This window comes from Calothrix anomala FACHB-343, assembly GCF_014696435.1.
GTDB classification, from domain to species: domain Bacteria; phylum Cyanobacteriota; class Cyanobacteriia; order Cyanobacteriales; family Nostocaceae; genus Aulosira; species Aulosira anomala_A.
Window position 1 is genome coordinate 1 of record NZ_JACJQG010000079.1, and the last position, 44004, is coordinate 44004.

38 protein-coding genes are annotated in these 44004 nt (G+C 41.1%); 26 read left to right on the plus strand and 12 right to left on the minus strand.

The window, feature by feature from the left end; genetic code table 11:
• Window positions 1-92 precede the first annotated feature (92 nt).
• The 8 genes from H6G08_RS31350 to H6G08_RS31385 all read left to right on the plus strand — a co-directional run bounded on the left by H6G08_RS31350 (window position 93) and on the right by H6G08_RS31385 (window position 12860).
• On the plus strand, window positions 93-3032 hold the full coding sequence (locus H6G08_RS31350) for a PAS domain-containing protein (RefSeq protein ID WP_313943322.1): 2940 nt from the start codon (window positions 93-95) through the stop codon (window positions 3030-3032).
• A gap of 17 nt (window positions 3033-3049) precedes the next feature.
• Window positions 3050-3475 (plus strand): response regulator, encoded by a 426-nt coding sequence (locus H6G08_RS31355; RefSeq protein ID WP_190550378.1) that lies wholly within the window; start codon window positions 3050-3052, stop codon window positions 3473-3475.
• Between the two features lie 5 nt (window positions 3476-3480).
• Window positions 3481-5763, plus strand: coding sequence for a hybrid sensor histidine kinase/response regulator (locus tag H6G08_RS31360; RefSeq protein WP_190550306.1), 2283 nt, complete (start codon window positions 3481-3483; stop codon window positions 5761-5763).
• A 296-nt stretch (window positions 5764-6059) separates the two neighbouring features.
• Complete coding sequence (locus tag H6G08_RS31365) at window positions 6060-6779, plus strand: class I SAM-dependent methyltransferase (protein ID WP_190550308.1); 720 nt, start codon at window positions 6060-6062, stop codon at window positions 6777-6779.
• 222 nt (window positions 6780-7001) lie between these two features.
• Window positions 7002-8882 (plus strand): ABC transporter ATP-binding protein, encoded by a 1881-nt coding sequence (locus H6G08_RS31370; protein ID WP_190550310.1) that lies wholly within the window; start codon window positions 7002-7004, stop codon window positions 8880-8882.
• Between the two features lie 489 nt (window positions 8883-9371).
• Window positions 9372-10925 (plus strand): uroporphyrinogen-III C-methyltransferase, encoded by a 1554-nt coding sequence (gene cobA, locus H6G08_RS31375; RefSeq protein WP_190550311.1) that lies wholly within the window; start codon window positions 9372-9374, stop codon window positions 10923-10925.
• Window positions 10926-11035: 110 nt separating this feature from the next.
• Window positions 11036-11626 (plus strand): dephospho-CoA kinase, encoded by a 591-nt coding sequence (gene coaE, locus H6G08_RS31380; RefSeq protein WP_190550313.1) that lies wholly within the window; start codon window positions 11036-11038, stop codon window positions 11624-11626.
• Window positions 11627-12533: 907 nt separating this feature from the next.
• On the plus strand, window positions 12534-12860 hold the full coding sequence (locus tag H6G08_RS31385) for a hypothetical protein (protein WP_190550315.1): 327 nt from the start codon (window positions 12534-12536) through the stop codon (window positions 12858-12860).
• Between the two features lie 243 nt (window positions 12861-13103).
• Here H6G08_RS31385 and H6G08_RS31390 read toward each other — a convergent pair whose 3' ends face one another.
• From H6G08_RS31390 to H6G08_RS31400, 3 genes are all read right to left on the minus strand, one after another.
• Complete coding sequence (locus H6G08_RS31390) at window positions 13104-14507, minus strand: hypothetical protein (RefSeq protein ID WP_190550317.1); 1404 nt, start codon at window positions 14505-14507, stop codon at window positions 13104-13106.
• 230 nt (window positions 14508-14737) lie between these two features.
• On the minus strand, window positions 14738-16132 hold the full coding sequence (locus H6G08_RS31395; RefSeq protein WP_190550380.1) for a TldD/PmbA family protein: 1395 nt from the start codon (window positions 16130-16132) through the stop codon (window positions 14738-14740).
• A 123-nt stretch (window positions 16133-16255) separates the two neighbouring features.
• Window positions 16256-16516: a MoaD/ThiS family protein gene (locus H6G08_RS31400; protein ID WP_190550319.1), complete on the minus strand. Its 261-nt coding sequence runs from the start codon at window positions 16514-16516 to the stop codon at window positions 16256-16258.
• A 557-nt stretch (window positions 16517-17073) separates the two neighbouring features.
• Here H6G08_RS31400 and H6G08_RS31405 point away from each other — a divergent pair.
• On the plus strand, window positions 17074-17880 hold the full coding sequence (locus tag H6G08_RS31405) for a basic amino acid ABC transporter substrate-binding protein (RefSeq protein ID WP_190550321.1): 807 nt from the start codon (window positions 17074-17076) through the stop codon (window positions 17878-17880).
• A 74-nt stretch (window positions 17881-17954) separates the two neighbouring features.
• Here the strand turns inward: H6G08_RS31405 and H6G08_RS31410 are convergent, their stop codons facing one another.
• Complete coding sequence (locus H6G08_RS31410) at window positions 17955-18173, minus strand: hypothetical protein (protein ID WP_190550323.1); 219 nt, start codon at window positions 18171-18173, stop codon at window positions 17955-17957.
• A gap of 584 nt (window positions 18174-18757) precedes the next feature.
• Here H6G08_RS31410 and H6G08_RS31415 point away from each other — a divergent pair.
• The 9 genes from H6G08_RS31415 (at window position 18758) to H6G08_RS31455 (ending at window position 29088) form a co-directional block, all read left to right on the plus strand.
• A complete protein-coding gene (locus H6G08_RS31415; RefSeq protein ID WP_190550325.1) occupies window positions 18758-21175 on the plus strand; it encodes a response regulator in 2418 nt (805 codons plus the stop codon).
• 258 nt (window positions 21176-21433) lie between these two features.
• Window positions 21434-24550, plus strand: a complete 3117-nt coding sequence (locus tag H6G08_RS31420) for a PAS domain S-box protein (protein WP_313943327.1) — start codon at window positions 21434-21436, stop codon at window positions 24548-24550.
• A gap of 27 nt (window positions 24551-24577) precedes the next feature.
• On the plus strand, window positions 24578-25387 hold the full coding sequence (locus H6G08_RS31425; RefSeq protein ID WP_190550329.1) for a DUF1963 domain-containing protein: 810 nt from the start codon (window positions 24578-24580) through the stop codon (window positions 25385-25387).
• Window positions 25388-25606: 219 nt separating this feature from the next.
• Window positions 25607-25981, plus strand: coding sequence for a response regulator (locus H6G08_RS31430; protein WP_190550331.1), 375 nt, complete (start codon window positions 25607-25609; stop codon window positions 25979-25981).
• 530 nt (window positions 25982-26511) lie between these two features.
• Window positions 26512-27348 (plus strand): FAD-binding domain-containing protein, encoded by an 837-nt coding sequence (locus tag H6G08_RS31435; protein ID WP_190550332.1) that lies wholly within the window; start codon window positions 26512-26514, stop codon window positions 27346-27348.
• A gap of 46 nt (window positions 27349-27394) precedes the next feature.
• Complete coding sequence (locus H6G08_RS31440; RefSeq protein ID WP_190550333.1) at window positions 27395-27847, plus strand: hypothetical protein; 453 nt, start codon at window positions 27395-27397, stop codon at window positions 27845-27847.
• The gene (locus H6G08_RS31445) at window positions 27840-28097 is read left to right on the plus strand and encodes a hypothetical protein (RefSeq protein WP_206758302.1); all 258 of its coding nucleotides are present in this window, start codon (window positions 27840-27842) and stop codon (window positions 28095-28097) included. Before H6G08_RS31440 ends, H6G08_RS31445 begins: the two co-directional genes overlap by 8 nt.
• A complete protein-coding gene (locus H6G08_RS31450; protein WP_096642630.1) occupies window positions 28069-28260 on the plus strand; it encodes a hypothetical protein in 192 nt (63 codons plus the stop codon). The genes H6G08_RS31445 and H6G08_RS31450 overlap by 29 nt, the downstream gene beginning before the upstream one ends.
• Window positions 28261-28392: 132 nt before the next feature.
• Window positions 28393-29088, plus strand: coding sequence for a pentapeptide repeat-containing protein (locus H6G08_RS31455; RefSeq protein WP_190550337.1), 696 nt, complete (start codon window positions 28393-28395; stop codon window positions 29086-29088).
• Between the two features lie 27 nt (window positions 29089-29115).
• Here the strand turns inward: H6G08_RS31455 and H6G08_RS31460 are convergent, their stop codons facing one another.
• Window positions 29116-30024, minus strand: a complete 909-nt coding sequence (locus H6G08_RS31460; protein ID WP_190550340.1) for a LysR substrate-binding domain-containing protein — start codon at window positions 30022-30024, stop codon at window positions 29116-29118.
• Window positions 30025-30200: 176 nt separating this feature from the next.
• On the opposite strand from H6G08_RS31460, the gene H6G08_RS31465 reads away from it, so the two are divergent.
• Window positions 30201-31094, plus strand: a complete 894-nt coding sequence (locus H6G08_RS31465; RefSeq protein WP_190550342.1) for an aspartoacylase — start codon at window positions 30201-30203, stop codon at window positions 31092-31094.
• 46 nt (window positions 31095-31140) lie between these two features.
• Complete coding sequence (locus H6G08_RS31470; protein WP_190550344.1) at window positions 31141-31338, plus strand: hypothetical protein; 198 nt, start codon at window positions 31141-31143, stop codon at window positions 31336-31338.
• Between the two features lie 499 nt (window positions 31339-31837).
• Here the strand turns inward: H6G08_RS31470 and H6G08_RS31475 are convergent, their stop codons facing one another.
• Entirely contained in the window at window positions 31838-32014 is a 177-nt protein-coding gene (locus H6G08_RS31475; RefSeq protein WP_190550346.1) for a hypothetical protein, read from the minus strand.
• Between the two features lie 251 nt (window positions 32015-32265).
• Here H6G08_RS31475 and H6G08_RS31480 point away from each other — a divergent pair, with 251 nt between their 5' ends.
• From H6G08_RS31480 to H6G08_RS31495, 4 genes are all read left to right on the plus strand, one after another.
• Window positions 32266-32544 (plus strand): hypothetical protein, encoded by a 279-nt coding sequence (locus H6G08_RS31480; RefSeq protein WP_190550348.1) that lies wholly within the window; start codon window positions 32266-32268, stop codon window positions 32542-32544.
• 149 nt (window positions 32545-32693) lie between these two features.
• Window positions 32694-33335, plus strand: coding sequence for a beta-carboxysome protein CcmP (gene ccmP / locus H6G08_RS31485; protein WP_096642636.1), 642 nt, complete (start codon window positions 32694-32696; stop codon window positions 33333-33335).
• 10 nt (window positions 33336-33345) lie between these two features.
• Window positions 33346-34131 carry a pentapeptide repeat-containing protein gene (locus tag H6G08_RS31490; protein WP_190550350.1) on the plus strand — a complete coding sequence of 262 codons (786 nt, stop codon included), beginning with the start codon at window positions 33346-33348 and terminating at the stop codon, window positions 34129-34131.
• A 145-nt stretch (window positions 34132-34276) separates the two neighbouring features.
• Window positions 34277-34828 (plus strand): retropepsin-like aspartic protease family protein, encoded by a 552-nt coding sequence (locus H6G08_RS31495; protein ID WP_190550352.1) that lies wholly within the window; start codon window positions 34277-34279, stop codon window positions 34826-34828.
• Between the two features lie 68 nt (window positions 34829-34896).
• Here the strand turns inward: H6G08_RS31495 and H6G08_RS31500 are convergent, their stop codons facing one another.
• A complete protein-coding gene (locus H6G08_RS31500) occupies window positions 34897-36024 on the minus strand; it encodes a Gfo/Idh/MocA family protein (RefSeq protein WP_190550354.1) in 1128 nt (375 codons plus the stop codon).
• A 91-nt stretch (window positions 36025-36115) separates the two neighbouring features.
• Here H6G08_RS31500 and H6G08_RS31505 point away from each other — a divergent pair, with 91 nt between their 5' ends.
• Window positions 36116-36280, plus strand: a complete 165-nt coding sequence (locus tag H6G08_RS31505; RefSeq protein WP_190550355.1) for a hypothetical protein — start codon at window positions 36116-36118, stop codon at window positions 36278-36280.
• A gap of 23 nt (window positions 36281-36303) precedes the next feature.
• On the opposite strand, the gene H6G08_RS31510 is transcribed toward H6G08_RS31505, so the two are convergent.
• The 4 genes from H6G08_RS31510 to H6G08_RS31525 form a co-directional block, all read right to left on the minus strand.
• Window positions 36304-38262, minus strand: a complete 1959-nt coding sequence (locus H6G08_RS31510; protein ID WP_190550364.1) for a multicopper oxidase family protein — start codon at window positions 38260-38262, stop codon at window positions 36304-36306.
• A 645-nt stretch (window positions 38263-38907) separates the two neighbouring features.
• Window positions 38908-39609 carry a DevA family ABC transporter ATP-binding protein gene (locus H6G08_RS31515; RefSeq protein ID WP_190550366.1) on the minus strand — a complete coding sequence of 234 codons (702 nt, stop codon included), beginning with the start codon at window positions 39607-39609 and terminating at the stop codon, window positions 38908-38910.
• 51 nt (window positions 39610-39660) lie between these two features.
• Window positions 39661-40836, minus strand: a complete 1176-nt coding sequence (gene devC, locus H6G08_RS31520) for an ABC transporter permease DevC (protein WP_190550369.1) — start codon at window positions 40834-40836, stop codon at window positions 39661-39663.
• Window positions 40833-42140, minus strand: a complete 1308-nt coding sequence (locus H6G08_RS31525) for an ABC exporter membrane fusion protein (protein ID WP_190550371.1) — start codon at window positions 42138-42140, stop codon at window positions 40833-40835. The genes devC and H6G08_RS31525 overlap by 4 nt, the downstream gene beginning before the upstream one ends.
• Window positions 42141-42342: 202 nt before the next feature.
• On the opposite strand from H6G08_RS31525, the gene H6G08_RS31530 reads away from it, so the two are divergent.
• On the plus strand, window positions 42343-42969 hold the full coding sequence (locus tag H6G08_RS31530; protein WP_190550373.1) for a TetR/AcrR family transcriptional regulator: 627 nt from the start codon (window positions 42343-42345) through the stop codon (window positions 42967-42969).
• Window positions 42970-43063: 94 nt separating this feature from the next.
• On the opposite strand, the gene H6G08_RS31535 is transcribed toward H6G08_RS31530, so the two are convergent.
• Window positions 43064-43894 (minus strand): TIGR02452 family protein, encoded by an 831-nt coding sequence (locus tag H6G08_RS31535; RefSeq protein WP_190550375.1) that lies wholly within the window; start codon window positions 43892-43894, stop codon window positions 43064-43066.
• Between the last annotated feature and the right edge of the window lie 110 nt (window positions 43895-44004).

A 44004-nucleotide genomic window follows, 5' to 3' on the forward strand; every position in this document is an offset into this window, starting at 1 on the left:
CTGCCCAATGCCCCATGCCCAATGCCCCATGCCCCATGCCCCATGCCCAAAGATATACTTAAAGATAGATTCATCAAAAATTTATCAGGCCTGTGTTTTCTAACAGCGAAGTAGCAAGACTGGAAGCCTTACATCAGTATCAAATTCTCGATACAGAAGCGGAAACAGCCTACGATGATATTGCTAAGTTAGCTGCATTTATTTGTGGTACTCCCATAGCTTTAGTTAATTTTATTGCCGAAACTCGTCAGTGGTTTAAAGCCAAACTAGGTATAGATGTACCGGAAATGCCCCGAAGTGTGGGTTTATCTTACCTTTGCTTAGAAAGACAAGAAATGGTAGTGATACCAGATGTTTTGACTGATGCAGAGTTGGCAAAAAATCCGGTGGTGGTTGACTATCCCTTTGTGCGGTTTTATGCGGGTGTGCCTTTAGTTACTCCTAAAGGTGATATTCTCGGTACTCTCTGCGTGATTGATAATGTACCGCGAGAACTCAACCAGCAACAAATAGAAGCACTTCAGGCTCTTAGCCGTCAGGTAATTGACCAATTAGAGCTAAGACGCCATGTAGCGGAATTATCTCGTAAGACTGCAGAACAACAGCAGGTAGAAGTTGCTTTGCGCCGTAGTCAGCAAAAGTTGACAGATTTTGTGGAGAATGCTGCTGTTGGAATGCACTGGGTAAAGGCTGATGGCACAATTATTTGGGCAAATCAGGCAGAACTTGACCTTTTAGGCTACAGTCGCTTTGAGTATATTGGGCATTCTATCACTGAGTTTCATGTGGATCGCCATGTAATTGAAGATATTATGGCAAGATTGGGCAGAAATGAAACTCTACAAAACTATGAAGCCCGATTGCGTTGCAAAGATGGCTCAATTCGTTATGTATTAATTCACTCTAACGTGTTGTGGGAAAATGGCAAGTTTATCCATACGCGGTGTTTTACCAGAGATATTACCACCAGGAAAAAGATAGAAGCTGCTCTCAAAGAAAGCGATCGCCGTTTAAGATTAGCATTAGAGGCAGCTAAATTGGGTTCTTGGGAGTTAAACTTAGCTACAGGCAAGTTAAATACATCGAAGCAGTGCAAAGCTAACTTTGGTTTGCCAGAATCCTATGAATTTACCTATGAGCTATTATTAGAAAGCATTCATCCTGAAGATCGCACTTACATGCAAGAGTCTGTGCAACAAGCGCTTGTCAAGCATGGCGATTATGAGGCAGAATACCGCAATATTTGGCCGGATGGTAGCGTTCACTGGGTATTGGCTAGAGGTGTCGGTATATACGACAATACTGGTATTCCTACGCGGATGATTGGCGTTACCCTCGACCTCACCGCCCGTAAGCGAGCAGAACAGGCGTTACAAGAAAGCGAGCAACGTTGGCAATTAGCTCTACAAGGTAATAATGATGGCATTTGGGATTGGAATGTGCAAACTAATGAGGTATTCTTTTCTCCTCGCTGGAAAGAAATGCTCGGTTATCAAGACCATGAAATCGTCAATAATATAGAGGAATGGTCTAAACGAGTGCATCCTGACGATTTAGATTGGGTATTACAAGCGATTCAGGATCATTTTGCTAAAAAAACACCTTATTACGTCACCGAGCATCGCGTCCAATGCAAAGATGGCAGTTATAAATGGATTTTAGATCGGGGACAAGCACTCTGGGATAATGCGGGTAATGTCGTGCGGATGGTAGGTTCCCATACCGATGTTGACGATCGCAAACGCGCCGAAGAAGAAATTAAACGCCAAAATCGGCGATCGCAATTATTCTCAGAAATTACCCTAAAAATCCGCGAATCCTTACAATTAAATGATATCCTGCAAACAACAGTCACGGAAATTCAAAAACTCCTCCATGCTGACAGAGTCTTAATCTTTCGCCTGTCCTCAGATGGTTCGGGTACAGTAGTACAAGAAGCGGTGTTACCTGGCTTAACTGTCACCTTGGGACAAACTATTGACGACCATTGCTTTAAGGAAAATTACCTAGAAAAATATCGTCAAGGCAGAGTCAGCACGATTACAGATGTAGCTAAAGCAAATATTAGCGACTGTCACCGGGAATTTTTGCAGCGATATAGTGTCCAAGCTAACCTAGTTGTACCCATATTAATTAGAGATGGCGTCTGGGGTTTGTTAATCGCCCATCAATGTCATAGTCCGCGAGAATGGCAAAGTTCTGAACTAGATTTACTCCAACAACTAGCCAACCAAATCGGCATTGCTTTAGCTCAAGCCCAACTTTTAGAACAAGAAACCCGCCACGCTCAAGAATTAGGGCGTTCTAATAGCGAATTAGAACAGTTTGCTTATATTGCATCCCATGACTTACAAGAACCATTGCGCATGGTGACGAGTTATTTACAACTCCTAGAACGGCGGTACAAAAATCAATTAGATGCTCGTGCCGATGAGTTTATCAACTATGCTGTAGATGGTGCCCAACGGATGCAAACCTTAATCAACGATTTATTGAATTATTCCCGCGTCAGTACCAGGGCCCAACCCTTTAAATTAGTTGATTGTAATACGGTGTTAGCAAAAGCGATCGCTAATTTGCAAATCGCCATTCAAGAAAGTCAAGCCACAATTACAGCCGAACCTCTCCCCCAAGTAGTTGCCGATAACAGCCAATTAATTCAAGTATTTCAAAACTTGCTAGCCAATGCCATTAAATTCCGCCAAGAGGAACCCCCGCAAATTTACATCACAGCTACCAGAAACACTAGAGAATCAAATCCCGCAAATTCTCACCGCCATTCCTTAGAAGCAGAATGGTTATTCTCATTCCAGGATAACGGAATTGGTTTAGAATCTCAGTATGCTGAAAAGATTTTTGTCATCTTTCAACGGTTACATAGTCGAAGTAAGTATCCGGGTACTGGAATTGGTCTGGCTATTTGTAAGAAAATCGTAGAACGCCACGGTGGCCGCATCTGGATGGAGTCGAAACCGGGGAAAGGCTCGATTTTCTACTTTACCATTCCAGAGCAAACAGGAAAGCAACCGTGAACGATCGCTCTCTACTTATGCCTATCGAGGTTTTGTTAGTCGAAGACAATCCAGGCGATGCGCAACTAACACGCATCGCCTTAGAAGATAGCAAAATTTCCGTGAATCTCAGTGTTGTAGAAGATGGGGTAGAAGCAATGGCGTTCTTACGCAAACAAGATAAATATGCTACAGTACCACATCCCGATATTGTGCTACTGGATTTAAACCTACCTAAAAAAGATGGTCGTCAAGTTTTAGCAGAAATTAAAAGCGACCAACATCTCAAAAGAATTCCTGTAGTTGTGCTAACAACCTCTCAAGCCGAAGAAGATATTGTTAAAGCCTATAATTTAGCAGCCAACTGTTACATTACCAAACCTGTTGACTTCGATCAATTTGTGAGAATTATCCGGACTATAGAAAACTTTTGGTTTGCGATCGTCAAACTCCCACCGGAGTAATAGCAATGACAGGAGAAATTATCAAAGTTCTCTTAGTGGAAGATAACCCCGGTGATGTCCTATTATTACAAGAATTTTTAGAGGATGTCACCCCGACCTTAGTCGAATTAAAACCAGTTGAGCAGCTAGACGAAGCATTAAATTATTTACTGCAAGAACATTTTGATGTCATGCTCTTAGATTTATCTCTCCCAGATAGTCAAGGATTAGAAACCTTTATTCGCGCCCATCATCAAGTCAAATCAATACCGATTATTGTCTTAACGGGAATGGCTGATGAAAATTTAGCCTTGAGAGCCATGCAAGAAGGCGCACAAGATTATTTAGTTAAAGGACAAGTTACAGGCGATTTATTAGTTCGTTCCATGCGTTATGCTATCGAACGCCAACGCATTGAAGATGCTTTAAGACATAGTGAAGAACGTTTCCGCGTCGCCTTAAAAAATTCTCCAATTTTTGTCTTTAACCAAGACCAAGAATTACGTTATACCTGGGTTTATAACCCCGCCTTTGGTTTAACCTCCGAACAAATGTTAGGTAAAAGAGATTCAGAATTAATTCCCTTAGAAACCGCCCAATATTTAACAGCATTAAAACTCGGCGTATTAGTCACAAATGTCGGGATTAGAAAAGAAGTATCGCTGACAACAGCCCAAGGAACTAAATATTACGACTGCACCATAGAACCATTGCGCAACGAAGCCCAACAAGTAATTGGCATCACCGGTGCTTGTATTGATATTAGCGAACAACAAGCCGCCCTAGAACAGCGCAAATTAGATAATGAAACCATTCGCGAACAAGCCGCATTATTAGATATTGCTACCGACGCTATTCTTGTCCGCGATTTACAAAATAAAATTTTATTCTGGAACAAAGGCGCAGAAAAACTTTACGGTTGGTCAGCAGCCCAGGTTATAGGTAAAAAAGCTAGCGAAGTGTTGTATATTGACGAACAAGCATCAGAAATTGAAACCGCACTGTTAACTGCGATCAGTCAAGGTAAGTGGGAAGGCGAGTTAACTAAATTTACCAAAACCGGGAAAGATGTTTTAGTTTCTAGTCGTTGGAGTTTAGTTTGTGATGAACAAGGTAAACCCAAATCAATCCTCACCGTAGACACAGATATTACAGATAAAAAACGCTTAGAAGCCCAATTATTCCGCGCTCAAAGATTAGAAAGTATTGGCACTTTAGCGAGTGGAATTGCCCACGATTTAAATAATATTCTCACACCAATTTTAGCCGGAGCGCAACTACTACCCCTCAAATTTCCCGATGCTGACGAACGCACTCACCATTTATTAGAAATTCTGGAAATTAACGCCAAACGGGGCGCTGATTTAGTCAAGCAGGTATTATCCTTTGCTAGGGGTGTAGAAGGTAAACGAATTAATCTGCAAATCAGACATCTGATTGTGGAAATTTCTAAAGTCTTAAAAGAAACATTACCAAAAACAATTCAAGTCTCCGTTGATGTTCCCCACGACTTGTGGATAGTTTCCGGCGATAGTACGCAAATCCATCAAGTGTTAATGAATCTCTGTGTTAACGCCCGCGATGCTATGCCAAATGGTGGTAATTTAACAATCTCTGGCAAAAATTTGTTTATTGACGAAAACTATGCCCAGATGAACTTAGAAGCCAAAGTCGGCCCTTATATTGTGATTACAGTCAGCGATACAGGCGTAGGTATTCCTGATGAAAATCTCGATAGAATTTTTGAGCCATTTTTTACCACCAAAGAAGTCGGACAAGGTACCGGGTTAGGACTTTCCACAGCCTTAGGAATTGTCAAAAGCCACGGTGGTTTTGTGACTGTATATAGCGAAAAAAATGCGGGAACGCGGTTTAAAATTTATTTACCAGCCATTGAAGGGATAGAAACCCATCAAATAGATGAGCCGCAAGTGGTAAACGCCCAAGGGGAGACAATTTTGATTGTAGATGATGAACCGGCAATTCAAGAAATTACGCAAACATCCCTAGAAACCCATAACTACAAAACCATTTTAGCCAGTGATGGCATTGAGGCGATCGCAGTTTATGCTAAACATATAGATTGCGTTAGCGTTGTCCTCATAGACTTAATGCTACCTTCCCTCGATGGCGTCACAGCCATCCGCACCTTAAAGAAAATCAACCCCAACGTCAAAATTATTGCTACCAGTGGCTTGATTTCTAAGCAAAAAATTGCCGCCTTAGCCAGTACTGGCGTCACCACATTTCTACCCAAACCCTACACCATCAACGAATTATTGCTGATGTTACAGCAAGTCATGGCTTGATCAGAAGAAAGGCAGGGGGCATGGGGTAGGGGGCAGGGGGCAGGGAGCAGATGTAGGTTGGGTTGAGGAACGAAACCCAACACCCCCAAGCTCTGTAATTGTTGGGTTTCACTCCGTTCAACCCAACCTACTAGCGCTGCAAGTCTAAAATGTTGGGTTGACTAATCAGAGACTATGTTTATTGTTTGTGGATTTTCTAGATTGTTTTAACCCAATATTTTAAGCTTGTCACGCTACTACGCATCTTTGTCTAAACTAAAACTTGACTAAAATGAGAGAAAATTAGTACAGTCCTAATGTCTAAAAAGCCTTCGCCGACACCTTTCAACCTCCCTAACCATAACCCAGACAGATGGCAAGAAAGAATCGCCCAAGTTGCATTAAGGTTTAACAAGGAATATCAAAATCAACCCTTTGACTTACCAGCCGAAGTCCAAGAAATGCCAATCTATCGAGATTGGATTGCTGGTACTTTACCTGGAAGGATTGCTTCTGGCTTTTGGGAAATCGCCAAACCGCAAAAAAATCAGCAATGTTTAGATATTGGCTGTGGTGTCAGCTTTTTAATTTATCCTTGGCGCGATTGGCAAGCATACTTTTACGGTCAAGAAATTAGTATCATTGCCAGAGATACCCTCAATTCTCGCGGTTCGCAGTTAAACTCTAAGCTATTTAAGGGAGTGGAGTTAGGCGCAGCGCATCAGTTAAAGTATGCTGCTGATCAATTTGATTTAGCGATCGCTACAGGATTTAGCTGTTATTTTCCCCTAGAATACTGGAAGGCTGTATTGCTAGAAGCCAAGCGAGTCCTCAAACCCGGCGGAATCTTCGTCTTTGACATCCTCAACCCCGAACAGCCACTAGCAGAAGATTGGGCGGTGCTGGAAACTTATTTAGGTGCAGAAGTATTTTTAGAACCCCTAGCTGAGTGGGAAAAAACAATTAAAGCCACTGGCGCTAAAATTCTCTCCCGTCAGTCAGGAGAATTGTTTAATTTATATAAGCTGCAATTTTGATTCAATTCAAAATTCAAAACTTGTACTGAAGCTCACTCGAAGTATTCGCCCATTAAACAAAGCAAATTTTGATTGATAACAACAGACGCGATTAATCACCATGTACAGACAAGGGTTATCGCGTCTCCAACAAATGACAAATGACAAATGACAAATGACTATTGACTCTTCCCCTCCAGGACAGTAGCAAAAGGCGTAGGTATTTCATATAATGCTTGTACTATGAGCACCTACCCATCCCTCAAAAAATCTGACACACAATACCGTCGGCGTGACAATGACTGGCGGTTATTTTTACGCTTAGTACCATACGCCCGTCGTCATGGAAAATTACTAGCGCTGTCAATGCTTTTACTCGTACCCATCGCTATAGCTAACGCGGTACAACCACTCATCATTGGACAAGCAATTTCTTTAATTCGTCAAGAACCTAGCGTTTACGAATTTCTGAAAAATCGTCCTTTGATGCAAGGGTTAAACATTTTAGAAGGTTTATTACTGGTAGCGATTATTATCAGATTGATATTAACTGGTTATCAAGGGTATCTCGTACAGAAACTAGGACAAAATATCACAGCAGTCATTCGTGACGATTTATTCCATCACGTAACATCTTTATCTGTACGTTTCTTTGATCGCACGCCTGTTGGTAAATTAATTACCAGACTCACCAGCGATGTAGAAGCTTTGGGAGATGTGTTTTCTACCGGCGCAGTCGGGATTGTCTCCGATTTATTTTCCATGCTGGTGATTATTGGTTTAATGTTTTCTCTGCAATGGGAATTAGCAAGTTTATTGTTGGTAATTCTATTACCCATTAGCTTGGTAATTGTTTATTTACAAAAACAGTATCGCCAAGCTAACTACAAAGCCAGAGAAGAACTATCAATGCTGAATTCTCAGCTACAGGAAAATATTGTTGGAATTAATGTAGTTCAACTATTCCGCCGCGAAAGATTTAATGGACAATTGTTTCGTAAAACTAACGAACGTTACAAACATCAAATCGATAGAACAATTTTTTATGATTCCGCAGTTTCCGCTATTTTAGAATGGATTAGCTTAGTCGCGATCGCTGGCGTTTTAGTATTAGGTGGTTCGTTGTTGCTGGGTAAGACAATTACCTTTGGAATTTTATCATCATTTGTGTTATATGCCCAGCAATTATTTGACCCCTTGCGCAACTTTGCGGAAAAATTCACCGTAATTCAAGCAGGTTTTACGGCGATTGAGCGAGTTACGAATATTTTAGACGAACCGATAGAAATCCGCGATCGCTATAATTCTCGCATTTCCATTTATGATGCCAAATTCGGTTACATAGATGAAGTAGTAGCGAATCTAGAATCCCCCAATCCTAACCCTACACCAGAATTAGGCGAAATCCGCTTTGAAAATGTCTGGTTTGCTTATAAAGATGATGATTACGTCATTAAAAACTTAGATTTTACCATTCGTCCCGGCGAAAAAATTGCCTTAGTCGGCCCTACAGGTGCAGGTAAAAGTTCGATTATTCGTCTTTTATGTCGTCTTTACGAACCCACCCAAGGACGAATTCTCGTTGATGGTGTCGATATTCGCGACTTACCGCAAGCAGAATTACGTCGTTATTTAGCCGTAATTTTACAAGAAGGATTTCTCTTTGCTGGTGATGTTAAAAGTAATATTACCCTGGGCGATAACTACAGTTTTGATGAAATTCAAACAGCAGCACAACAAACAAATATCGATCAATTTATTGAACTATTACCCCAAGGATATGATACGCAATTAAGAGAAAGAGGGACAAATCTTTCGAGCGGACAAAAGCAGCTTTTAGCCTTTGCTCGTGCTGCCATTCGCAATCCGCAAATTTTAGTATTAGATGAAGCCACCGCTAGTTTAGATGTGGGTACAGAAGCCTTAATTCAGCAAGCATTAAATAAACTTTTGGTAAGACGTACCGCGATTATTATCGCTCACCGTTTATCAACAATTCGCAACGTCGATCGGATTTTTGTGTTGAAACGTGGCGAACTTATTGAGCAAGGAAGCCATGAAGAATTAGTTCATCAAGGGGGTATGTACGCTACATTACATCAATTACAAATGTTAGGCGCTTAGGAAACTCCAAAAAATAAATTATGCCAAATTGTAGGGGCGGGGTGCATTGGTGTCAACTTAAGTATCTCTGGCTTACCCAATAGACCGCCCACAGGCTGTAAGCCTGGGGCTAACGCTACAAAGCCCACCTTTGTGGGCTAAGAAAATTCAGCCCACACAGGTAAGCTCATGTTCAATTAGCCGCACCCTTCGAGGGTGACGGCGGTTTATTGGGTAAGCGAGGGGTTGGGGATGAAGACAAAACCTTGTCAACCAAAAGGGTTTCACGTTAAGTTGACACCAATGGGGGTGACCCCGCCCCTACGAGTTGTTATCAAAAGTTGGCGTAACCACCACAAATGACAAATGACAATTGTACAGACGCGATGAATCGCGTCTCTGACAAATGATACCAATTCGCCAAAATTCAGCAACAGATCCAAACTCATAAACCCTGGTTGTATATGGATTTCTTAATTTTGAATTTTGAATTTTGAATTTTGAATTAGTATGACTAACACAACGGGCAAAGTTTACCTCCTGGGTGCGGGGCCAGGAGATGTAGCATATTTAACAGTAAAAGCCGATTATCTCTTACAACAAGCGCAGGTATTGGTATACGATGCCCTGGTAGATGAGCAATTATTGCAGCGCGTCGCGACTGATTGTCTCAAGTTAGATGTCGGGAAACGTGGCGGTAAACCCAGCACACCCCAAGCAGAGATTAATCAGTTATTAGTCAACTACTGTCAGCAGGGTAAACAAGTTGTGAGACTGAAATCAGGCGATCCGTTTATTTTTGGGCGGTGTACTGCGGAAATTCAGGCTTTAAAAGCTGCTGGCTGTGTATTTGAAGTAGTACCGGGTATTTCCTCCGCCTTAGCCGCACCGTTACTCGCAGGAATTCCCCTCACAGATCCAGTTTTCAGCCGTTGTTTTGCAGTTTTAACCGCTCACGAACCAGAAGCTTTAGACTGGGAAGCTTTATCTAGGCTAGAAACATTAGTAATTTTGATGGGCGGACAACATCTAGCTGAGATTATACATCGCCTAATTCGTCAAGGGCGATCGCGTCTCACACCTATAGCCATTATCCGCTGGGCAGGAACAGTTAATCAACAAATTTGGACAGGGGAACTGGGAAATATTTTAGAAATAACCGCTGGTTTATCGCTTTCACCCGTGGTAATCGTCATTGGCGAGGTAGTTGGGCTACGGAATTACCTCCAACCTGAGAAAATAACCTCAGAGCAGTTAATCCTTCCAACCATGACAGCTAATTCCCAACTTCCCCTCAATGGTAAAACAATCTTAGTCACCCGTGCGGCGGGACAATCTAGCCAATTTTGCGATCGCCTGACAGCCGCAGGTGCTAAAGTAATTGAAATGCCGACTTTAGAAATCGGCCCCCCTGCAAGTTGGCAAGCCTTAGATAATGCGATCGCAAATTTAACTGACTTTGATTGGTTAATTCTCACCTCTACCAACGGCGTAGACTACTTTTTTGACAGATTAACCGCAATTGGTAAAGATAGCCGTCACCTAGCTAATGTGAAAATAGCCGTAGTTGGCGAGAAAACAGCCCAAAGTTTAAAAAAACGCGGTTTACAACCCGATTTTATTCCCCCTAATTTTGTTGCTGATTCTTTAGTAGAACACTTTCCCGAACAATTATTAGGTAAAAAAGTATTATTTCCCAGAGTTGAAAGTGGCGGCAGAGAAGTTTTAGTCAAGGAATTAACAGCAAAGCAAGCACAAGTCATCGAAGTTCCCGCTTATCAATCTTGTTGCCCGAGTAATATTCCCGCAACTGCGGAATTAGCCCTAAAAAATCACGAAGTAGATATAATTACCTTTGCCAGTTCTAAAACAGTGCAATTTTTCTGCCAATTAATTAATAGCAGATTCCCCAGTATTGCAGATGTCTTAGCCGGAGTTTGTATCGCCTCCATCGGCCCCCAAACCTCAAAAACCTGCCATGATTTACTAGGAAGAGTCGATGTAGAAGCCGAGGAATATACTCTAGATGGCTTAACCCAAGCATTAATTATCTGGGCACAATAACAATGTTGACTGTTGACTGTTGACTGTTAACTGTTAACTGTTAACTGTTGACTGTTGACTGTTGACTGTTGACTATTGACTCTTAACCAATGCCCCATGCCCCATGCCCCATGAATAAACGCATTATCGGCTTAACTGGAGGTATCGCCACAGGTAAAACTACTGTCGCTGATTATTTGGCTAATGCTTATAATCTGCCGATTTTTGACGCAGATATTTATGCTAGAGATGCAGTAACGGTAGGTTCGCCAATCTTAAATGCGATCGCTCTACGTTATGGTACAGATATTCTACTCCCAGATGGCAGCCTCAACCGTCCTAAATTGGGGGAAATTATTTTTTCCCGTCCAGAAGAACGTAATTGGGTAGAGGGTATAATTCATCCTTACGTAGGCGATCGCTTTCGTCAAGGAATTGCCCAATCTTCTGCACCCACATTAGTCTTAGTCATCCCCCTACTGTTTGAAGCCAAGCTAACTCATTTAATGACGGAAATCTGGGTAGTATCTTGTTCTCCATCTCAGCAGTTGCAAAGATTAATGCAGCGCAATCACTTAACTCAAGAACAAGCACAGGCGCGAATCAATAGCCAAATGTCTCTTGCAGAAAAAGCCGCTCTCGCAGATGTGGTGTTAGATAATTCCTCTACACTAGAAATATTACTGCAACAGGTAGATAATGCTCTGATAAAAGGTACCTGATTTAATAATTCAATTTGATTTTTACGGGTACATTCCAGTTTTGAAAACGCCCGCAGGCTGGAAGCCTGGGGCTATAAAGACGAAGCCTGCCTCCGCAGGCTATAAGTTTTTGAAGCCTGCGGAGGCAGGCTTTGTTTGTGTAGCAATACCCTTCTAGGGTATTGATTAAAAAAGTGGGATGCTCCCATTTTTTCTTTCATGTGACAGTCCAATTACTGTCACTTAAAATACAAAATTAATTGTAAATCTGTTACTTTACCACATTTACCAGCAATATACTGATTTTTTGATTAGATTGATATAAATCTTGGTATTTTCACAGTAGACGAAGATATTAACTAGGTTGTAAACTGTTGGATAATTGAGCATCTATATTGAGGGTATCAAGCTAAATATAACCAAATTAACCCTAGTATTAGACATGATATAGGGGTCAGAGGCAAGCAAAGCAATGGTTAAAATATAGCTTCATTAACCCAAGATTGATTTTTTCGGGTACTGACTTTTTCAAATACGCAATAAAAATAACCGGACTATATTTGGTGAAGTTTTACCTAATATATCCGCAGTTACTTGTTTACTGATACATAAAATCATATCTTGATTTTATCGGTATCTAATTGAATTTTTGCAGATGTGATTTTTGCTAATTAAAGCAGTTATTACCAAATATCATCAGGTTTTACTAGACATAAATATACTTACTTGGTAGGCATAAATCAATTAAAAATTTTCTGCCTTTGACTAATCATCTAGATCAGAGTTTCGTTGTAAAAAATAATTTTTTACTATCGGAGGAAATATCTGATTAAATTAGATATTATCAAAAGCGAATCTTTTAACTTCTAATTTTCAATTGTTAATGCTATTAACAACTGGCGCTTAAAAATAATTGGAGAACTCACTTATGTCTTTAATTAAAACAGGTATTAATTTCACCTTTATTTTATTCAGTGTGTTCTTACCCCTACGTTCTTTTGGCAAGGAATTAAAACTCAATCATAAAGTACATGACTATAGCCAATTAGTTGCGGGAAAAGATTACATCTTAGAAATTATTGACGAAGGTATGAAAGCTTACATGACCGCAACAGGTAAAGATATTAAACCCGAAGATTACATTATTTTACAATCAAATTCTCAAAATTATCGCTATAAAGTTGAGTCAATAGATTACTATACAGATCCATCCGATATGTGGATGGCGTTACTCAAGAAAGTTAGATTTGATTGAGAAGGCAGGAGGCAGAGGGCAGAAGGGAAACCCCTATAAATAAATTTAGTAGGGGCGGGTTTATTTGGATCTTTGTTAATAAATGGGGATATCGGTGAACCCGCCCCTACTTTAAACCCTTTTGGCAGAGGGTAAAAATTATATTTTCTTCCTTCAGCATAGCTGCCTCCTGCTCTCTGCCTTTCTTCGATCATTAATATATAATTTTATCGGGTGAGCATTGCCCACCCGACAAAATGCTATTTATTGAATATTGACTAAAAAATGGGCAATTAAGCTATTTCTTTCATAGGAAAGTAAGTAAAGATGCAACAGATTTGGGTTATCTTTATCTAAATGCATAATTGTCCCATCAACGCCTAATTGGTGATGATTAAGCCAACGATTTTGAGAATCTAGCAACAGGCTAAAATATGGATTTTCATCGGGATGTTTTTTGTTTAAGTCTGTGTAGCTTTGGATAAATGGCGGTAATCCTATACCTAATGGCATAGATAAGCCTTTAGCATAATCAGCAATTGGTAATTTTGGTAACTCTTGTAAGTTAAACCCGCTAATTAATAATTTATTCTTTTCCCCTGTTTTGGTATCGGTAAATAACAACTCAATTTCCTGTAAATTGGCTTGATTATTCACAGGCTTCACGTTACGTAAAATACCTTTCTCAAATTTACCGATTCGCCAATATTGAGTATTCCAAGGTTGGGTGGGTTGATAAAATCCTGGCGCACGAAAGGTTGCAAATTGGATTTCGCGTTGATTGTTGTAAAAATCTCGCCAAATTGTCAGGTTTTTGGTAAGTGTAGTTCTAATTTTTCTCGTCTGTTCTCCAGCAGAAATGATTCTTTCATCTAAAGGAAAGGTGATATTAGCTGATTTTTCATCAATTACAGTTCGCAGGAGATTATTTTTAATTAAAGCATGGCTTGGTTCTTGCCAATGTTCTAATTGCCACCAATAATCCCAATAGGAAATTTTATTATTACTTTCAAAGAGATTTTTGTAATATCCTAAGGGGAAAGTAAACCAACCTTGGTAATACAAAGATTTATTGTTATCCTCTTTCGTAAATAGTGCTACTTCCCAATAACCAGCATTTAAGCAATTGTTACTTAAGGCAATTTCGGTGAGATTTTCTGTTTCAAAACCATCGCCGCCAGTAATTTCGATATTTTCGGAATTAGCGGGAAAACTTACCTGCTGTCGGTTCCATTCTCGCTCAATTAAAGCTATTAATTCTAAATTTTTATCTTTTTTTACCCATTCTGGGACTTTAGGTACTAGTAATTGCAAGTCAACATTTTTGATAATTATCTTTGCTGTTTTGCTGTTTGTTGGTTCTAGGACAAAATCAAAGCGGTTAGCATCTTTTTTGAGAATAGTTAATTTACGATTAGCATATCTTTGGTAATTTTTGCTGAGTAAAGCCGGATTAGCCGGATAATCAGCGTTAGAAAATTCTGTGATTTTAACTGGCATTTTATTAGTAAATTTATACCTACCAGTAAACCAGAAACCACCTAAAGCTAGTAAAGCAAAAAATACAATTAAGGAAGTAAAGCCGATTGTCTTTTTAGTAAGTCTGAAATTAAATCTGCTCAATAGGGAATGAATGGCGCTGCTTTGCGTCTGGGAAGTTTTATTCATGACTCAACTACCTCTCACACTAAATCCTGTTAACAGAGGGGAAAATTTTGATGAGCAGTTTTCCCTCTGTTAGTTAATTGCTGATACAAATACAACAGGATTTACGCAGAGCATGAACAAGTCAAACATGGGATGTGTTTGCCCTATTCTTAACAGCATAGCCTACAGATTCGTAATTCGTAATTCGTAATTCGTAATTAATGATTAATAATTACGAATTACAATTTTTTTTAACTTTCGCCACCAACTACTACGTCACGAATTCGTAAACTGGGGCCGCCACAACCTACAGGTAAACCATTTTGTCCGCCTTTACCACAACCACCGGATTCATCCCAGTAAAAGTCATCACCAATGGCTTCAATATCAGCTAATGTTTGAAAAACGTTACCGGAAAGGGTGACATCTCGCACAGGTTCGGCTATTTTACCGTTTCTAATCATCCAGGCTTCGCCAGCACTAAAGGTAAACATTTCGCCATTAGTCATTCCACCTAACCAATTACGCGCATATACCCCTTCTTTAATGTTAGTAAATAAGTCTGCAACTGGTGTTTTACCGCGTTCAATCCAGGTATTTGTCATCCTGACTATGGGCATAAAATGATAATTTAAACACCGTGCATTACCTGTGGGTGTTTCATCTAATTTGCCGGCGGTTTCACGAGAATGCAAACGTCCAACTAATACACCATCTTTAATTAGTTGGGTGGTGGTGGCTGGCGTACCTTCGTCATCGTAAAAATAACTACCACGATGTCCTGCTGGTGCAGCACCATCAAAGATTTGCAATTCTTCGGGGCCAAATCTTCTACCGATGGTCATAACCTCTAATAAATCTGGGTTTTCGTAAGCCATGTCTGCTTCCGAAAGATGTCCAAAGGCTTCGTGGACAAATAACCCAGTAAGTATGGGGTCGATGACGACGGTATAAGTTTTACCTTTGACTGGTGGTAGAGCTAAGGCTGCGATCGCTCTTTGAGCTGCACTTTTAACTTGTGTGTCTAAATTGGTTAAATCTTCGTAACCTTTGCGGGAACCGGTGGTTTCTCTCCCGGTTTGTACTGTTTCGCCGTTTCTCGCTGTCGCTGCAAAGCGCATTTCCATATCCACCCAAGATTGCTCAATTAATGTTCCTTCGGAAGTGGCGAGGATAATTTTTTGGGCGCTATCAGCGTAGCGGACTGAAGTTGTAGTGATTCGCGGATCGACGCTTTTGAGGACATCAGAATAGCGATCGCATAATTCTTTCTTCTGACTTAAAGAAATTTTGCGCGGATCTGTCCCCGTGAGGGGAAGCTGACATATTGTTTGAACTGGATCTATCGGTGCGAGTACAGTTTCTTCATCGCCTACCATGCGCGCAGCAGCGATCGCTTCTTCGATCCGTTCTTGAATTGTTGAAAGTCGATTAAAACAGCTGAGTCCCCAGCCACCTTTATAACAAGCGCGAATATGTCCGCCCATTGAAATCCCTTCGCTCAAGGTTTCTACCTTGTCTCCCCGCAACAAGATATCTGTACCTTCTGCTTGTTCTAAGCGAATCATCAAGTAATCTACACGAGATGAGTAGCGGGAAATTAAATCAGCAAGCAAATTTTGGACATCAGCAAGTTTGTTCGGCATTTCGTAGGTAGTAACCATGAACCATGACCAACTGCAATTAGGGTGCAAATATTCGAGCAATATCTGCTACTCAATTACTAGTCTAAGGAATTTCCCTGGTTCCTGGCGATTCACCGGAATGATTTAACCTCCGCTTACCGGTGGAATTAACACTACTTCATCACCATTTTGTAAAATAGTATCTGGTTTCACAAATATCAGATTAATTCCATAGCGGGTAACATCTCGCCATTTGCTCAATTCTGGATGTTCGGCAATTAAGCGATCGCAGACTGCACTCACCGGTGTTTCGTCAGGGAATTCTAACACCAGTTCTGATTTTCCACAGGCTTCTTGATATGCGGCAAATAGCTTGACGGTTATAGTAATTGCAGAATTAGACATATTATTTACTGTTCCCCATTCACTAATCTGGGGATTTCCGATTTTGAAATTGCATTATTCCTGAGAGGCTTTCACCGACACCAGGTAATTATGTTTATGCTTTAAACTTTATGATGAAAGCAAAAATTTTCTTGGAAACATAATACTACTTTATCTATCATTCAGTGAAATTTTTTCTATAGCAATCCGATTTGATGCGGATAAATTATAGGCGTAGTTAGGTATCTGTTGCCCTCGCTTATTTTCAAGTTAGTCCCTCACGAGAAAATCTCACAACCAAACATGAATAGCTGTTTTTTTCATGCCCCATGACGCCAGTTGCTTCAAGTCTGGCGACCGAACGCACTGGCTCCCCCATGTGCCATGCCCCATGCCCATTTTTGACCTAGAGAGCGATTCACAAAAAACCGAGAACTGACAAGAAGTTTTTACAAAACTAATTATTTTAGCTAATATATTAGCGAAAAATTAGATATTTATATTCACAATTCACATCAGTATTAATGGGGAAACAATATCAATAATTGTGTAACTACACTCTGTAACATTTATATTTGATGACAGTGAAAGTAATTAAGTGGAAATGGCATCAACTAATTTTGGGCTTAAGCTGTCTGCTATTAACGGTTGCTTGTCATGGGTTGCTGCAAACGAATAGCATTAGCTCAAACTCTGGATGGAAAACGCTGAAAGTAGCTACAGATCCCACCTTTGTACCCTTTGAGATGAAAGATGCTAATGGTAATCTTGAGGGGTTTGATATCGATTTGATGAATGCGATCGCTCAGGTAGCAGGTTTACAAGTGCAATGGGAAAGTCTACCCTTTGATGGCATGATATCCACATTACAAGCCAAAAGAGTAGATGCAGCGATTAATGGGATTACCATTACCCCCGAACGCCAGAAAACAATTTCCTTTTCTCGACCTTATTTTAAAGCTGGACTTGCGATCGCAGTTCGCGCCAACAACCAAGATATTCAAGACGTAAACAGCCTCAAAGGTAGAAAAATAGGCGTGCAAATCGGCTCAACAGGTGCAGATTTCGCCAAAACCATCCCCAACGCCCAAATTATTACCTTTAATTCCGGCCCTGATTTCTTTCAAGACTTGCAAAATGGTAACGTTGATGCAGCAATTAGCGATGCCTTTGCTACATTGTATGCCATTAAAACTGGTCAACTCAAAGGTATTAAAGTTGTGAGTAATCTGCTCACAGAAGAATTTTATGGGATTGCTACACCCCATAATTCTCCTTATTTAGAGACAATCAACAAAGGTATAGGCACTTTGTTGGCTAATGGAACTTATGAGCAAATTTATCAAAAATGGATGGGTACTAAACCGCCAAAGTTACCAAATTAGTCAGAGACGCGATTAATCATAGACGCGATTAATCATAGACGCGATTAATCGCGTCTCTACAATTGTCAATTATTCTACTCTTTGGTAAAGCCAATCATCTCGTCGGTGGGTTCATCTAGCATTTCTGGGACTAAAGCTGGGTTGGAGCGACGTTCTTCGGCTGATTGTTCGCGGATGACATCATCCATTTTCGCTGGATGTTTGATTTTATCCAGGGTTTCTGGGCTTAATTGCGATGCATCACCTTCAGGATTCATCTTTTCGGCTTGACTAGGAACAGTTTCTTTATTCATGACTATTTACCCCAATTTATACGCCAAGCTTAAATTTTCTGGTTGCTAGTTACACACTATCTGGGGGCTTAAATTGCTCATCCTGGGGACGCAATAAGGCTTCTAGATATGTGGGTAATAACAAGCGCTTGAGGCATAGGGCATTAGTGAGAGTTAATCCCAATCCGCATTTTGATACGTAATTGTAGGGGTTTCCCCGCCCTTGTTTGGGGTTCAATGTTGACATTTACAAACACAGTTTAACCCAAAGCTTAATCTGAGCTAACCTAAAGATGATGTTTAAAAAAAATTTTGTATTTATTTTTATCTTTAGTTAAAGTAAGGCAAAAGAAAAGAAAATGTTTTCACATAAGCGTTTTAAACTCAATATAAACAGATTTAAAACCTCTGCCAATATTGAATTTGTAAATTTAAAATTACAGGGATTGATAATCAAGGTACGCGCTTCTGGGCATGGCGGTGCCAGTGCCCCTACAATCAACGATAATCTGTATCTCAAAAACTGACAATATGCTGTAAATATTTTATCTATTTCCTGCTTCACTTTTACACTAATAACTATTAATTTGCGGTCAGTAACCGCCATGAGAATTCTATTAGTTGAAGATGATGAAATTATTGCAGAATCTCTGGCTAAATCCTTGAGAAATCAGCATTATGCTGTTGATATCGCCAAGGATGGGCAAGAAGGTTGGGATTTAGCAGAGTTATTTACTTATGATTTAATTCTGCTGGATGTGATGTTGCCTAAGCTAAACGGGATTCACTTCTGTCAGCGATTGCGCGCTAATGGTAATCAAACACCTGTGCTTTTATTAACGGCTCAAGACAATAGCACAAATAAAATTATGGGTTTGGATGCTGGCGCGGATGATTATGTTGCCAAGCCCTTTGATTTTCAAGAGTTATTGGCGCGGGTTCGGGCTTTATTACGTCGAGGTGGTTCGAGTTTACCACCGCTATTGGAGTGGAAAAACTTACAACTCGATCCCAGCAATTGTGAAGTTACCTGTGAGGGTAAACTATTGCATTTAACTCCTAAAGAATACGGTTTACTGGAGCTATTTCTGCGCAACAATCACCGCATCTTTAGTTGTAGCGCTTTAATCGATCATTTGTGGTCATTGGAAGAACCACCAACAGATGATACAGTGCGATCGCACATGAAAGGCTTACGCCAAAAACTCAAAGCCGCAGGAGTTGCAGACGATCCCATTGAGACGGTTTATGGAATTGGCTATAAACTCAAGCCAGCCGATAGAGCAACTGTAGTTAAGGGAAAATCCCAGTCTTCGATACGGGAAAGCAAAGAGCCACAACCCACTCAGCAAGAGAACTTTACACCCAAGTGGCTGCAACATTATAACCCCGATAATAATGGGAAAAAATCGCCAGCTACGGCGCAAAATCAAGTAGCAACGGGAATTAGTAAAGTTTGGCAAGAGGTATCCCAGAAACTCGAAGAACGAGTAGCCACGATTGAGCAAGCTTCTACTATGTTACGACAGGGTAAACTTTCTCAGGAAATGTGGTCAAAAGCTAAGATGGAGGCGCATAAATTAGCCGGTTCTCTGGGAATGTTCGGTTCTGATGAAGGTTCGCGTTTAGCGCAAGAATTAGAATCTTTGTGGGAAACAGGTACTAAATTTAAGTCACAGATAAAACAGCAGATTTATCAATTAGTTGAAGCGTTGCGTCAAGAATTGCAACAGTTAAACTCTGAGTATCAGCAGGATTTACTTCCAGAAAATCAACTAGTGGATGAACTTCCTTTGCTGTTGATTGTGAACCAAGATAGAGAATTAGCAACAGCATTGGCGACAGAAACTAATAGTTGGGCGATGCGATCGCAAATTGTACCCGATGCGATCGCGGCTAGGGAATTCATGGCGGAAAATTCCCCTGATGTTGTCTTATTAGATTTGAGTGCTAGCGACAGCACAGAAAATACTCTCGCTTTCCTTGGCGAACTCAACGCTTGCCAATCTCCCATACCTGTAATAGTTTTAACCGATAAAGACAGTTTACTCGACCGGGTGAAAGTCGCTCGTTTAGGTGGTAGCGGGATTTTACAAAAGCCTGTATCTCCCCACCAAGTTTTAGATACTGTGACGCAAATATTACAGCGCACTCACTCCACCCAAGCCAAGGTAATGGTAGTAGACGACGATCCCCACATTTTAGCTGCGCTCCAAACTTTACTCATACCTTGGGGATTAAAAGTTTACACCCTAGAAAATCCCCTGCGGTTTTTAGAAGCAATGGCAGTGGCGCAACCCGACTTACTAATTTTAGATGTGGAATTACCGGAGGTAAGCGGTATAGAGTTATGCCAAGTTATTAGAAACGATCCGCAATGGAGTGGTTTGCCAATTTTATTTCTCACGGCTCACAACGATACTAAAACCAGACATCAGGTATTTCTTGCAGGTGCTGACGACTACATCAGCAAGCCGATTGTCGAACCAGAACTGATGACAAGGATACTCAATCGCCTAGAGCGATCGCGCTGGCTGCGTAATTTAGCCGAACTGGATGGATTAACACTCGTTGCTAATCGGCGCAAATCCACAGAAGATTTAAACCGCTATTTGCAATCCAGCGAACGCCACCAACAACCATTTTGCTTCGCTATTTTAGAGCTAGACAACCTCAAAGAAATTAATCAAAAATACGGACATGCAATAGGCGATCGCGTCTTATCGCGACTCGGTGAACTATTACGCCAGACATTTCACACTCAAGATGTAGTCGGGCGCTGGGGCGGTACAGAATTTGTTGTTGGGATGGCAGGTATGACTAAAACAGATGGCGAGCAACGGCTGTTAGATCTGCTCAAAAGCCTACGTCAAATAGAATTTACCGCTACCAATGGCGATAATTTCCATGTCTCCTTAAGTACAGCCGTTGTTGACTATCCCCAAGACGGTGCGAATTTACAAGCACTCTATCAAGCGGCGGATGCAGTTCTAGAAAGGCAGGGGGCAGGGAGCAGGGGGTAGGGGGACAAGGAATGAAAGGCAGGGGGCAGGGAGCAGGGAGCAGGGGGACAAGGAATGAAAGGCAGGGAGCAGGGGGGACAAAGAAAACCATTGATAAATGACTCTTGAGCAATGCCTAATGCCCAATGCCCAATGCCCAATGCCCCATATCTAATCGGAGGCTAAATGTTAGAATTATTACATGCATTTTTTATTTCCAGCCCATTTATATCTCAAAACCATTGCTATCTATGGAATTCAATTACAGTAGTAATTTCAGTGCTGGTAGCATTTGTGGTAGTAAGATTATTGCCGAAACAGGTAGAAGCAGCTAACCAAGAACTGCAACGGGCAATTTTAGATAGTGCAAACTACACAATTATTTCCACCACACCCGAAGGTATTATCCTCACCTTTAATGCAACGGCGGAACGATGGCTAGGATATGCAGCCCATGAGGTAATTGGGAAAACAACTCCAGCCATTATTCATGACCAAGATGAAATTGTCAAAGTTGCCCAAGAACTGTCTCAAGAATTGGGTGTGAATATTGAGCCAGGTTTTGAGGTATTTGTGGCGAAGGCGCGACGGGGACAAATAGATGAGCGGGAATGGACTTATATCCGCAAAGATGGTTCGCGCTTTCCGGTGTTGCTATCAATCACAGCTTTGCGCGATGCTGACAATCAAATTACAGGCTTTCTTGGCATTGGCAGCGATATTAGCGATCGCAAAGCGACTGAAAAGGCTTTGCGTCAAAGTGAAAATCGCTATGCAACTTTAGCCCAAGCTGTACCAGTAGGAATTTTCCGTACTGATGCTTTTGGGCACTGCGTTTTTATGAACAAACAAGGCTGTGAGATTATCGGTGGAAGTTTGGAAGAGTTACTGGGAGAAGGCTGGACAACATTTTTGCATCCGGAAGACCGTCAGCGCGTAATAGATACATGGTCTGCAAGTATACATAATGATTTGCCATTTAAATCAGAGCATCGGGTATGCGATCGCAATGGCAAAATCACTTGGATTTTTGCACAGGCGGTAGTGGAAAGAGGAAACCAAGGAGAGGTTATAGGCTCAATTGGTACCATCATAGATATTAGCGATCGCGCCTTAGCAGAAGCAGCACTCAACCAAAGCGAAGCCACCTTGCGCAGTTTCTTTGACAGCGCGCCGATGCTGATGGGAGTTGTGGAGGTGCTAGATAATGATATTCTCCATATTTCTGATAATGCCACCGCCGCAAAATTTTATGGAATGACACCAGCTACCATGCAAAATCGCCGAGCTAGCGACATGGGTGCGCCACAAGATTATATTAACCAGTGGATTGAAAATTATCGCGCCGCCGAACGCAGCCATGCTCCAGTTCGCTTTGAATATGCTCATGAAACACCTACAGAAACAAAATGGCTATCAGCTACAGTGTCCGCAATTAATAGCGATCGCAATCGGCGATCGCAATTTTGTTATTTAGTCGAAGATATTAGCGAGCGCAAACGCGCCGAAGAAGAGCTGCGTTATCTCAGCCAAGCTTTAGAATGTGCAGTTGAAGGTATTTCCCAGTTAGATACTCAAGGACGTTATCTGAAGATAAATCCCGCCTACGCTAACACCGTTGGTTATCAACCAGAAGATATGATTGGTATGGAATGGGTGTTAACTGTTCACCCAGAAGATTTAGAAAAATTGAATGCAGCCTATCAATTCATGCTCACCAACGGCAAAGTGGAAGTAGAAGCCAGAGGTGTGCGTAAAGATCAATCGATATTTGACAAGCAAGTGGTAATGGTGAAAGCCTACAACCGCCAGCGTCAATTCATCGGCCATTATTGCTTTATGAAAGATATCAGCGATCGCCGAGAAATTGAACGCCTCAAAGATGAATTTGTTTCCGTCGTCAGTCATGAATTGCGCACACCACTAACTTCCATTGCTGGCGCTTTAGATTTATTAGCTGGTGGCGTTCTCCAAGCCGAACCAGAAGAAGCGCAACGAATGTTAGATATTGCGGCTAGTAACACAGAACGCTTGGTACGGCTAATTAACGACATTTTAGATATCGAGCGCATCGAGTCAGGTAAAGTGCAAATGACGCAGGAACTCTGCGACGCTGGGGAGTTAATGACGCAATCTATCGAAACTGTGGAGGAAATGGCAGAACAAGCCGGGGTGATATTATCAGTTTCACCCTTATCTGCACCACTTTGGGCAGATCCCGACCGGATAATTCAAGTTTTCACCAACTTACTCAGCAATGCCATTAAATTCTCTTCTCCAGGTGCAACGATTTGGCTAAGTGCCGAAATTATAGCCGAAAAAATCCAATTCCAAGTTAAAGACCAAGGTCGAGGTATTCCCCCGGAGAAACTAGAATCTATCTTTGAGCGCTTTGGACAAGTTGACGCTTCCGACTCGCGCCAAAAGGGAGGAACAGGCTTAGGTTTAGCGATTTGTCGCAGTATTTTACAGCATCATCACGGGCAAATCTGGGTGGAAAGTACCTTAGGCGAAGGTAGCACTTTTTTCTTTACCCTGCCAATTCTTGCAGAAACCAGAGAAAAAGAGCGAGAAAATCTGAAAAATCCTGCTTTATCTTTACTAATCGCTAGTTCTCCCCATTCGCCTTTAGTACTAGAGTGCGATGACGATGCTGGCGTGCGGGTTGTCGTGCAAACCATGCTAGAACGCCAAGGTTACCGCGTCATAGTCGCCGCATCAGGACAAGAAGCTGTCGAGCAAGCCAAACTATACCATCCCGATGCGATTATTCTTAACTTAATGATGCCGGGAATGGATGGTTGGGAAACTTTGGCGATTCTTAAACAACAGCCACACACCCAAAATATCCCCGTGATTATTCTCAGTGGTTTGTTACCCGATGCGAATAAAATTTTACCCAACAGTATTAGCGATTGGATTGTCAAACCGCCCAATGCTAAGTTGTTGTGTCAAGCTTTAGAAAAAGCTACAGTAACTCAAAATCAATGTATTAAAGTATTAATTATCGAAGATGACCTGGATTTAGCCCAGGTACTCATTGCTTTATTCAATCGTCACGGTATTACTAGCTTTTACGCCCAAACAGGCACACAAGCAATCCAAATTAGTCAGAATATTTTACCTGACTTATTGGTACTAGATTTAGGATTGCCAGAAAACGACGGTTTTGCGGTGGTTGATTGGCTGCGTCAACATCAACGCTTGTGCCAAGTACCATTAGTGGTGTACACAGCGCGGGATTTAGACGATCGCGATCGCGATCGCTTAAAGTTAGGACAAACCCTATTTTTCACCAAAGGACGGATTACTCCCCAAGAATTTGAGCAGCGAGTGATCAATTTACTTAACCGCATGATTGGCGATCGCAGCGAAGTCAGCCAAAACCCAATATAATTACTGATATTTTTAGAATAAATAAGTATGGTATATAACATAATACATGATTTACCGCCGCAGTTTGCACCACTGCGATCGCTCCTAGAAGCAAACTTAATACCTTACATCAAAATCATTACCGACGAATTTGGATACCTTAATTCTGCTGAAGACGCAGATCCCTTAGAACCTTGGCAAAGTAAAATTGGCGGTCATCCCTATCTTCCCAAAGGTATAAGCTATCCTATCGATGGCGAAACTGGTGAGATGATGATGTTTTTAATGCAGATAAACTGCGCCGATTTACCCATAATTGACGGATTTGCGCTACCTCGCCAGGGAATTTTACAATTTTACTCCGGCTTAAATGTCCCCATGTGTGAGCTAAGTCCCCAACAACACCACATCCTCTATTTCCCAGAAATCTCCCAAGATAAAAATAACTTAGTCACTGACTTTAGCTTTTTAGCCAGTACCAGCGAGCAATTAGAATGGTATAGAGATATTTATGCTTTAAGATTTGTCTTACAGCAGGATGTGTTTTGGCAAGCTCGCTCTCTATACGCTCCCCTGAATATTCCTGAAGAACTCACAGCACTCAGTCAGGAATTTGATGAATGGATTTGGAACTATGAACAGGAAAACAACCTTGTAGAACAACGCGGTAATAAGTTAGGCGGGTATGTAGAGCTGCATTCTTACGTTGACGAAACCATCGAAGGCGCAAAGGGAAGATTACTATTAGAACTGAATCACCCCTCTGAGGTTGATGACAACTTCTACTTTTTTGTGGAAGACTGTGATTTAATCAACTTGGATTTTAGCAAAGTTGAATCTTATTTCTTTCGTCAATAAGAGATTGATAAGACTCATCTTTTTTGATTCCCTGTTCCCTACATACAGCCGGTGGGTGAGGTACAGATTATCTTTGATTGTAGGGGCAGTGGCACTGCCATGCCCCAAAGCGCGTACCTCATTTACCTGAAATATGCTGTAATTCATCAACCCCAATCAAGGCAAGAGTCTCAGCCGTGCAGTTTTTGGAATAATTCATTCTTTCTAGGCAAATTTTCCATGACTACAAAACGGATTCTTATTATTGATGATGAATATGACATCAGGGCAGTAGCTGAACTCGCCTTGAAAACAGTAGGCGCTTGGCAAGTTTCCACCGCCGCCTCTGGTAGTGAGGGAATAGCCAAAGCAGTAGCCGAACAGCCAGATGCTATTCTCTTGGATGTGATGATGCCAGATATGGATGGTATCGCTACCTTTCAAGCCTTACAAGCCAATCCAGTCACCCAGTCAATACCCGTAATATTGCTGACGGCGAAAGCTCAAGCCACCGAAAAACGGCGATTTGCAGAACTCGCAGTTAAAGCCATTATCACCAAGCCTTTTAAAGCGATGAAATTACCTGCACAAATCGCTGCGGCGCTCAACTGGTAGCTAAGAAAAATTCTTGGCTAATAGCGATTCAAGATGAAGATGCATATAATCCAATACGGTTCAGTTAAGAATAATTGTAGGTTGGGTAGAGCGATAGCGAAACCCAACATTAAAGCGGCTTTGTTGGGTTTCGTTCCTCAACCCAACCTACATCTTTTCAGGTTTTTGACGCTAACTGAACCGTATTGGCATATAATCCAATACGGTTCAGTTAAGAATAATTGTAGGTTGGGTAGAGCGATAGCGAAACCCAACATTAAAGCGGCTTTGTTGGGTTTCGTTCCTCAACCCAACCTACATCTTTTCAGGTTTTTGACGCTAAGGCATCAAGTAAAAATAAGTAGTGCGAGCATCTTGCTCGCGCGGGCAAAATGCCCGCACTACAAATATTAAATTGTTCAACTTATTTTCACACGACTCCTAACTGAACCGTAAAAGGATTGCTATTTTGCTCTCAAACTCCACTGGCTGACTTTCAACGCTATCTTATTATGTAGCGTCAACTGTTAAATTTTGTAAACACATAACTTATGCAGCGTGAATTTGCCAGTCGGGACGAATTAATCGCTTATCTCAAAGAACAATTCCCCCAAGCCGCAGAACGCGACGATAGTGTCAGCGAGATAGTTGGGGGCAGAAAAGCCGCCCAAACAGCCTTAAAAAAGGTTAAACCAGCCTTATATGCAAAAACACGCAATTTTTTAACAGGTGATGTCACTAAACTTTCACCATATATCCGTTATGGAGTTTTGAGCCTGCGAGAAATCCGCGATTACGTCTTACATAAAGTCCAAAACCGCGATGATGCAACAAAACTAATTAACGAATTAGGTTGGCGGGATTACTGGCAAAGATTATATGCCAAACTAGGAAATAACATTTGGCAAGACCAAGAAGAATATAAAACAGGCTACACCATAGCAGAATACGCCCCAGAATTACCCCAAGATATCAAAGATGGGAATACAGGCTTAGTTTGCATCGATAAATTTAGTCAACAATTACGCGAAACTGGCTATTTACATAACCATAGCCGCATGTGGTTAGCCGCCTATATTGTCCATTGGCGGCGGATTCGCTGGCAAGCAGGTGCAAAATGGTTTTTACAACATTTATTAGACGGCGATCCTGCCAGTAATAATATGTCATGGCAATGGGTAGCCAGCACTTTCAGTCATAAACCTTATTTTTTCAACCGCGAGAATTTAGAAAAATACACAAAAAGTGTGTATTGTCAACAATGTCCTCTCTACGGTAATTGTGATTTTGAAGGTAGCTACGAACAATTAGAAAAACGCCTATTTCCCAGAGGCGAATTTACCAAAAAACCCAACAGTCAAAGCTGGCAAAAAGGTAAGAAGAAATAGGAATTGGGCATTGGGCATGGGGCATTGGGCATAGTGAGAATAACAAATGATAAATAATAATTGTACAGACGCGATTAATCGCGTCTCTAACCCAATAATTTGGATACATGGCGACTGTTTGAGTCCGGAAAACCCGGCTTTACAAGAATACCCAAATGCACCTGCAATTTGGGTTTGGGATGATACTTTGATAGAAGAATGGCAACTGAGTCTCAAGCGAATAACGTTTATTTACGAGTGCTTGCTAGAGTTACCTGTAGAAATTCGTCGCGGTAATGTAGCAAAAGAAATTTTAGCTTTTGCTCAAGAAAACAAGGCTGATTTAGTAGTAACAACTGATAGCCCTAGCCCGCGTTTTCATAATATCTGTGATGACATTGAGCGTTCTTTAAAATTAGAAGTGTTTGAAGTAGAACCGTTTTTTGATTACGACGGATATATTGACCTCAAGCGCTTCTCTCGCTATTGGAAAGTAGCAGAAAAGTATGTTTTTGACTAACAATATTTCTCAGCAAGTACCAACCTCAGCTTTTTCTGGTTCCATAGGTGATGTGAGTAGATATTATAGCATATTTTCGAGGCGACTTTGGAATTGCGATCGCCTGCCAGATACGTACAAAAATGGTCGGTTATTACTCACCCCAAGCTCATTGCAATTTCGTCAGAATATAGTTAGGCAATCAATTGCACTGTTAAAACAGCTAAATACAGAGGTTAACTATGTTTCCTATGTTTCCTTTCTGGGGTAATTCCTGTTGTGGCAGCGAACCCATTTCCCACAAAGCTAACTTAGAGCGGAAATTAAAATTCCTGACTTGGATCAGAGATGATTTAGAATCTAGACTAGCTGCCGTTAATGCTTCTATTGATACCATTCGTCAGCAAATTGAACGTTCTGATACAGCTGCGTAGAATTTATTTCTATCCGTGGTTTGTAGTTGAGTTGAATGTAACTAATTAGTGACTGGGCGCTGTACGAAGCTGCATCCATTTTGTAGGTTTTTGTGCAGTGCTTGGTCACTTAATTTACCAAAAATTATCACCATGACAAATACTATCGCTAAAGTTTGGCATAATTGGTTCAAACCGCATCAAGAATCTGTTTTGCTATTTGACTCCATTTCTACAGCTAATGAGATAGCCTTAATGCTTAATGGTGAGTGGGATGGCTGTAATGGTGTGATGATAGCTCAATGTGATGAGATAGCTGTTAACACTGCTGCCAAACTATTAGAAGCAAAATGGTGTTATCAAGGCGCATCACAAGTTGTTTTAAATAGAGTCACAACGGATGAAATTTTACGCCGTTACGCGATTGGCGAAAGATATTTTGTGAATGCTAATTTGCGGTGTGCAGTACTAAAATCGGTGACACTGGTGGGAATTAATTTAAGTTATGCCAAACTAAATTTTGCAGATCTAAGTCAAGCCGATTTAAGTCAAGCTGATTTAACCGCATCAAACCTTAATCAAGCTAATTTAAGTAAATCTAAGCTCAATAAAGCATCCCTGATGAGGGCTAATTTCACAGGTGCAAATTTGCAACAAGCCTCATTGAAAGGAGCGAATCTAAGTGGTGCTAATTTAACTGAAGTTAACCTTACTGATGCAGATTTAACAGGAGCCAATCTAGCATTAGCAGATTTAAGAGGGGCAAATTTTTATGCTTGTAATTTGGCTGGCGCTAATTTAAAAGGTGCCAAGGTAATTGAAAGTGATTTGGCTTTAGCAAAACAATGAGAGGTTATTTATAAAGTATAGCTGTAGTCACACATCTTCAATCCCTTGCAAAAAATTTTGCAAAACAATAGATTTATTATCTTTTCGCCAAACAGTAATGATTTCTAATATTGGTGATTGTTCTTGAATATCACGATAGACTACTCCATTTCGTCGCAAATTTTCCACATTAGCTGGTAGTAGTGAGATTCCCATTTCCCCTGCAACTAAACTCAAAATTGTTGATATCCAAGCTGCTTCTTGTCTAACTTTAGGCTGAAAACCTGCCTCTTGACAAAGATTTTTAATCTGCTCGCGTAAGCTATTTAATAGGTGTTCTGGTGGCAAAATAAATTGTTCATTTGCCAATGTCTTTAATGAAATGCTGGTTTGTTTCGCACAACGATGGTTTTCTGGTAAAACTATGACTAGTTTTTCTTTGAGAATACTCTTGCAATCGAATATATCATTATTTCTCTGGGTATTTTCTAAGTTATGTCGATGAAAGAAGCCTAAATCTATTTCTTGGTGTCGCAATTTCTCAATTTGTTCGTAAGACGGCATTTCATATAAAATTATTTCTACTGCTGGGAACTGGTGCTGAAATTTTTTGATGATTTTGGGTAATAGACTGTTGGACATAGATATATTAATTCCTATATTGATTTGTTCTTTTTCAGCCCGATGTAATTGTTGACATAATTCAATTTTTTGCTCAAATTGATTGATAATTTGACGAGCTACAGTTAAAAACTCATTACCCGCATCTGTTAATTTGACTGGACTTTTTCTAGTTTTAAATACTTGGAACTCTAAGCGGTTTTCTAGAGATGTGATTTCTCTACTCAAAAACCCTTTATCAATGTTCAAATATTCAGCAGTTCTCGTAAGTCCCTGTTGATCGTATAAAGCGATCGCATACTTCAATTGTTGCAAGTCTATTTCATATCTGCTCATCTATACAGTGACGCAAAATGTTTATTTTTTGAGCATTATATAGCAACTCTAAATTGTTTTTGAATAATTACCTCAACTAAATAGTCATCAACTGTTGTCTAAAACAGGTGATGTGATGACAGTTTTTTCAGATATGTTAATGACAACAAAGCAACTCGTCAGAGGAAACACTAGTAATGAAACTTAATAATCATTCTATCAATCGTGTTTTGATTGTAGGTGGAACTCATGGGAATGAGTTAACTGGAGTATATTTAGTTAAATTGTTTCAACAACATCCTGAACTAATTCACAGAGCTACTTTTGAAAGCCTAACTTTGTTAGCTAACCCACAAGCCATTAAAGCTGGAAGAAGATACATTGATAAAGATTTGAATCGCTCCTTTTTAGAGGAAAATTTAGAGGATGGAACTCTAGTTAATTATGAAGATTTGTTAGCTAAAAATATCAATCATATATATGGTCAAAATGGTAAATATCCTGTGGATTTCATAGTAGATTTGCATAGTACAACATCCAACATGGGTGTAACTGTTCTTTTAGATGATGATCAAAAATTTAATTTGCAATTAGCTGCTTATTTAAGCTCTTTACATCCTGAAATAAAAATTTACAGTTCAGGAAGCTCTGGGCGGGGTAAACATGGGCTGCGATCGCGTGCTAAATTCGCTATAGGTATTGAAGTAGGTGCAATACCTCAAGGTGTTGTAAATGCAGATTTATTTCTCAAAACTCAAACCATAGTTTACGCAACTTTAGACTATTTAGAACTTTACAACCAGAATAAACTACCTACATTTTCCCAGAGTTTTACTTTGTATAAATACCTGGAAAAAATTGATTATCCCCGCAATGAACACGGGGAAATTACAGCCATGATTCATCCGCACATTCAGTATAAAGACTATCAGGCTTTGAATCCTAGCGATCCAATGTTTCTAACATTTGATGGTCAAACAATAACTTATGCAGGCGAATCTCCAGCATACCCTATATTCCTAAATGAAGCCGCCTATTATGAGCAAAGCACAGCAATGTGTTTAACTCAAAAACATCAAATGACAATCTAAAAAGATTACACGAGGAATTTAGGAAAAACTTGGTTCTTTGGGGACAATGAATCAAACAAACAATACGAATGTTCGCAATTCAAATATTAATCCTCTACTTGCAATCTCCTATCTCAAACAGGGTTTCCAATACTATCAAAACGGGGAATACCAGAGTGCGATCGCAGCCTATAATTTAGCACTCGCCAACGACCCTAGTTATGCTGCTGCTTATCTTGCTCGTTCTATGGCGTTATCAAATTAGGAGACAGAGACAATGCTTATTTAGAGGGAGCATCCCAATTTTGACGCAATACCCTCAAGGGTATTGCTATACCAACAAAGCCTGCCTTCGCAGGCTATCAAACTTTTAGCCTGCGAAGGCAGGCTTCGTATTTCTAGCCCCACCCTTATAGGGTGAGGGCGTTTTTGCACATTTGGGATGCTCCCTATTTAGATGCAAGAAGGGCAGCTTATTTATCTCGCCAACAAAACAATCAGAGAATCTATAATGCAGCGCAAAAATTTCAGCGTGCAATCAATCGTTAACAATTCAAAATTCAAAATTCAAAACAGTCTTTAATTGTGCGGAAAGTCTGAGCGGAGGTTTCCTCCGTACACCGAAGGGGTTGCCGTTCGCGTAGCGTCTCCGACAGGAGAAGGCATCAGAACTTTCCAAGAGAGAATTTTGAATTGTTAAGCTATAGCGGTGCGTTGCGCTACGCGACAACACACCCTACTTTTAGCTACTTTTAGCTCATAAATTAGCGAACCACACCAAAATAAGCAGTCGCAGCCGCAAGTATAATTATTAAAACTCCTAAGACAACGCTAACTGAAAATTCAACCGAAGTCTTCTGATTTAATTCTTTCTTGCTTTCGGTTTCCTGAGAATTACTCGAAGTAATATTGCGGGGGTTTTTGGTTTTTTCAGTAGTCATGGCTATGATGATTTACGCTTACTTATCTCTAAGTTTGCTGTAATAACCAGAAACTACATCTTGCTTGGGGACTACTAAAAAAGTTATAAAAAAAGGCTTCAGTGGTATTGGTGATTTATAGAACATTTATACTAAAAAAAAGCGATCGCCTGCATTCCTCATCTAACCCAGTATTATCCCGAAAAACCACACATTGCCATTGATGTTAAAGGCGAGAAGTTAAAAAACTACCTGAATCACCATCAATACCAATGTCCCTTGTACTCAAATTTTTATTTATCTTTTGCTGCTGCATGATTTTCTCTGCGGTGCTGTGGGAGCATTTAGTCGTCAACAATATTTATGCTTGCGTTTGGTCAAATGCATATATTGATTTCTTTTTCCCCGATAACTGGTATCATGGTGCCGACAGTGGTGACATGATGAAACCAGGCTGGAGTAAAAGTAAGCTGCTGACTCTGTGGTATTTAATTATTGGTGTTTCATTCTTTTTCAGTGCTGCGTTTACCGCCTATAGCAATAAAAATTAAAAAAGTTGCTTTTTATACAATCAAATGACCTCACATTGTACAGACGCGATTCATCGCGTCTCTGACAAATGACTAATGAGGACTGACTATCGGTTACACTCATATATTGCAACCGATCGCATTTAGCCCCATGACTGGAGATTAATACCTTGGGAATAGAACTACGCAGTTTCGTATTTCTCGACAATCTGCAACCTCAACATGCAGCATATATGGGAACCGTAGCTCAAGGTTTCTTACCATTACCAGGGGATACATCGCTATGGATTGAAATTTCTCCTGGTATTGAAATTAATAAAATTACAGATATTGCTTTAAAATCCGCCTCTGTGCGTCCTGGTGTACAGGTAGTTGAACGACTTTATGGTTTATTAGAAGTTCATTCTAGCTCCCAAGGGGAAACACGCTCGGCTGGTCAAGCGATTTTGGCAGCTTTAGGGGTGAAAAGAGAAGATTGTATCAAACCACGGGTAGTTTCTAGCCAAATTATCCGCAATATCGATGCTTACCAGACGCAATTAATCAATCGCACCCGCCGGGGACAGTTATTATTAGCCGGACAAACTCTGTATGTTTTAGAAGTTGAACCTGCGGCTTATGCTGCATTAGCTGCAAACGAAGCCGAAAAAGCAGCTTCGATTAATATTCTGGAGGTACAAGCTGTAGGTAGCTTTGGACGGCTGTATTTAGGCGGACAAGAACGAGATATTCTTGCCGGTGCTGCTGGCGCATTAACAGCGATTGAAAATGTGACAGGTCGGACAAATCCCCAAAGTGGTCGTCAGGAGTAAAGGAGAGACAATGGCGAATCGAGAGCATCTAGCTTTGCTGAAAGCTGGTGCGGTTCAATGGCTTGAGTGGAGAAATCAAAATCCCCAGATTGAACCAGATATCAGTGGTGCAAATCTCTGTGGAGATAACCTTAGAGGTGCTAACCTGCAAGGGGCGAATTTAACGAGAACCGATTTAAGTTATGCTTTGCTGGTACGAGCAAACCTGAGCGGCGCTGACTTAAGTAGTGCTAATCTTTACAGCGCCAAGCTAATTGAAGCGAATTTGAGTGCAGCTAACTTCAGCGTTGCTAATTTAAGCGGAACTAACTTAAAACAAGCGAATCTTAGCCATGCTAACCTGATTGGCTGTGATTTGAGTTGGGCAAATTTGAGCGATGCGGCGATCGCAAATGCTAATCTCATAGGTGCAGATTTAAGTAATGCTGACTTAAGAGAGGCTGATTTAGATGGCGCTAAACTCATTCGCGCTAATCTTTGTTTTGCTAATCTGATGCAGTCTAACTTAATTGCAGCTGATTTAAGCGAAGCTTATTTACACGAAGCAGAATTAATAGAAGCTTACCTTTACAAAGCTAACTTTTATAAAGCCAATCTCACCAAAGCTCACCTTAGCGGTGCATATCTATTCCGCGCCAACCTCAGCGAAGCCGATTTACGGGGTGCAAACTTATCTTGGACTAATCTTAAAGGCGCAAACCTCGCCGGCGCAAACCTCAGAGGCGCTAAACTCCAGGGAGCAAAACTTGACGGTGCTAATCTGCAAGAGGCGATAATGCCGGAAGATGAGGATTGACGGTTGACTGTTGACTGTTGACGGTTGACTGTTGACGGTTGACTGTTGACTGTTAACGGTTAACCACTGACAACTGACGACTGACTACTAACTATTGGGTAATCTAATAACAAAGGGTATTAGGAATTGCGGAGCAAATTATCCTATGAATAATGCTAAGAAGCGTTGGATGACTCTTAACTTAGGTGTAGTGGCAATAATGCCAACGTTAATATTTTTAGCATTTCTCCATCGTGCTACGGCTGACGATCCCGGAAGCTGTTTTATGGTAACATCCTCTGGGAAAACTGTTAGTTTAGGTAGCCTTTGCGGTGCAACACCTGTAGATAGTAGGGTTTTTCGCATTCCTATCAAGCGGCGGATGGGGAAAACTCCGGTTGTTGATGTCACCTTCAATCAACAACAAACTTTTGAGATGATTTTAGATACTGGTGCTAGCAGTACCTTGATTACTCAAAAAATGGCGAATGCCCTGAAACTTCAGCCTACAGGGAAAATCAACGCCCAAATAGCCGATGGTACAGAAGTACAATTTGTTACTAGCCAAGTCCAAAATATTACTGTGGGATCGGCTGTAGCTAGTAATATTGAAGTTGCGATCGCACCTAAAGCCGCGATCGGATTATTAGGTCACGATTTTTTTGAGAATTATGATATCAAGATTCTGGAAAAAGAAGTAGAATTTCGTCATCGTTGATTTGGTCAACAGTCAACAGTCAACAGTCAACAGTCAACAGTCAACAGTCAACCGTCAACCGTCAACCGTCAACCGTCAACAAAACTGTCCAAGTTGGGTACATTTACCCAGCTTGCTGCTTGATGGGATTCATGGCATAAATCCATTAATAATTGCGAGTAAACGCCTTCTCGTAGTGATGGAATTATTTGTTGCTGGCTGTAAATTCCTTGAACCCATTGATCTACTACGCGGATAAATGCGGAAATGCGTCCATCGGCGTGGTTTTGGGGAAACATTAAATCAGAGGGAATTTCAATTTCACTTAAGGTTTTACCTGGTTCGGAACCCCAAACCCGAAAACCGTGGATGTAATCTTTTTGATTTTCACTACCTAAAACTAAAGTACCGCGATCGCCATATACTTCTACCCAATGAGTTCTCGGTGCATGAACTACTGCACTAATGGTAAGCTGGCAAGGTGTACCATCGGCTAATTCTAACGTTAGCACGCAGGTATCATCTGTATTCACTGGCTTGCTTTCGCCAGTAGCGGGATCGATGCGTGTGGGAATAGCGGTGGTTAAATGGGCGCTGAGTCGGCGTACCGGGCCAAATAACCAATATATATAATCAAAGGCGTGGGAACCTAAGGAACCTAATGCACCACCTCCCTTATCTTGAGAAGAATACCAATTCCAAGGGCGGGAAGCATCTGCACGGGAAGAACCTAACCAATCAATTCTAATTAACCGCTTGTTTCCTACATAATCTGCTGATAATAGTTGAGCAAACTTTTGCCATCCTGGAACAAAGCGAAATTCAAAGTCTACAGTTGCTATTACACGTTGCTTTTGCGCTAACTGATAAAGTTCCTTCGCTTCAGTTGCGTTTAAAGCCGTCGGTTTTTCCAGTAATAAATGTTTCCCTGCTTGCAGTACTGTTTTTGCCATTTCATAGTGCAAAAACGGTGGGGTAGCGATGGTAACTGCTTGAACTGCGGGTAACTTGACGATATCTGCAATTGTATCGCAGGCATGGGGGATGTTATTGGATTTAGCGATCGCTCTAGCTTTATTGATATCTCGATGATAAACTGCCACCACCTCCGTTTGCGGATGTGCTTGCAATCCAGGGATGTGGACTTTTTGCCCAAATCCTGTACCAACAACCGCCACGCCTATCTTTTGTTGATTTGTTTGCAATGTAGAAACCATATAGTTGACAGATTTATCACACTATGCATAAAAGGGAAGGGGAGAAGGGGGACAAGGAAAGGGAGATATAAATATTTCAAGTCAGCTAATCGTGAGAAAATCTCATAACCAAGTATGGAAATCTTTCCTAGCCCCTAGCTTTCTCATCAAGATTACAGGAAATCTTGGAGCGTTGCAAAAATTAGATCCCCGAATTAGCGATCGCCCCACCTCTACAATTTGGCATAATTTAATTTTTGCAGTTCCCGGAGTCTGAGGGCGTTAATGTGTTAGCGATATTTAGATGAGTACAGATGTGTGCAAATGATCCATTGCTGCTAACGGATTTGCACCTGGAGCTAAAATTTCATAAGGTCGCATCATTTCATTATCTTCATGGGAGAGGATGTGACAATGCCAGACGTACTCTCCGGGAAGCTCAAAGGTAGCTGCAACACGAATCACTTCGCCTGGCTCAATGACAACGGTGTCTAGTATACCCGCTTCTTGGGGCGCGGCTGGAGTCGCTGCTCCCTGATATTGAATATTGGTTAATGGTGCTAATGGATCGATTTGAGTTGCAGTAAAATCTTGTCGGCTGAGTAGTTGAAAACCTGCTTCATGTAAATGGATGGGATGGGAGTCACGTGTAGTATTATAAATTTCCCAAATCTCCGTATCACCAAGCTGAACATACTCAGTAATCGGATCGTGCCACATTAAAGCACCATCTCGAATGGTTCCTAACATGGGTGTAATTCGCCCAAAATCATCGCTAGGATTTTCAAATAAGGCTAACTGTTTAGCAATTGGTAATCCAGTTAGAGGATCTTTAACAATTTTGGTGAAATCTGGTTTTTTGGGATTTTTACTACTAGCAACAAAAGTCTGATCGAGCCAATCAATGCCATCGTTAAATTTCTGAATAATTTTTTGATCGGTTACTAGGCCAGTATAAGTTGGCAAAGCATCAGGTTGACCTTTACCTCCCCTCAAGGTTGTTGGTAAAGGAGTATCAGCAACAGTTACCTGATTCCCAACTTTAAAAGCCATGATTTGACCTGTAGTATCTGGGTTATTGGGAATTGGTTCGCTAGTAATACCACCAGCAAAATTATTCAGAATCAGAGTCTCTCCCTGATATCCTTTAAAGTCTACAATTACATCAGCTCGTTGACCTGGCGCTAGTTCCAACTGACTAAGTTTCACTGGCTTGTTGAGTAAACCTAAGTCTGTACCAATTTGATAAAAGTCTAACCCTTTTTCCAGTTGGAGGCTGTAGAAACGCGAGTCAGAACCATTCAGCAGCCGGAATCTGTATTTGCGCGGTTCAACATCTAATAAAGGCCAGGCCTTACCATTAACGAGGATGACATTACCAGAACCGAACTCTGGAATCACGCTGGGATTGGGTGCGGATGGCGGAAGCATCGCTTCTAACCCTGCTGCTGCTAAATCTGCGTTGGAGGCTGGATAAAATAACTGACCATCAGCTGTAAATATCTTGTCTTGAATAACTATGGGATATTCATAGTAAACATCTGGGTCTTTTCGCGAATCGCCTTGGTAATCAAAATTGACGTAATTACCTGGAAGTGCGTTTTCAATGCGAGAGGTTTTGGGATTATCTGGTCTTCCCGTATCATGGTTATCTCGCAAGATATAAAAACCTGCTAACCCAGCATAGACATTGAGGCGAGTGATTCCTAAAGCGTGGTCATGATACCAAATGGTTGCAGCTTGTTGATCGTTGTAATATTTATAGGCTTGTGTCGCACCTTTATTAATAGCTAACTTTCCGCCTTGACCGGTAGAGGTAAACCAAGCATCGGGAAGACCATCATATTTAGATTTGCTTTTTCCACCATGTAAATGGGCAACTACAGGCACACCATCTTTGCTGATACTATAATTGGTGCCTGTATAAGCCCAGTGTATGGTTGTATCTACTGGTAGTAAATGTTTTTTAGGCAGCTTGCTTTGCCAATTAATAGTGATGGGCTTACCTTTTTGCGCAACAATAGTAGGGCCCAGGTAATTTAGACCAGCTGCATCCCAAGTTGGAGCTGAAGGACTATGGTAACCCCATGTTTGCGCTAGGGGTATTCCCTCGCCTAAACCAAAGTCATGAGTACCTTGACTCATGGTGATTGTATATTTACCTTTACGCCTAGCATCAATAAAAAGTCCTGGCTGGAGTAAATTTGGTAATGGATTTTTATATTTATCAATGGTGAGTGGATTCAGTAGCGACACCATAGTAGATAACCCCTGTGTAGTTCAGATAAAACCTATATAAAAAACCACAGCACAACCAGCTAAAACATCGCTTTTAAGTATCGTTGTTTTAGAGCTATGTAGCGATCGCATCGCCGATGTCGTTGAGTTAATTTGTGGTCGATTAAATGTTCAGAAATACTTAGACTCTCTCGATCTATAAGCAGCACCGAGATTTAAGAAAAATCTCACCTTCATCACCTTTCCAGGAAATGAAGGTTCTGATTTCGAGAGTCAAAGCTTTTATGTAATTAAATTTAGGTAATAAATGTGAGGAACTTGTGAGGAGGAAAAGAATTAATAATTTGCAAAATATTTTCTGTTTGGGGAGAATGAGCGCGATCGCTATTTTGAATATATCAAGTTTTGTTAATTATTAAACAGCTATATCTGGCAAGTATTTTACAATCTGAAATAAGTATAACGGCAAAAATAATTAAAGGTTTGTAGTCAGGGATAAAATCCTGACTACACAATAAATTCTCAATTTTTACATTGCTTAATATAGCTTGGATAGTCCTGATTTTTCTTGAATGCGATCGCCCAAAACTATCCCACAACTGAGGGAGAAAAATCAGCATTCTCTGACAAATCACAATCATAATTTTGTCAGTCAAAAAAAGCGATTTACGATAGAGCAGAAACTATAGCCCGATCCTGAGCTAATTTACCATCTTCCATGTGGACAATGCGATCGGCAATATCTAAAATTCGGTTGTCATGAGTCACCATCAAAATAGTACAACCTTGTTCTTTAGCGAGTTTTTGCATCAGGTTAACTACATCTCGACCGGATTTACTATCAAGCGCTGCTGTTGGTTCATCTGCTAAGACAATTCTCGGACGACTAACTAAAGCACGAGCGATCGCAACTCTTTGTTTTTGTCCCCCTGATAAATCATCAGGATAGTAATTGAGGCGATGTCCTAATCCCACTTGTTCCAGCATTTCAGCAGAACGAGTTTTCATTTCTTGGGGTGAAATATCCTTGTGTAGTTCTAAACCCATACGCACATTTTGCAGTGCGGTCAAACTACCATGCAAGTTATGTGCTTGGAAAATATAGCCATGACTGCGCCTAGCTTCGGTAAGTTGCGCCGCATTCGCACCACAGAGTTCTCGACCTAATACTTGCAAACTCCCAGATTGCGCCGAACGTAAACCGCCTACCAAAGTTAGCAATGTAGTTTTACCAGAACCCGAAGGCCCTGTCATAATGATAATTTCACCAGCGTTAATTTCTAAGGTGATATCAAAGAGAACTTGCTTTTTCAGTTGACCTTGACCAAAGTAATGGTCGAGATTTTGCACAGAGATTACTGGATTCATATTCAATAGGAGACAAGGAGGAAAATTGTACAGACGCGATTCATCGCGTCTCTAAAACATATCTGCGGGGTCGGCTGATTGAACTTTGCGAGTAGCGATCGCGCCGGATATCATACACATGATTAGCGTTAAGATTTGGACTTGGATGGCTCGAGCTAAGGTCATGTATAGTGGTAAATTGGTGGCGTTTCTGGTGAGTGCATAAAGTCCTATAGATACGCCAAAGCCAGGAAGAAAGCCTAATATAGCCATAATTACAGCTTCTTCAAAGACAATCCCTAATAAATAGAGGTTGTTATATCCCATCGCTTTGAAGGTGGCGTATTCTTTCATGTGGGCGTTGACATCTGTAGACAGAACTTGATACACAATTATCACGCCCACCATAAAGCCCATTCCTACACCCAGGCTAAAAATAAAGCCGATCGCAGTGTTAGTTTGCCAATAATATTTTTCAAATTCAATAAATTCTTCTTTGGTTAAAACTTTAACATCTTCACCTAAGTGAGATTTTAAGGTATTCGCTGTTTGTTTGGGGTCATAACCTGGTTGTAATTGAATCAAGCCAAGGCTGAGGCTACTAGCATCGCGCCGAGGAAATAGCCGCAAAAAGTTCTGGTCGCTGGTAATTAATGTACCATCGGCAATGAAGGATGCACCGATAGAAAATAAACCATTAATACTGATGGTACGGCGATCGAGTTCTGTGGTTACAGGTTTTCCTGCATTAATTTGCGCGATCGCTTCTTGATAATCTCCCCGCGCCGCGCGGTCAAAAAGCATGGTATCTGGTAATTTAACCATATCTTTTTGGCGGTTCACTTCCGGTAAATCAAATACCTGTTTATCCGGATTGAACCCCATCACCAGTACTGCTGTCTTTTTCTTGGTTTGGGGATTCTTCCAATCTGCAAAGTTAATATATACTCCCTCCGCTGACTTAATCCCTGGTAAGTCCATTGCTTGATACAATCGCCGTCTAGTAAAGCTGGACATATTCGCCAAGTTACGCGCTTGGGGACTCACCAGCACAATATCAGCTTCCAGACTGCGGTGTATTCTGGTGTTACTGTCATACAACGCAGTCTGAAACCCTAGCTGCATAAACATGAGGACATCTGCAAAAGCAATACCTGATAATGCAACTAATAAACGGCTTCTTTGATGACTTAATTGCAACCATCCTAAAGGTGTACGTCGCTGAAGTTGAGATATAAAACCAATCATTGTTCAATCACCGCCTTGACTTGCAAATTGGTAAATTGGGCAGCTTTGGCGCTGGATGCAGAATCTAGCTTGATATGTACTTCAACGATTCTGGCATCAATATTACTAGAGGGATCGGCGTTAATTACATTTTGTCGTTGTACTTGCATCCCTATCCAATCGACAGTTCCCTGCAATTCGTTGGGGAGAGAATCGCTGGTAACTTTGACAAGCTGTCCTGGCTTTACTTTATGAATATCACTTTGATAAACTTCTGCCACTGCATACATCTGGTCAGTTTGACCTAATTCAACAATTCCATCATTCCCCACGGTTTCACCCGCGCGGGTATGAATCTTTAGAATTTGTCCAGATTTGGGAGCGCGAATATATGCTTGGTTAAGTTGGGCTTGAATTTTATCAACGGTAGCTTGGGCGCTGTCTACTTCCGCTTGGGCGTTGGCGATATCTGTGGGGCGAACTTCTGCAGTTTGATTGAGGGTGGCTTTGGCTTCGCTAATTTGTTGTTGTAATGTGGCGATAGTTTTGTCGCGGTTGGCTTTAGCTTCGTTAATTTGCTGTTCTAGGGTGGCGACAGTTCTAGTTTTGGTGGCTTGGCTTTCAACAAATTGCTGGGTGCTGGTTTCAGCGCTTAATCTGCGACGATCTACTTCTTGGCTGGAAATTGCGCCTTCTTTGTATAAACTTTCGTAACGTTGGACATCAGCTTGGGCGTTGCGCTTTTCAGCAGCGACACGGGCGACGGTTGCTTGTAAACTTTGTTGTTGTCCTTGTAATTCTGCTTCTAGACGGTTAATTGTCGCTTGCTGGGTTCTAATACTTCCTTCCAATTCCACTTGCAAACGATTAATCGCCGCTTGACGCGCTGCAATTTCGCCTTGCTTTGCACCTGCTTTTACTTGCGCCAGTCGGGATTTAGCCACTTGTACTTGTCTTTGCGCTTCACCCAAACTCGCCTGTAAGCGATCGCGACTATCCATTATTGCAATTACTTGTCCAACTTTCACGCGATCGCCTTCTTTCACCAACAATTGTTCTACCCGATTTCCTTCGTTCACCGTCGGTGCTGACAGTTTAATTACTTCTCCATTGGGTTCTAACCTGCCCAACGCTGTGACAGTTTTTACAACTGGTTGCATAGGCGTTGCTAGTTCTGGCTTCTTCCCAGACTCAGTCTGGAACTTGGTAACCGTATAAACACTAGCCCCGGCTGTAATTAAAGCTGTAATTATTGCCAGGATGGTAGGTGACTTAAAAATACCTTGGGAAGCCCGAAAACCTAATAAATTCCAGTTTTGCGCCATAGTATTCCCCTTTTGTTGGCGGCATTGTTAAACTAAACCGTCCAGTTCAAAATTATGCTAAACTAAACCGAGTAGTTTAGTCAAGGGGCAGAGACGCGATTAATCGCGTCTGTACAATTTTCCTCCTCTACCTCCTTGTCTCCCTTTTCCCCCTCATCCCCCAATCCCCAGTAAGATGGTTATAAGCAAAATTGATAGACACATGGCACGGATCAAAGTTGACGAAGTAGAAAAAGAGAATTCCCTTGATAAAGTGGAACAAATTCTGCAAGGAGCGATGCAGGAGTTCCTGAAAAATGGCTATGCTGGGACAAGTATGGATAAGGTAGCTGTCGCTGCGGGTGTGTCTAAAGCCACAGTTTACAGCCACTTTCAAGATAAAGAAGGACTGTTTAAGGTATTAGTAGAAAAACTGGCAGGTAAGAAATTTAATTCTATATTTGGTACACAACCTCCAGAGGGAGATCCAACAATTGTTCTGCGTCAATTAGCAACCAAAGCATTAGAGTTAATGGCTATAGACCAAGAACATTCAGCATTGATGCGCGTGATAATTGGCGAATCTGGTCGTTTTCCTGAGCTAGCTCAGATTTGTGTCCGCGCCATGATTAAACCAGTGGTAGAAACTCTGACTCAATACCTCGCTAGTCATCCCGAATTGAAAATCAACGATCCAGAAGCACTGGCTAGGATACTTGTAGGCTCATTAGTGCATTTTCATATTGTTCAAGATGTCTTGCATGGTAAAGATATTTTACCAATGGAGAGCGATCGCCTAATTAATACCATGACCAACTTAATTATTAATAATGCTCAAGCTAGTTCATAACTTTCACAACCAACCAAATAGATAGGCTTGATAACTAAACTAACTATAGGAATCTGATTTGATTTTGGCAAAACTCTAAATTACTTGCCAATCTTTATGGAAACCGCCTCTGAAATGCTTTCAGTGTTTCTGAATTACGGCTCGAAGTATGTATCGCAAAAGTGACTCGATCAAAGCAACCCGCAAAACATCGATCCGCAAGCCACTTACCAAAGACATCTGCCACCATGTTAGGATCGTTGCAAAATACACCACAACCCCAAGCTCCAAGTAATAAGGAACGATGTCCGTTATCTCGTGCAATAGATAGGATAATACCAGCGCGTCGGTGAAGTGCCAAGGCGATGGCTGGGCTACATTGTGGATCGCGACGTAAAGCTTGTCCGGCGTTTGGTGCAGGTGCTGTAATAACTGATGCCAGAAAAACGTCATCTAGCAAGTCATAATTTTTGACCCGAAACCACGGTACTTTGGGCGAGTATATAACATGATCCGTATATAAAAGAGACTCTTGATTTCGATTGGATTCATAGTAGGTGGGTTGAGTTAGCAGGCAAGGGTATAATCCCGAACACCGAGCCAAATCTTCTTCCTGCGCTTTTGCACCATTTATAAATCCACCTCCAGGATTCCTTGCTGATGCGAAGTTTAACAATACCAAATCCTCACATCCCTCAACTTGGACAAGTCGATGGGCTGCTGCTTGAGTAGTTTCGTTTGTTACCTCAATTACAGGTTCTTGCTTCCCTTCACCAGAGATTTGTTTTTCTAATAGCGAATATGACTGTATTGGTGTATACAACACCGTGTTGGCGATCGCCATCTGTTGAGCAGCCAGAAATTCAACTGTTTTTCCGGAATCTGTAATATATTTTCCTTCTTCGACTATGCGTAGAGTTTCTTTAGCAATACCTTTGAGTGACATATACAGGACTTACGCAACTGGCACAGGCGATCGCTAAATTTTAGTACATTTGTATTGATATGGACTTACACAACTGATACAGAGCGATCGCTATCTAGTAGTACCTTTGT

Coding starts and splice junctions, on each gene's coding strand:
- H6G08_RS31355 (WP_190550378.1), top strand. CDS start 3,050: ATGCCTATCGAGGTTTTGTTAGTCGAAGACAATCCAGGCGATGCGCAA.
- H6G08_RS31360 (WP_190550306.1), top strand. CDS start 3,481: ATGACAGGAGAAATTATCAAAGTTCTCTTAGTGGAAGATAACCCCGGT.
- H6G08_RS31365 (WP_190550308.1), top strand. CDS start 6,060: ATGTCTAAAAAGCCTTCGCCGACACCTTTCAACCTCCCTAACCATAAC.
- H6G08_RS31370 (WP_190550310.1), top strand. CDS start 7,002: ATGAGCACCTACCCATCCCTCAAAAAATCTGACACACAATACCGTCGG.
- cobA (WP_190550311.1), top strand. CDS start 9,372: ATGACTAACACAACGGGCAAAGTTTACCTCCTGGGTGCGGGGCCAGGA.
- coaE (WP_190550313.1), top strand. CDS start 11,036: ATGAATAAACGCATTATCGGCTTAACTGGAGGTATCGCCACAGGTAAA.
- H6G08_RS31385 (WP_190550315.1), top strand. CDS start 12,534: ATGTCTTTAATTAAAACAGGTATTAATTTCACCTTTATTTTATTCAGT.
- H6G08_RS31390 (WP_190550317.1), bottom strand. CDS start 14,507: ATGAATAAAACTTCCCAGACGCAAAGCAGCGCCATTCATTCCCTATTG.
- H6G08_RS31395 (WP_190550380.1), bottom strand. CDS start 16,132: ATGCCGAACAAACTTGCTGATGTCCAAAATTTGCTTGCTGATTTAATT.
- H6G08_RS31400 (WP_190550319.1), bottom strand. CDS start 16,516: ATGTCTAATTCTGCAATTACTATAACCGTCAAGCTATTTGCCGCATAT.
- H6G08_RS31405 (WP_190550321.1), top strand. CDS start 17,074: ATGACAGTGAAAGTAATTAAGTGGAAATGGCATCAACTAATTTTGGGC.
- H6G08_RS31410 (WP_190550323.1), bottom strand. CDS start 18,173: ATGAATAAAGAAACTGTTCCTAGTCAAGCCGAAAAGATGAATCCTGAA.
- H6G08_RS31415 (WP_190550325.1), top strand. CDS start 18,758: ATGAGAATTCTATTAGTTGAAGATGATGAAATTATTGCAGAATCTCTG.
- H6G08_RS31425 (WP_190550329.1), top strand. CDS start 24,578: ATGGTATATAACATAATACATGATTTACCGCCGCAGTTTGCACCACTG.
- H6G08_RS31430 (WP_190550331.1), top strand. CDS start 25,607: ATGACTACAAAACGGATTCTTATTATTGATGATGAATATGACATCAGG.
- H6G08_RS31435 (WP_190550332.1), top strand. CDS start 26,512: ATGCAGCGTGAATTTGCCAGTCGGGACGAATTAATCGCTTATCTCAAA.
- H6G08_RS31440 (WP_190550333.1), top strand. CDS start 27,395: ATGATAAATAATAATTGTACAGACGCGATTAATCGCGTCTCTAACCCA.
- H6G08_RS31450 (WP_096642630.1), top strand. CDS start 28,069: ATGTTTCCTATGTTTCCTTTCTGGGGTAATTCCTGTTGTGGCAGCGAA.
- H6G08_RS31455 (WP_190550337.1), top strand. CDS start 28,393: ATGACAAATACTATCGCTAAAGTTTGGCATAATTGGTTCAAACCGCAT.
- H6G08_RS31460 (WP_190550340.1), bottom strand. CDS start 30,024: ATGAGCAGATATGAAATAGACTTGCAACAATTGAAGTATGCGATCGCT.
- H6G08_RS31465 (WP_190550342.1), top strand. CDS start 30,201: ATGAAACTTAATAATCATTCTATCAATCGTGTTTTGATTGTAGGTGGA.
- H6G08_RS31470 (WP_190550344.1), top strand. CDS start 31,141: ATGAATCAAACAAACAATACGAATGTTCGCAATTCAAATATTAATCCT.
- H6G08_RS31475 (WP_190550346.1), bottom strand. CDS start 32,014: ATGACTACTGAAAAAACCAAAAACCCCCGCAATATTACTTCGAGTAAT.
- H6G08_RS31480 (WP_190550348.1), top strand. CDS start 32,266: ATGTCCCTTGTACTCAAATTTTTATTTATCTTTTGCTGCTGCATGATT.
- H6G08_RS31490 (WP_190550350.1), top strand. CDS start 33,346: ATGGCGAATCGAGAGCATCTAGCTTTGCTGAAAGCTGGTGCGGTTCAA.
- H6G08_RS31495 (WP_190550352.1), top strand. CDS start 34,277: ATGAATAATGCTAAGAAGCGTTGGATGACTCTTAACTTAGGTGTAGTG.
- H6G08_RS31500 (WP_190550354.1), bottom strand. CDS start 36,024: ATGGTTTCTACATTGCAAACAAATCAACAAAAGATAGGCGTGGCGGTT.
- H6G08_RS31510 (WP_190550364.1), bottom strand. CDS start 38,262: ATGGTGTCGCTACTGAATCCACTCACCATTGATAAATATAAAAATCCA.
- H6G08_RS31515 (WP_190550366.1), bottom strand. CDS start 39,609: ATGAATCCAGTAATCTCTGTGCAAAATCTCGACCATTACTTTGGTCAA.
- devC (WP_190550369.1), bottom strand. CDS start 40,836: ATGATTGGTTTTATATCTCAACTTCAGCGACGTACACCTTTAGGATGG.
- H6G08_RS31525 (WP_190550371.1), bottom strand. CDS start 42,140: ATGGCGCAAAACTGGAATTTATTAGGTTTTCGGGCTTCCCAAGGTATT.
- H6G08_RS31530 (WP_190550373.1), top strand. CDS start 42,343: ATGGCACGGATCAAAGTTGACGAAGTAGAAAAAGAGAATTCCCTTGAT.
- H6G08_RS31535 (WP_190550375.1), bottom strand. CDS start 43,894: ATGTCACTCAAAGGTATTGCTAAAGAAACTCTACGCATAGTCGAAGAA.